Origin of the sequence: Moraxella sp. CTOTU46934 (assembly GCF_031979465.1) — a bacterium.
In the GTDB taxonomy this organism is placed as follows: Bacteria; Pseudomonadota; Gammaproteobacteria; order Pseudomonadales; family Moraxellaceae; genus Faucicola; species Faucicola tetraodonis.
Genome location: NZ_DALZEG010000002.1, coordinates 1 through 57,671, shown reverse-complemented (window position 1 = coordinate 57,671; position 57,671 = coordinate 1). Strand labels below are relative to the sequence as shown.

At 43.9% G+C, this 57,671-nt stretch carries 50 protein-coding genes and 1 pseudogene; 36 read left to right on the top strand and 15 right to left on the bottom strand.

The genetic code is table 11. The features are described 5' to 3' along the window. Positions 1 to 106: 106 nt before the first annotated feature. Positions 107 to 481 (bottom strand): 30S ribosomal protein S12, encoded by a 375-nt coding sequence (gene rpsL / locus RTN07_RS02810; protein WP_007116468.1) that lies wholly within the window; start codon positions 479 to 481, stop codon positions 107 to 109. A 767-nt stretch (positions 482 to 1,248) separates the two neighbouring features. Further along, positions 1,249 to 2,166: an EcsC family protein gene (locus RTN07_RS02805; RefSeq protein ID WP_312175548.1), complete on the bottom strand. Its 918-nt coding sequence runs from the start codon at positions 2,164 to 2,166 to the stop codon at positions 1,249 to 1,251. A gap of 302 nt (positions 2,167 to 2,468) precedes the next feature. On the opposite strand from RTN07_RS02805, the gene RTN07_RS02800 reads away from it, so the two are divergent. Continuing rightward, complete coding sequence (locus tag RTN07_RS02800; RefSeq protein ID WP_312175546.1) at positions 2,469 to 3,695, top strand: beta-ketoacyl synthase N-terminal-like domain-containing protein; 1,227 nt, start codon at positions 2,469 to 2,471, stop codon at positions 3,693 to 3,695. Positions 3,696 to 3,800: 105 nt separating this feature from the next. After that, positions 3,801 to 5,294, top strand: coding sequence for an anthranilate synthase component I family protein (locus RTN07_RS02795; RefSeq protein WP_312175544.1), 1,494 nt, complete (start codon positions 3,801 to 3,803; stop codon positions 5,292 to 5,294). A gap of 2 nt (positions 5,295 to 5,296) precedes the next feature. Here RTN07_RS02795 and RTN07_RS02790 read toward each other — a convergent pair whose 3' ends face one another. Continuing rightward, complete coding sequence (locus RTN07_RS02790; RefSeq protein WP_312175542.1) at positions 5,297 to 5,533, bottom strand: hypothetical protein; 237 nt, start codon at positions 5,531 to 5,533, stop codon at positions 5,297 to 5,299. Between the two features lie 20 nt (positions 5,534 to 5,553). Continuing rightward, on the bottom strand, positions 5,554 to 6,678 hold the full coding sequence (gene hisC / locus RTN07_RS02785; protein ID WP_312175540.1) for a histidinol-phosphate transaminase: 1,125 nt from the start codon (positions 6,676 to 6,678) through the stop codon (positions 5,554 to 5,556). Positions 6,679 to 7,056: 378 nt separating this feature from the next. Here hisC and RTN07_RS02780 point away from each other — a divergent pair, with 378 nt between their 5' ends. Next, a complete protein-coding gene (locus RTN07_RS02780) occupies positions 7,057 to 8,343 on the top strand; it encodes an MFS transporter (RefSeq protein ID WP_312175537.1) in 1,287 nt (428 codons plus the stop codon). Positions 8,344 to 8,663: 320 nt separating this feature from the next. Beyond that, positions 8,664 to 9,212 carry a ferritin gene (locus tag RTN07_RS02775; protein WP_065253274.1) on the top strand — a complete coding sequence of 183 codons (549 nt, stop codon included), beginning with the start codon at positions 8,664 to 8,666 and terminating at the stop codon, positions 9,210 to 9,212. 103 nt (positions 9,213 to 9,315) lie between these two features. Here the strand turns inward: RTN07_RS02775 and lon are convergent, their stop codons facing one another. The 3 genes from lon to RTN07_RS02760 form a co-directional block, all read right to left on the bottom strand. Beyond that, positions 9,316 to 11,796: an endopeptidase La gene (lon, locus tag RTN07_RS02770; protein WP_409455531.1), complete on the bottom strand. Its 2,481-nt coding sequence runs from the start codon at positions 11,794 to 11,796 to the stop codon at positions 9,316 to 9,318. A gap of 506 nt (positions 11,797 to 12,302) precedes the next feature. Further along, the gene (locus tag RTN07_RS02765; RefSeq protein ID WP_312175531.1) at positions 12,303 to 12,560 is read right to left on the bottom strand and encodes a hypothetical protein; all 258 of its coding nucleotides are present in this window, start codon (positions 12,558 to 12,560) and stop codon (positions 12,303 to 12,305) included. Continuing rightward, positions 12,547 to 13,164 carry a 5-formyltetrahydrofolate cyclo-ligase gene (locus RTN07_RS02760; protein ID WP_312175529.1) on the bottom strand — a complete coding sequence of 206 codons (618 nt, stop codon included), beginning with the start codon at positions 13,162 to 13,164 and terminating at the stop codon, positions 12,547 to 12,549. Before RTN07_RS02760 ends, RTN07_RS02765 begins: the two co-directional genes overlap by 14 nt. Before the next feature lie 473 nt (positions 13,165 to 13,637). Between RTN07_RS02760 and RTN07_RS02755 the strand changes: the two genes are divergently transcribed. The 8 genes and pseudogenes from RTN07_RS02755 to RTN07_RS10965 all read left to right on the top strand — a co-directional run. Beyond that, positions 13,638 to 14,621, top strand: coding sequence for an AraC family transcriptional regulator (locus RTN07_RS02755; RefSeq protein WP_312175527.1), 984 nt, complete (start codon positions 13,638 to 13,640; stop codon positions 14,619 to 14,621). Positions 14,622 to 14,839: 218 nt separating this feature from the next. Continuing rightward, positions 14,840 to 15,736 carry a hypothetical protein gene (locus tag RTN07_RS02750; RefSeq protein WP_076774009.1) on the top strand — a complete coding sequence of 299 codons (897 nt, stop codon included), beginning with the start codon at positions 14,840 to 14,842 and terminating at the stop codon, positions 15,734 to 15,736. 27 nt (positions 15,737 to 15,763) lie between these two features. Then, on the top strand, positions 15,764 to 16,969 hold the full coding sequence (gspF, locus tag RTN07_RS02745) for a type II secretion system inner membrane protein GspF (RefSeq protein WP_312175524.1): 1,206 nt from the start codon (positions 15,764 to 15,766) through the stop codon (positions 16,967 to 16,969). A gap of 126 nt (positions 16,970 to 17,095) precedes the next feature. After that, complete coding sequence (gspG, locus tag RTN07_RS02740; protein ID WP_409455530.1) at positions 17,096 to 17,545, top strand: type II secretion system major pseudopilin GspG; 450 nt, start codon at positions 17,096 to 17,098, stop codon at positions 17,543 to 17,545. 194 nt (positions 17,546 to 17,739) lie between these two features. Next, on the top strand, positions 17,740 to 19,914 hold the full coding sequence (locus tag RTN07_RS02735; protein ID WP_312175518.1) for a cytochrome c biogenesis protein CcdA: 2,175 nt from the start codon (positions 17,740 to 17,742) through the stop codon (positions 19,912 to 19,914). A gap of 102 nt (positions 19,915 to 20,016) precedes the next feature. Further along, on the top strand, positions 20,017 to 20,514 hold the full coding sequence (locus RTN07_RS02730; protein ID WP_227713387.1) for a DUF3465 domain-containing protein: 498 nt from the start codon (positions 20,017 to 20,019) through the stop codon (positions 20,512 to 20,514). 78 nt (positions 20,515 to 20,592) lie between these two features. After that, positions 20,593 to 21,699: an RNA-guided endonuclease InsQ/TnpB family protein gene (locus RTN07_RS02725; RefSeq protein WP_312175512.1), complete on the top strand. Its 1,107-nt coding sequence runs from the start codon at positions 20,593 to 20,595 to the stop codon at positions 21,697 to 21,699. A 17-nt stretch (positions 21,700 to 21,716) separates the two neighbouring features. Next, positions 21,717 to 21,827, top strand: a pseudogene (locus RTN07_RS10965) (DUF3465 domain-containing protein); the annotation flags it as partial. 172 nt (positions 21,828 to 21,999) lie between these two features. On the opposite strand, the gene RTN07_RS02720 reads toward RTN07_RS10965, so the two are convergent. After that, positions 22,000 to 22,227 (bottom strand): hypothetical protein, encoded by a 228-nt coding sequence (locus RTN07_RS02720; RefSeq protein WP_312175509.1) that lies wholly within the window; start codon positions 22,225 to 22,227, stop codon positions 22,000 to 22,002. Between RTN07_RS02720 and RTN07_RS02715 the strand changes: the two genes are divergently transcribed. The 22 genes from RTN07_RS02715 (at position 22,202) to RTN07_RS02610 (ending at position 47,520) form a co-directional block, all read left to right on the top strand. After that, positions 22,202 to 23,308: a phospholipase A gene (locus RTN07_RS02715; RefSeq protein WP_312175506.1), complete on the top strand. Its 1,107-nt coding sequence runs from the start codon at positions 22,202 to 22,204 to the stop codon at positions 23,306 to 23,308. The two genes, RTN07_RS02720 and RTN07_RS02715, sit on opposite strands and share 26 nt — an antisense overlap. Positions 23,309 to 23,316: 8 nt before the next feature. Beyond that, positions 23,317 to 24,060 (top strand): ComF family protein, encoded by a 744-nt coding sequence (locus RTN07_RS02710; RefSeq protein ID WP_312175503.1) that lies wholly within the window; start codon positions 23,317 to 23,319, stop codon positions 24,058 to 24,060. 326 nt (positions 24,061 to 24,386) lie between these two features. Beyond that, positions 24,387 to 24,929, top strand: a complete 543-nt coding sequence (locus RTN07_RS02705) for a GspH/FimT family pseudopilin (RefSeq protein ID WP_312175501.1) — start codon at positions 24,387 to 24,389, stop codon at positions 24,927 to 24,929. Next, complete coding sequence (gene pilV / locus RTN07_RS02700) at positions 24,926 to 25,537, top strand: type IV pilus modification protein PilV (protein ID WP_096489208.1); 612 nt, start codon at positions 24,926 to 24,928, stop codon at positions 25,535 to 25,537. Before RTN07_RS02705 ends, pilV begins: the two co-directional genes overlap by 4 nt. Further along, positions 25,537 to 26,463: a PilW family protein gene (locus tag RTN07_RS02695; RefSeq protein WP_312175498.1), complete on the top strand. Its 927-nt coding sequence runs from the start codon at positions 25,537 to 25,539 to the stop codon at positions 26,461 to 26,463. Before pilV ends, RTN07_RS02695 begins: the two co-directional genes overlap by 1 nt. 3 nt (positions 26,464 to 26,466) lie before the next feature. Further along, a complete protein-coding gene (locus RTN07_RS02690; RefSeq protein WP_312175496.1) occupies positions 26,467 to 27,333 on the top strand; it encodes a PilX N-terminal domain-containing pilus assembly protein in 867 nt (288 codons plus the stop codon). 82 nt (positions 27,334 to 27,415) lie between these two features. Next, on the top strand, positions 27,416 to 32,032 hold the full coding sequence (locus RTN07_RS02685) for a pilus assembly protein (RefSeq protein ID WP_312175493.1): 4,617 nt from the start codon (positions 27,416 to 27,418) through the stop codon (positions 32,030 to 32,032). Between the two features lie 11 nt (positions 32,033 to 32,043). After that, complete coding sequence (locus RTN07_RS02680; protein WP_312175491.1) at positions 32,044 to 32,610, top strand: type IV pilin protein; 567 nt, start codon at positions 32,044 to 32,046, stop codon at positions 32,608 to 32,610. Next, positions 32,604 to 33,026: a type IV pilin protein gene (locus RTN07_RS02675; RefSeq protein ID WP_312175488.1), complete on the top strand. Its 423-nt coding sequence runs from the start codon at positions 32,604 to 32,606 to the stop codon at positions 33,024 to 33,026. Before RTN07_RS02680 ends, RTN07_RS02675 begins: the two co-directional genes overlap by 7 nt. A 380-nt stretch (positions 33,027 to 33,406) precedes the next feature. Further along, positions 33,407 to 33,928, top strand: a complete 522-nt coding sequence (locus RTN07_RS02670) for a pilin (protein ID WP_312175486.1) — start codon at positions 33,407 to 33,409, stop codon at positions 33,926 to 33,928. A gap of 70 nt (positions 33,929 to 33,998) precedes the next feature. After that, positions 33,999 to 34,754 (top strand): TfpX/TfpZ family type IV pilin accessory protein, encoded by a 756-nt coding sequence (gene tfpZ / locus RTN07_RS02665; protein WP_312175484.1) that lies wholly within the window; start codon positions 33,999 to 34,001, stop codon positions 34,752 to 34,754. A gap of 80 nt (positions 34,755 to 34,834) precedes the next feature. After that, positions 34,835 to 36,634 carry a PglL family O-oligosaccharyltransferase gene (locus tag RTN07_RS02660; protein WP_312175481.1) on the top strand — a complete coding sequence of 600 codons (1,800 nt, stop codon included), beginning with the start codon at positions 34,835 to 34,837 and terminating at the stop codon, positions 36,632 to 36,634. Further along, positions 36,634 to 37,899, top strand: a complete 1,266-nt coding sequence (locus RTN07_RS02655) for an exopolysaccharide biosynthesis polyprenyl glycosylphosphotransferase (RefSeq protein ID WP_312175477.1) — start codon at positions 36,634 to 36,636, stop codon at positions 37,897 to 37,899. The genes RTN07_RS02660 and RTN07_RS02655 overlap by 1 nt, the downstream gene beginning before the upstream one ends. A gap of 39 nt (positions 37,900 to 37,938) precedes the next feature. Then, on the top strand, positions 37,939 to 38,937 hold the full coding sequence (gene pseB / locus RTN07_RS02650) for a UDP-N-acetylglucosamine 4,6-dehydratase (inverting) (protein ID WP_309593489.1): 999 nt from the start codon (positions 37,939 to 37,941) through the stop codon (positions 38,935 to 38,937). A gap of 54 nt (positions 38,938 to 38,991) precedes the next feature. After that, a complete protein-coding gene (gene pseC, locus RTN07_RS02645) occupies positions 38,992 to 40,185 on the top strand; it encodes a UDP-4-amino-4,6-dideoxy-N-acetyl-beta-L-altrosamine transaminase (RefSeq protein WP_312175472.1) in 1,194 nt (397 codons plus the stop codon). Continuing rightward, on the top strand, positions 40,185 to 40,859 hold the full coding sequence (gene pseF / locus RTN07_RS02640) for a pseudaminic acid cytidylyltransferase (protein WP_312175469.1): 675 nt from the start codon (positions 40,185 to 40,187) through the stop codon (positions 40,857 to 40,859). The genes pseC and pseF overlap by 1 nt, the downstream gene beginning before the upstream one ends. Further along, the gene (gene pseG / locus RTN07_RS02635) at positions 40,856 to 42,523 is read left to right on the top strand and encodes a UDP-2,4-diacetamido-2,4,6-trideoxy-beta-L-altropyranose hydrolase (RefSeq protein WP_312175467.1); all 1,668 of its coding nucleotides are present in this window, start codon (positions 40,856 to 40,858) and stop codon (positions 42,521 to 42,523) included. The genes pseF and pseG overlap by 4 nt, the downstream gene beginning before the upstream one ends. A 55-nt stretch (positions 42,524 to 42,578) precedes the next feature. Further along, on the top strand, positions 42,579 to 43,631 hold the full coding sequence (gene pseI, locus RTN07_RS02630) for a pseudaminic acid synthase (RefSeq protein WP_312175464.1): 1,053 nt from the start codon (positions 42,579 to 42,581) through the stop codon (positions 43,629 to 43,631). Beyond that, entirely contained in the window at positions 43,631 to 44,887 is a 1,257-nt protein-coding gene (locus tag RTN07_RS02625) for an oligosaccharide flippase family protein (protein WP_312175461.1), read from the top strand. The genes pseI and RTN07_RS02625 overlap by 1 nt, the downstream gene beginning before the upstream one ends. Continuing rightward, the gene (locus RTN07_RS02620; RefSeq protein WP_312175459.1) at positions 44,884 to 45,885 is read left to right on the top strand and encodes a glycosyltransferase family 52; all 1,002 of its coding nucleotides are present in this window, start codon (positions 44,884 to 44,886) and stop codon (positions 45,883 to 45,885) included. The genes RTN07_RS02625 and RTN07_RS02620 overlap by 4 nt, the downstream gene beginning before the upstream one ends. A 4-nt stretch (positions 45,886 to 45,889) precedes the next feature. Continuing rightward, positions 45,890 to 46,714, top strand: coding sequence for a beta-1,6-N-acetylglucosaminyltransferase (locus RTN07_RS02615; RefSeq protein ID WP_312175457.1), 825 nt, complete (start codon positions 45,890 to 45,892; stop codon positions 46,712 to 46,714). Then, positions 46,711 to 47,520, top strand: coding sequence for a glycosyltransferase family 2 protein (locus RTN07_RS02610; RefSeq protein WP_312175455.1), 810 nt, complete (start codon positions 46,711 to 46,713; stop codon positions 47,518 to 47,520). The genes RTN07_RS02615 and RTN07_RS02610 overlap by 4 nt, the downstream gene beginning before the upstream one ends. A 1-nt stretch (position 47,521) precedes the next feature. Here the strand turns inward: RTN07_RS02610 and mnmC1 are convergent, their stop codons facing one another. Next, positions 47,522 to 49,630 carry an FAD-dependent 5-carboxymethylaminomethyl-2-thiouridine(34) oxidoreductase MnmC1 gene (mnmC1, locus tag RTN07_RS02605; protein ID WP_312175452.1) on the bottom strand — a complete coding sequence of 703 codons (2,109 nt, stop codon included), beginning with the start codon at positions 49,628 to 49,630 and terminating at the stop codon, positions 47,522 to 47,524. 146 nt (positions 49,631 to 49,776) lie between these two features. Here mnmC1 and RTN07_RS02600 point away from each other — a divergent pair, with 146 nt between their 5' ends. After that, on the top strand, positions 49,777 to 51,126 hold the full coding sequence (locus RTN07_RS02600) for an APC family permease (RefSeq protein WP_312175451.1): 1,350 nt from the start codon (positions 49,777 to 49,779) through the stop codon (positions 51,124 to 51,126). A gap of 24 nt (positions 51,127 to 51,150) precedes the next feature. Here the strand turns inward: RTN07_RS02600 and RTN07_RS02595 are convergent, their stop codons facing one another. From RTN07_RS02595 to RTN07_RS02580, 4 genes are all read right to left on the bottom strand, one after another. Next, entirely contained in the window at positions 51,151 to 52,431 is a 1,281-nt protein-coding gene (locus tag RTN07_RS02595; RefSeq protein ID WP_312175449.1) for a TIGR03862 family flavoprotein, read from the bottom strand. A 30-nt stretch (positions 52,432 to 52,461) separates the two neighbouring features. After that, positions 52,462 to 52,890: an SH3 domain-containing protein gene (locus tag RTN07_RS02590; RefSeq protein WP_312175447.1), complete on the bottom strand. Its 429-nt coding sequence runs from the start codon at positions 52,888 to 52,890 to the stop codon at positions 52,462 to 52,464. A 65-nt stretch (positions 52,891 to 52,955) separates the two neighbouring features. Continuing rightward, the gene (locus tag RTN07_RS02585; protein ID WP_312175444.1) at positions 52,956 to 53,258 is read right to left on the bottom strand and encodes a YciI family protein; all 303 of its coding nucleotides are present in this window, start codon (positions 53,256 to 53,258) and stop codon (positions 52,956 to 52,958) included. Between the two features lie 12 nt (positions 53,259 to 53,270). Continuing rightward, on the bottom strand, positions 53,271 to 53,834 hold the full coding sequence (locus tag RTN07_RS02580; protein ID WP_076777102.1) for an inner membrane-spanning protein YciB: 564 nt from the start codon (positions 53,832 to 53,834) through the stop codon (positions 53,271 to 53,273). A 204-nt stretch (positions 53,835 to 54,038) separates the two neighbouring features. On the opposite strand from RTN07_RS02580, the gene RTN07_RS02575 reads away from it, so the two are divergent. Continuing rightward, entirely contained in the window at positions 54,039 to 54,962 is a 924-nt protein-coding gene (locus tag RTN07_RS02575; protein ID WP_409455529.1) for a PHP domain-containing protein, read from the top strand. Between the two features lie 137 nt (positions 54,963 to 55,099). Here the strand turns inward: RTN07_RS02575 and RTN07_RS02570 are convergent, their stop codons facing one another. After that, a complete protein-coding gene (locus RTN07_RS02570; protein WP_312175440.1) occupies positions 55,100 to 55,669 on the bottom strand; it encodes a FixH family protein in 570 nt (189 codons plus the stop codon). A 125-nt stretch (positions 55,670 to 55,794) separates the two neighbouring features. Continuing rightward, a complete protein-coding gene (ccoG, locus tag RTN07_RS02565; protein ID WP_312175438.1) occupies positions 55,795 to 57,219 on the bottom strand; it encodes a cytochrome c oxidase accessory protein CcoG in 1,425 nt (474 codons plus the stop codon). Between the last annotated feature and the right edge of the window lie 452 nt (positions 57,220 to 57,671).

The following is a 57,671-nucleotide window of genomic DNA, read 5'->3' as shown; positions in this document are numbered from 1 at the left end:
TCTGGTAGCTAAGCGGTTGCTTTTCACCAGCCTTACTGCATAGTATTGTAAAACTATAATCAACTATGCAAACAATGTTAAAAAATGGGGTAAAAAACGGCTAAAATTATGCTTTAGGACGTTTTGCGCCGTATTTTGAGCGGCCTTGTTTACGATCTTTCACGCCTGCACAGTCAAGTGCGCCACGAACGGTATGGTAACGAACACCTGGTAAGTCTTTTACACGACCACCACGGATAAGTACAACACTGTGCTCTTGTAGGTTGTGACCTTCACCACCGATGTAGCTTGATACTTCAAAACCTGACGTCAAACGCACACGGCATACTTTACGCATCGCTGAGTTTGGTTTTTTTGGTGTGGTAGTGTATACACGGGTACACACGCCACGGCGTTGTGGGCAAGCTTTTAAAGCTGGCACTTTTGATTTTTCAGTAATGGTATTGCGACCTTTACGAATTAATTGATTTGTAGTTGCCATAAGGCACTCTCTCCCGTTTGTTGTCAAAAAATCTCTAAAAACCGCTAATAAGCTATTTTTAGGACAGCGTATTATAGAGATTTTTGTTGGTTTTATCAACTAAAAAATTACCCAAATAAGGCAAATGGATGATGCAGGTGATGATTGTTAGAAAATTTGAGAAAACTAGGGGAAGGCAAATTATCAAAAGCCGTGCTTATCAAGCACAGGGTATCAAACACACTGTGAATCACATCACAACAGACTAAAATAAAAAAGACCAAAACTAAAAGAACCAATGCGTTAACTTTGAAAACCTTAAGAAACTTATCGGTTAAAAGTCAACGCATTGGTTCTAGCTCAAGTTATTATTTATTGTTATTATTTAATGATTCCAAAAAAATCAATTTAATGATGGTGATTTTAAATAATTGTAATTTTAAATTTCTTATTTTTTTTATAATTTTTTTAAATTAACAACGTGATGTACTGACATTTTATTTTTATTTATTGGGGTTATCATCGTTATTGGTTATTAAGCTTATCATCCGTTGTTAAATCTATTTTGCCAAATTTAAGCGGGTTGGTCTTTTGAGATTTGGTGAATAACGTTGATATTGATAGCTAAAAATGTGATGTTGCTAACGGGTTGTGTAAAAGTTTGTGTCACATGACTTAAAGTAACGAACTTTATCGTAACTAACCTTAAATTAGTCAGCACTAGCTACAACTAATAAAAAAGGCAAAAGCCAAACAGCTAGCTTTTACCTTGTTATATTAGCGCAAGATTATTCTTCAGTCGTATGAGTCAACTTTGGCGCGGGGGCAAATACCGACATCGCAATTTCAATCACTTCATTGATAATAATATTGTTGTAAGCCGTACCCAAGCCAACCGCAGTGAGTGGAATGACTTTATGTAAAAAACCGAAATTAAACTGCTCAATGTTGATATTAAACTGCGTCGATAGTTCTTCTAGTTTGGTTAATATGCCCATCGCTGATTGGCTGTCTTCTTCGGCAAGTACTGCCGTTCTATACTCTTCAATCGACTGGTCGGTCATCGCTTCAAATATACCCAAGCCTGCCAGCAAAGTTTGCTTTTCTTGCAATTTATTGAGATCCACTTTAGCTAAAATTTCATAAGCGATGGCGATACCTTGTTGTCCCGTCAACGGACGATCATAGATTGCACTGATTTGGAAAATCGTCCGCAAACACACCGCCAATAGCCACATTGTATCTACCAAAATACCGGGTAAACCCGCCAAGTTACTAAGCCCACCTAGCGTGGCTAAAGCACGGTTTTGATCGCCAATACTACGGGCTAGGGCTTGTCGCTCACTAGCAACCAAAGTGTCTTTAAAACGCCCATCACGCGCCAAATCAAAATTCGCCCAATTTTGCGACAGTTTACCGACTTGGGAAAAAACCGCATCCGTTGCTTTATCAAAAATCGCCTTGGGGATTAGTGAGGTTGCCATTTTGCTATAGCTGCCAAATGGGGTTTTACCAAGTAGTTTTTTTGATAGTTTGGGAATATGCTCATGAAACGCATTTTTATCATTTGATAACGCTTGTTGAAGGCTATCAAAATCAATATCCGCTAATGGTTTGTTTTGTATCGTATCTTTTGCGCTCAGTTGTGCTAATTTATGACCTAGCGCTTCAAAGACACGGCGGCTAATAGAAGTGGAGGCTGACATGAGAGTTATCCTTAATATTATGCTTTTTTATTGGGAAATACTGTCGTAGTAAAACAGCGTAAAGAAAGTGACCGCACTTTTCAACTTTAATGCGTAAAGAGACGTTACACAATGATATCTTTTGTCGATTTAGTTGAATGTTGTGCGTGTAGCTATATTGGATTAAGACAACATAACTAACCATAGTCGTGGTCTAAGAAATATTTTGTAACATTTTTGGGGAAAAACTAGGCAGGTGAAATCGAGAGGGGTACAATAGCATGATATTTATCATCAATTGATTAAACCAAAAGGAATGGTATATGCAGCGCGTTGTAATCACAGGGGCAGGACTTATCTCATGTATTGGTAATGACTTAGCCACAGTCAGCGAGTCGCTACAGCAAGGCAAATCGGGGTTGGTATTTAATCCGATTTATCAAGAAAAAGGCTTTAAAGCCTGTATCTCAGGTAGTATTGATGACGATAACCTAGATACCTCGCATATCGATCGCAAACTTAAACGCTTTTTGTCAAAAGCCAGTTTATACGCCTATCTAAGTGCGCTACAAGCAATCGAGCAAGCAGGATTGTCATTAACAGATATTGCTCACAATACCAATATTGGCGTGGTAGCAGGTTCGGGTGGGGCATCGAGTGCCGATGTGGCGGCAGCGGTCGATGCAATGCGTGAAAAAGGCTTGCGCGGTGTCGGCGCCATGGCAGTGCCAAAAACCATGGCAAGTACGGTATCAGCCAGTGTCGCAACGGGGTTAAAGATTGGCGGGGTTAGCTACTCTATTGCCTCAGCTTGTGCGACCTCAACGCATTGTGTGGGTCATGCCATGGAGCTGATTCAATTGGGTAAGCAAGACCTTGTGATTGCAGGCGGCGGCGAGCAAGAAGACTGGACACAATCTTGTATGTTTGATGGCATGGGTGCGATGAGCACACAGTACAATGACAAGCCGCAACTCGCCAGTCGCCCTTACGATGCAGATCGAGACGGTTTTGTGATTGCCGGCGGTGGTGGCATGGTGGTGATTGAGAGCCTAGACTCTGCGAAACAACGCGGCGCGACTATTTTGGCAGAGATTGTTGGCTATGGTGCAAGCTCTGATGGGGCGGATATGGTGGCACCCAGTGGGGTAGGTGCGGTCAACTGTATGAAACAGGCGCTTAAACAAGCAGGCTTAAACTCCGTTGACTATATCAATACTCATGGTACTAGCACCCCCATTGGGGATATCACAGAGCTTGAAGCGATTCGTCAGGTGTTTGGAAGTGAATTACCACCGATTAGCTCAACCAAATCAATGACAGGTCATAGTTTGGGCGCGGTGGGCGTGCAAGAATTAATTTATTGTTTGTTGATGCTCAATCAAGGCTTTATTGCGCCCAATATCAATATTGAAAACTTGGATGAAAAAGCCAAAGATTTTGATATTGTGCGTGAGAAACGGGATGCAAATCTTAATACGATTATGACTAATAGCTTTGGCTTTGGTGGTACCAATGCAAGTTTGATTATCAAAAAGTTTGTTGAATAAATACTGATGGACCGTCATAATTGATAAAAATAGGCGATGACAGTTACCCGATTGTCATCGCTTTTTTGACGCTAAATATAATCATAAAGGTAAAGCATGTACCCAATGCCAAGTTTACAACATCTTGCGCCCTCTCAACTCATCACCCTGTTACAACAGTTTAATACGACCAATAATCATGCAATCTATCCGATTTGGCTCAATAACGAGGGTCAAAATGTCATCGGTTTATTGCCAAAAACAATTTTTGAAATACATTCTCAAAATCAGCTTACCCAAAAGCAACGTCAAAATTGCTCATTCGATGATGTTGGGTACTGTGATACTGTGATTAACACTGGTGCTGATACTGCCACTGATAGGGCAGCTAAGGGTGTTGATATTAGCGAATTAACTGCTGCGCTTGAGGCTTATCAACAGCTATCACTTAAACAGTCTGCTAGCCAACATACGGCTAATGTGGGCTACCAAGATGGCTTGATGGGATTTATTAGCTACGATTTATCAGCGTATCATTTAGCAAATGCAAACCGTGTAGCAAATGCAAACCACATGCAAACAAGGGCACATCACGTAGAATCTAGTTACTTAACGCCCAATCAGCCGCAGCTATTTTTGGGACATTACGATATTTATTTGACCTATCAGCACCAGAAGTGGCATTTACATACAACCACTGAGGAAGCCATGGCGCAAGCCGCCACCATCGAAAACTGGCTAAATGATTTAGTCAGTGACGTCAAGCTTCCTACACCAAAGCCGCTTAGCTTGTTACCTTTATGGCAAAAATCTGCGTACCACCAAGCTTTTAACAAAATCCAAGACTACCTAACAGCAGGGGACTGTTACCAGATTAATTTAACCCAGTGCTGGCAAGGTGAGTTATCCAATCAGCAGTTGGTCGATTATTTGCCAAGCTTGCATCAGTCCACCCAGGCGCCGTTTGCAGGATATCTAGCACTCGGCAATTATGAGTTACTAAGCTGCTCGCCAGAGTTATTTTTTACCTTCGCAAAAAACGCGCAAGGCGAAAATTGCATTATTACCAAACCCATCAAAGGTACACGCCCACGTGGGCAAAATATAGCCGCTGACCAAGCCAATAAAAATGAACTTGCCAGCAGCGAAAAAGACATCGCCGAAAATGTCATGATTGTCGATTTGCTGCGCAATGATTTGGGCAAATATGCCAAGACTGGGACGGTAAAAGTCCCAAAACTGTTTGATATCGAAAGTTTTAGCAATGTGCACCATATGGTGAGTACCATTACCGCCACCCTCAAAGAAAACATCAGCCCTTGGAGCGTTTTGTTTGAAAGTCTGCCCGCGGGGTCAATCACGGGTACACCCAAAAAGCGCGCAGTAGAAATCATCAATGAATTGGAAGCCAAACCGCGCGGGGCTTACTGTGGTACGATGGGGTATCTCAATTTTGATGGCACAGGGCAATGGAATGTGCTGATTCGGACGCTACAAGCTTTAGATAATAATGTCAGTCTGTGGGCAGGCGGCGGCATCACGATTGCATCAGACTGTGAGGCAGAATACCAAGAATGTTTTGATAAAGTAGGAAATTTATTAAAAATATTACACCAGTAAAGTTACAACAACCTGCCATCAAGTGCGGTATTGAGTTCAGCCGCACTGATGGGCGCGCTTTCGTCCTCAAATGGATTAAACACTAGCTCAATATCATAAAAGGCGATATGGGTATCCACAATCGCCAATTTTTTGCGACCCAATTGCTGGCTAAATGCCAATAACTGTGCTTGATGAGCAAAGCGATAAGTCACCACCTCGCCTGTTTCGATATTTTGGCATTTGATAAAAAACTGCATGCTAGGGTCACTCACAGCGGTCAAACCAAATTTGTTAAGGTATCTAGTAAGCGTTGGTTTTGTTCTGCCGTACCGATGGTGATACGCAAATAACTGCTAATTTTTGGTTTGTTAAAATGACGAACAATCACCCCTTGCGCCCGCAATTTTTCAAATACCTGTATGGTTTCCCCCATTGAAGCAGGTGGTTTGGCAAACACAAAGTTGGCTTGTGAAGGTAAAACAGTAAAGCCTAATTGGATCAAAGCTTGAGTGACATCATGGCGTAGTGCGATAACTTTCTGGTTGCAAGCAACAAAATAATCGTTATCTTGTAAGCTAGCAACCGCGCCTGCTTGGGCAAGGCGATCTAGGGGATAGCTGTTAAAACTATTTTTATAGCGATTTAATGCTTCAATGAGTGAGTGATTGGCAAACGCCATGCCGACACGCAGCCCTGCTAATGAGCGAGACTTTGAAAAGGTTTGGGTTACCACTAAGTTATCATATTTGTTAATCAAACTGACCGCAGAGGCATTGGGTGTGTCTGCAAAATCAATATACGCTTCATCAATCACAATGACCGCATTGCGATGTTCTTGTAGGAGTTTTTCGATATCCGCCAGCGGCAAAAGCACCCCAGTTGGCGCATTGGGATTGGCAATAATAATGCCACTGCAAGGGCGGCGATAGTCATCGACATCAATGCTAAAATCGGCTTTGAGCGCAATGGTCACCAAATCCACGTGGAAAGTATCGGCATACACAGGATAAAAACTGTAACCAATATCAGGGGTTAATACCGAACGGTCTTTGACAAAAAAACAAGCAAAAATATGCGCCAAAACTTCATCAGAGCCATTACCGACAAAAATTTGATTGGGGGCTACCTGATAAACTTGTGCCATTACCGCACGTAGTTCGTCAGATTCTGGGGCGGGGTAGCGCTTTAAATGATCGGCTTGATTGAGCAAAACTTGTGCGATGGCTTCAGCGACTTTGGGAGAGGGGGGAAAAGGGTTTTCATTGGTATTAAGCTTACACAGATTGTCATGCTTGGGCTGTTCACCCGGTGTATAGGGCGTTAGGTTGCGAATCAAGGTGCTCCACAGTCGAGTGTTAATTTCGGGTGTTGCATCTGCGTTTGAAGTAAGCGTATCCACCATGACAAATCCTTACAAGATAATCAATGTGTTAAATCAATGTGGTCAGTCAATTTGCTAAGTCAATTTACCAAATCAATTTACCAAACCAATGCGCCAAAGGCTGGCACAAACAATACATAGTAGCATAAATTGGTTAAAAATTTATCCATCGTAGCCCACTGATATCATAAAATTTGGGCTCAACGGTTGAGCAAGACGGATAGGCAGTGAATTTTTAGCCGTTATGTGAATAATCCGTGCGCTGGCTTGGCGAATGTGTTAAAAGATAACCTTTTAACTCAAGCCCGTTAAACCAAGCACCTTAACTCAAGCTCGTTAAAATAAGCTTATTAAATCACCCTTGCTAATAGATTACCTAGTTAAAACTTTGGAAGATGTATGAAATTCTCCGCGTCGCAATCGAGCGAGTCGAATATTCACCCTGCTGCTAACGCGTCTCAGATTTCGGTAGCGACTGCCCCGACCAAGGCATTAATTATCACGGTAGTCATTGCCATTTTATTATTGGCTATCAATATGCGCGCGCCCATTATTGGGTTTGGTGCGGTAGCAAAACTGGTTCAGCAAGATTTGGGGTTAACGACCAAAACCATTGGTTTGATTGGTACGATTCCTGTCATGGCATTTGCATCGAGTTCGTTTATTGCGCCTATGTTGTCACGGCGGATTGGCTTAGAAAACACCATGATTTTGGCAACCAGTTTGCTTGCCATCGGTATTTTTGTGCGAGTGGCGCATCCGCAATTAGGGTTTTTGCTAGCGGGCACGGTGCTGCTATCGTTGGCGATTTCACTCGGCAATGTATTAATCCCTGCCGTCATCAAGAAATACACTCCCAATCAAATTGGGCTTGTGATGGGAAGCTATTCGATGTTTTTGTCGGTGTTTGCTGGCTTTGCGTCAGGCATTGCGATGTGGCTTGTTAGCTTGTCCAACTGGCAATTTGCACTGGGGGTATGGGGCTGGGTCTCTGTGGCAGCGGTAGCAGCTTGGCTAATGGTTGCTCATTTGCGGTTACGGCAAAAAATTAGCAGCCATGATGCTCAAGTCATTAATCAAGCGGTTGCCGAAGTAGGACAACCAAGCCGAAAATCAGTCTGGAAAATCCCGATGGCGTGGTGGATTAGTGCGTTTATGGGTTTGCAATCACTACTTTATTATACGCTCGCCAGTTTTTTACCCTCGTTACTCATTGATAAAGGGCTGAGCAAAGCGCAAGCAGGCAACGTGGGCATGGTGTTTCAATTGGTGGCTTTTCCTTCGATTTTACTGTTGACCAAATGGGTCTCTAGTCGGTGGAATTTACGCACGTTAGCGTTGCTTGCCGCAGTGGGAAACTTGGTAGGCGTGTTTGGCTTTGGGTTTTTGCCTCTGCAAGGCTGGGTATGGGTTTGGAGTATCGCATCTGGCTTTGGATGTGGGGTGATTTTCACTTTATGTATGATGATTTTTACCTTAAAATCAAAGGATAGTCAACAAGCCGCTGAACTGTCAGGGATGGCACAAACCGTGGGTTATAGCATCGCCATAACCGGTCCGATTGTGACAGGGTGGCTTAAAGACTTGAGTCATACTTGGACACTATCGATGGGATTTTTAACCATTTTAATGGGGCTTAATTGTGTGTTTAGTTGGTTAGCAACGCAAAACAAAGCGATTGAATAGCGAGGAAAAATTTGGGGTAACCTTGCGCATTTTACCCGGCATTTTTATGTTAAAGGCTTGTGTATCTTTCAGCTAAATTGAGTAAAAAATCCTGTTTATTGCCAGCTTTTTATCTATACTGTGAGCGTCATTACCAATGCAATTAACGGCAAACAACGGCAAACAACGGCAATAGTGTTGGTAATGCTCTGTTTTATCCTTAACAATTATATAGCCAATCTTGGTAGCCAATCATGAGATAACTCATGTGATAACGTTGTCTAGTCAAGATTAGCCATCTTATAAAATTAGCCACAAAAAAATCATCAGAGGAAAATAACATGTCAAACGATAAACGTATTTCAGACGCAATGGAACAAGCGTTAAACAAGCAAATGATGGTAGAAGCCACACAAGCGCAGGCATATATTGCGCTAGGCAGTTGGGCGGAAGTGAACAATTATCCAGGTATTGCAGATTTTTTCTACAAGCATTCGGCTGAAGAACGTAATCATATGTTCAAGTTTTTAGCTTATATCAACGAGCGTGGTGGCGAAGCTAAAATTGAAGCGATTCCCGCACCGCGTGACAACCCTGTCAGTCTTGAAACCTGTATCGAAGACGTTTGGCAACATGAGTTAGAAAATTCAAAAAAAATCTATGCACTTGTGGACCAAGCCATGGCAGAGCGCGATTGGGCAACGTTTAATTTCTTACAATGGTTTGTCAAAGAACAAATCGAAGAAGAGGCGTTAATCAATAATCTACGTGATAAATTTGCCTTGGCATCAAAAGATAAGGCGGATAACCAAAACTTCTATGAGTTGGATAAAGACATGGCATCAGCCTCCCAAGAAGGTGATTTGCCACGTGAAAAATCGGTTGAATAATTTCTGCCTGCACAAAAAAAAGCTGAGAATCAATCTCAGCTTTTTTGTACTTCATTATTTTTTAATTTCAGTTTTTACTTCAGTGGCAGCTTAGCGTTTTAAATTAACTTTTTAAACTAACGTCACTGGCATCGACCGGCAATTGATTGGGTTTTAACGCCACTGGCTGTGATACCAATGCGGCTTTAAATACTTCATCAATCGTTTCTACTGGCTGGATGCTTAAGCCTTGTTTGACATTGTCAGGAATATCAACCAAGTCACGCTCATTGGATTTTGGAATCAACACGTGTTTGATACCGCCACGATGCGCTGCAAGCAGTTTTTCTTTCAAGCCACCGATACGCAGCACTTTGCCACGCAAAGTAACCTCACCCGTCATGGCAATATCGGGGCGAATGGCAATACCTGTCATCGCAGAGGCTAACGCAAGCGTTAACGCAATACCGGCGGATGGACCGTCTTTGGGAGTCGCACCTTCTGGCATATGCACGTGGATATCTGTGCCTTTGAGCTTATCATAGCTGACGCCTAAGCTATCAGCACGGGCACGAACCACCGTCATCGCCGCACGAATTGACTCTTTCATCACATCGCCTAGTGAACCTGTAAAACTCAGTTCACCTTTACCTTGCACCGCAACCGCTTCAATGGTCAACAGCTCACCACCGACTTGTGTCCAAGCCAAACCTGTGACGCGACCGACTTCAGGTTCTTGCTCCGCCAAGCCATAATCGAATTGGTACACACCCAAGTAATCAGCGACATTTGAACTATCGACCGTTAATTTGTGTGCCGCGGTTTTATCTTCCGCTTTGTCTTTGCCCGATGATTCAACATTTTGTTTTACCACTTTGCGGGCGATTTTGTTGATTTCACGTTCAAGGTTACGCACACCTGCTTCACGGGTATAGCGTTGTACAATCGCTTTGAGTGCCTCATCGGTGATATCAATTTCAGTATCACTTAAGCCATTTTGCTTGATGGCTTTTGGTACTAAGTATTTATCCGCGATGCTGATTTTTTCATCTTCGGTATAGCCGGGCAGACGAATCACCTCCATACGGTCAAGTAGCGCAGGTGGGATATCCATACTATTAGCGGTACAGATAAACATCACTTGTGATAAGTCTAAATCCATATCCAAGTAGTGATCGTTAAAGCTATGATTTTGCGAGGGGTCTAACACTTCAAGCAATGCTGAAGCAGGGTCACCACGAAAATCTTGCGCCATTTTATCGATTTCATCGAGTAAGAATAGCGGATTTTTTACGCCCACTTTTGAGAGTGATTGTACGATTTTACCTGGCATAGCACCGATATAGGTACGTCGGTGCCCACGAATTTCGGCTTCATCTCGCACGCCGCCCAATGCCATACGGATAAACTCACGACCTGTCGCACGGGCAATGGACTCACCTAAAGAAGTTTTACCCACCCCAGGCGGACCTACTAAGCAAAGAATCGGACCTTTTAAGGTATCCACGCGAGATTGCACTGCCAAAAACTCCAAGATGCGGTCTTTCACGTCTTGTAAACCATAATGGTCAGTGTCAAGCACGTCATGGGCTTTATTAAGGTCGATTGAGACATCACTGGTTTTGTTCCAAGGGGTGTCTAAAATCCACTCGACATAGTTGCGCACGACCGATGACTCAGAAGAGGCAGCAGGCATGGTTTTGAGTTTACGAAACTCATTTTCTGCTTTTTTACGCACCGCTTCTGGCAAATCGGCTTCCGCTAAACGTTTTTCTAGCTCAGCAATATCGTCATCTTCATAATTCTCACCGCGTTCTTCATGAAGGTCAGAAAGCTCAGATTTTATCGCTTTCATTTTTTCATTTAAGAAATACTCGCGCTGGTTGTTTTCCATCTGGCGACGTACCGCTTCTTGTAATTCTTGCTCGATATTGTGCTCGGCGCTTTGCTGAATCAAATAGTCTGACAACTCTTTGATATGCGCAGTCAAATCATCGACTTCCAAAAAGTTTTGTTTAATCGATAAATTGAGTGAGACACGCGTCGCAATGAAATATACCAACTCTTCAAGTTGGGTGATACGCTCAGCCACACGAATTAACTCGCGTGAGTTACGTAGGCGATTTTCGGCATATTTGCTAAACAAAGCAACTAACGCTTCTTTGTGCGATTTTTGCGTTTTAGCGGTCATATTGACGGTGATAGGCGCTTTTTCAAAATCGGCCAGTAATACCGCTTCTTCCTCATCGGTGTCTTGAATATTGACCAATTTGGCACGGTAAAGACCTTCAATCAGCACTTTGATGCAATTTTCGTCATTTTCATGTGGCATGGTATTGACGACACGGCACACCGTACCATATTCGAATAGATTGCTGGCATCAATGTCTTCAGATAGTGAGTCTTTTTGTGCCACCACCAATACTTTATTGTCAAATTCATTTTGCGCAAGCTCGACTGCTTTGACTGAAGGCGTACGACCCACAAATAAAGCAATTTGCATTTGTGGATACACCACAACGTCACGTAAAGCTAACAATGGTAGCGTCGTGAATTCTTGCGACTCAGATGATTCTGGATTTGTCATTAAAACATCATCTTGCATATACTATGTCCCCTTAAATAACACAACAAGCAACTGACCATTTGTGAGCAAATGATGGCTTGCTGATAGACTTAAAAATATAAATGGCGTCAATGCAAAAAATTGCAAGGCTAGCGATTCAAAGGGAAAAAAAGAATATATGAAGGGATTTAAAAGGCTAAAAATTGTGGTGGCTAAGGCAATTTTCTAGCTCGGCATAGCAAAAAGACATTTAAAATAAGCGTCAAGATAATTAAAAAAAGCCCAAATTTGACGCTTGAAGGAAAAATATCTAGCATGGCGCTATAATCTTCAATTATTAAACGCTTGTATTGGGCATAAAGCTCAAACCAAATCGCCAAAGTGCAAGCTGTCATACTGACAAAGATTATCAAACTAAACCAAGCCTCACCTAGCCAACGCTTCAGCAAAACAGGTTGTGTTAGTCCCAGTAGCGGCAACATCCAAGCCAACAATCCCAATAATATACTAATCATAAAGTCACTCTAATATTGATTCATTACTGCCTAGAAGTCATCCAAGTCTTCAGAATTCACTCGGGTAAAGGCATCAGCTTGGGTTAAAAGTTGATTTAACCTATCGGGATTCATGACACTGGCAATTTCTGCATCGCTTAACTCACCGCTTGATGGATAGAAGAGCTGATGGACTTGGCTAGTGTCAGTATCGGTATCGGTATCGGTATCAGTATCAGCGTCATTGTAGTTTATAGCAGGTGAGGTCATCACCACATGTTGAAATAAGGAGTTGTCATTTTTTTGCATGGGAGAGTTCCACCAAATAGCGTCTAAATAACCATAGTTTACTAGGCGTGATAAGTGCATCAAGCCTGATATCCCAAGGATTAGCATTTAATTTTTCAACCAATTGAAAATCATAAGCCCAGCCAATTTTAAGCAGTTTGCTTTTAACTTTGGCTAAGGTGCGGTCATAGTAACCGCCACCCATCCCCATACGATTGCCAATTTTATCCGCTGCCACTAACGGCATAAACAATACATCAAGCGCCGCCACTTTAAGCATTTTTCCTTTCTCAGGTTGGCGCATACCCAGTGGGTGTTTGGGTAGGCGAGATTGTCGCCAAGTTTTTTGGCTAAACTCGATAAATACGAGCGGCTGATGTTTGCCAGTGACGACAGGTAAATAAATACGATAACCGCGCTGTCTCGCCCAATCCATCAGCGGTTGGGTAGGCATCTCCCCAAAGGCATCGGCAAAAATCCCGATCTTGACGTTTTTGCCAGTTAAAGCAGGATGTTGTAGTCGATTTAAACTTCGTCGTGCTTGATAAGCGACGCGATTACGGTGGCGCCTGGATAAGCGTAGACGTTGTTGACGTAACTGTTTACGCAAGTGATGAGAATTCATAGATTCATAGCGATGATGTAATGGTTATAGATTATAGTTAAGCCATTGATAATAAAGCATGATAATAAATCAAAATCAAAAAAAAGCCAAATGGCTGATTTGGCTTAGTTGCTAAGCTATTTATTGACTTATTTATTTGCTTAAACATCCAAATATCCTACCGCTAGTGTATAACCCATAACAAGTGTCCACTAATTATTATTACCTGTTATGCCATTCCCTTTGAAATCGTTGAAAAATAAAGCATTTTTGCGGCCTGTAACACTGAATTTTAGTAGCCCTACGGACTCAAAGTTAACTAGCAGCGCCTGTAAAAGATGATATGATTGCTGATAACGAGGATGACGGTTTATGTATACGTCTTTAAATTTTTATCTCAAGTCCAATTACTAAAGTTTGGCTTGTAAGTTAGCTGGTTTGTAGTTTATGTTGCATTTTTTTAAATTGCTGTGTTGATAACTTAGGAAAAATTAATGGATGCACTCAGTATGTTGCTTGAAGATATACATTTGTATCAAACTCAGTATCACTATATACACGCCACTGGGGAGTGGTCGTTTGAGTTAGATAAAAAAGATTGTATCGTGTTTTATTTGGTTACTACAGGTGGGATTAGTATTAGGGTCGATGATGTATATCGCAACGCACACGCGCGCGATGTGGTCATGGTGCCAGGCGGCAAGAAACACCTTATTTGTGGTGTGGGGCAATCGGATATTCCTTCAATTGACATTGCCCCATTATTAAGCAACCAGACTGTTGAAACTATCCACTTGGGTAACCCGGTCATTCATAGCAAAGGTGATGAGCCAGCGCAAACAACCGAAATAGTCGCGATTGTGTGCCATTACGATCGAGAGATTACGCGCCCGTTACTCAGCGCTTTACCAGAAATTTTGCCAGAAAGCGAATCAAACGATGAGCAAAAAATGATTATGCTTGAGTTGGGTGTCAAATTTTTGGCATTAGAGTCTGAGCAGAATCGACTTGGTAAAATGACCATTATCAATCGTATCGCCAGTATTTTGATGATTGAGTGTGTGCGCAATTATATTGAGGATTTGCCCGAAGCGACAGATAATTGGCTAAAAGCTGTGAAAGATCCTTACCTTGCCAAGGCGTTGGCAGTCATGCATGATCGACCTGAGACCAATTGGACCATTCATAAGTTAGCTGAAGTCGCCGGGATGTCACGCAGTAGTTTTGCCGAACATTTTCGTGAAGTGGTGGGGGTGCCGCCGTTAACTTATTTAACCGACTATCGACTTCGTCTTGCGGCGCGGTATTTACGGCTACAAGAAAATAGCATCAGCCGTATCAGTGAGTTAGTGGGTTATGCCTCCGATAGTACCTTTAGCCAAGCATTCAAACGCGTCTATAAAATGTCACCACGAAAATACCGCCAATCGTTTCGAACCGATAGTGTGCATTTTGCTGACAGCTTGGGCGAGGAGTAAGTCTGTAGTGGACAACCCTAATTAACCACAAAAAAGCAGGTTTGCTGCGGTTTTGTGGTTATTGCCACTTTTATAGCAAGCTCTATGTCTTATGACAAGTTTTATCGCAACCAAGAATGACCAGTCTATTTTCATAGCAATATCTGTTAGGTTATGTCGACAGGGGTATGATATAGTGACAAGCACTGTCCCATATATTATCAGCTGTGATTGCCAACATGGAAACTTCAACTACCAAAGGTCAACCTGTCGAAGCACATGGCTTGCACATCAAGCCCAATCCAGAAGACCCTGCGATGGACCATCGTGGTGTTAAGCCGATGGATGTTACCAGTCAATACACTGCCGTGTTTCATGCCCAAGAAAACGCAGTGACCCAGTATTTTGAGCACTCCCATCCCAACCAACTGTTATTTTATATTTCCAGTAAAAAATCCCAATTTATTGAAACTAAAAAACTGCAAATCGCCAAATATTTAAACATGCGCGATAATGTTGGGCTGATGCAACTGCAGCATTTGTTCAATAATTTACATATCGTCGATGATTTGGTGATGTCGATTAGCCATCATTTACCGCCGCAGCGACCGATTGGTTGGCAGCTTGTCAGCCAAAGCAAAAATTTAATGAACCTGCCAACCGTAGGCTTGATGCCATCATCCGCTGATTTCCGCGGTCTTGAGCATAGTTTGGCGGCGACCGTGATTCAGTTTTTGGGCGTGGCATGCTATCACAATGACCGGGGTTATTTTGTCGGGCATATTTTAGGTTATTTATTTAGTTGTTATTATTTTGCCCATCTCGGTGTCAACTATTCAGTCACCCCATTAAAAGAGGCGGCGATTCCCAATTACCCTTACCAAGTCATCAATGTGGCAGAATTGGTGAGACTATTGCAATCACTCGATGAGTCGCTCAAAGCGCAAGTTTATCAATTAGCCATCTATTGTGCCCAAATCAGTGAATACGCCGTTGACAAACGAATCGAGAAAATGCTGATTACTGAGGTCAATAGCTTTAACAAGCAAGACTTGCGCGATGAGCTATCGGTGTTGGTACAATATGATTCCAATGAAAACGAGTCTTTATTTCAGCCTATTAAGCCTTTAAAATAACGCTAATCTTACCCGTTGGGAACTCACATGCCCGCATTTCAGTACAAAGCCATGGATACCCAAGGCAAGTCACACCAAGGTATTCTTGAAGCCGATTCTGCTAGGCTAATCCGCCAACAATTGCGTGATAAAAATTTACTGCCTGTCGAAGTCTCACCTGTACAAAAAACCGATGTCAGTCGCAACCGATTGTGGCAAAAAGGGGTGGGTGCGTATGATTTGGCATTAATTACCCGCCAATTGTCGGTGTTGTTGGCAGCGTCGATACCGATTGAACAAGCGTTGCAAGCGATTGCCAAACAAAGCGAGAAACCGCATGTCAAAGCGTTGATGCATGGCGTACGCGGCAAAGTATTGGAAGGCTATAGCCTAGCGAGCGCGCTACAAGACTCCGGTAATTTTCCAGCAATTTATATCGCCACCATTGCCGCAGGTGAGCGCTCAGGGCATTTGGATTTGATTTTAAACCAGTTAGCTGATTACACCGAAAATCGCTTTGCCATGCAAAAAAAGGTACAAGGCGCGATGGTGTATCCGATCATTTTGCTGATGATGGCGGTGGCAGTGGTGGTGGGCTTGATGAGCTTTGTCGTGCCAAAAATTGTCAAAGTGTTTGAACAATCCGAGCAAGCGCTGCCATGGATCACCCAAGTGGTGTTAGCATTGTCTAACCTCTTAACCCAATGGTGGTGGCTGATATTAGGGGGGCTAATCGGTGCGGTGTTTTTATTTGTGAAGTTTATTAAAACAGCAGCAGGCAAAGCCACTTTTGACCAATTTGTCTTGCGGTTGCCGGTGTTTGGTAAATTATCGCGAAATCTTAACGCATCACGTTTTGCCAGTACGTTAGCGATTTTGGTACGCTCAGGGGTGCCATTGGTGGAAGCACTGGCCATCGGCGCGGCAGTCACCACCAATACCCATATCAAACATACCATCGCGCGCGCAACAGAAAAAGTCACCGAAGGCGCAAGCCTATCAAGCCAGCTTGAGCGCAGTAATTATTTTCCGCCGATGATGGTACAAATGATTAAAAGCGGCGAGAACTCAGGCGAGCTTGATGACATGCTGACGCGTGCAGCAGCGATGCAGCAAAATGAAGCCACCAATATGATTAGCACGCTATTGTCACTACTTGAGCCGCTGATGTTGGTACTGATGGGGGTGATAGTCATGACCATTGTAATGGCAGTGATGCTACCGATTATCAATATGAATGATTTGGCAGGCTAAAACCTAAAACCGCCAAATAATTAATGGCTAAATAATCCGACAAAATTAACCAAATCGGTATGCAAATTGTCAAAAAAGCCGTGTAAAATCCTAACACCTTATCAAAAAGCGCTAAAAATCTAAAAAATGGAAATTCGTATGTGTTGTGCTCATGTATCAAAAAATCGTCAAGCGGGTTTTACCTTAATTGAAGTCATGGTAGTGATTGTCATTTTGGCAATTTTGGCAGGTCTAGTGGTGCCCAAAGTGGTGGGTCAAAGTGACAAAGCCCGCATCAAAACCACCGAAACGGCTTTATCCAACACCTCAAATGCCATTGATATGTTTAAAGTGGACAATGGTCGCTATCCCACCACCCAAGAAGGCTTAGAAGCCTTAAATAAGCCACCACAAGGCGCCAAAAACTGGCCAGAGGGCGGGTATATTAAAGGCGGTTTCCCTAAAGATGGCTGGGATAATGACCTACAATACGTTATCCCAGGTACAGAAGGCAGAACCTACGATTTGTTCTCACTGGGGGCTGATGGCAAAGAAGGCGGCGAAGGTCAAGACGCAGACATTTTTGCTAAGTTATAAGTTTGGTGTTTCCACTGGGTTAACGAAATCAGAGTCACGCACTCTGATTTTTTTGCTAGGTTTTTGGACAGGGATTAGCTAAAATTAGTCGTCATAGTATAATTACGTGGCTGAAAACGTATAAATCTGAAACGTATAAATCTGAAACGTATAAATTTAAAACCTGTGAATTTAAAATATATGAGAAGTTTTCTTTGAAAAATATATCCCCTATGCCTACGCCCCTGTGTTGTTTTCGAACCGTGAGTCGTCATGTCTCTTTGCTTGGCACGCTACTGGCTGTCACTAGCCTTACTATGCCAAGCGCGCAAGCGATTAGTTTAAGCGAGATTTTTGGCGGCAGTGACAATCCCAGCTTGACCGCCAAAGACAAGCCGCTACCGGTGCATGAGGCTTTTAAAGTCTATACTGAGCAAAAAGGGCAAGTAGTGACCATTCATGTGGATGTCAAAGCAGGCTATTATGCGTATCGGGATAAATTAACCTTACAATTGCCTGACGGGGTAACAGCGACGCCGCTACAATTTAGTGCAGCACCGACCTATGTGGATGACCCAGATTTTGGTCGGGTGCCTGTGTTTGAACAACCCTTTACTGCCACAACCACGTTGAGCGCGGATAAAGCAATCACCTCACAACCTGCTACGGTCAAATGGCAGGGCTGCGCCAAAGTAGGGCTTTGCTATCCCCCTGAAAAGACCAAATTTGTCATCACCCAATTGGCCGCTTCCACCAAAAATGGCGCAACGAAATCAGACGCAATGACGTCAAAAACGGCCCAAGCCAAAGTCACCAATACTGTGGCGACGACCAATGACGCCGTTCCAGTAGCGACTCAGCAATCTGCTAGCTTGACCCCTGCTAAAACCGTCAATGAGGCAACTAGCACACCGTCTCCCAAACAAGCGCTGTCCAGTGGCAATACAGCCGCAGCAGCGCAGCAAGTCGCATCGACCACAGTGACCGATGTCTTAACTACAGCGCAGTTAACGGCATCCGCCCCTGTCGTATCTATGGCATCGTCTCAACCTGCCCAAACAACTGTCATCACTGAACCCGCGGCTTCATCGGCGGCGGTGGCAACGAGTTTGACGGCTAGCCCTAGTAATCAAGATATTTTTGGATTGACCAAACATAGCGGTGTTGCATTATTGCTGTTGTTTTTAGCGGGATTAGGGTTAGCTTTTACCCCTTGTGTGTTACCCATGCTACCGATTGTGGCCAATATCGTTGCCCGTCAACATCGTCCATCTGCCAAAAAAGGATTGTTACTCACGGGTAGTTATGGTTTGGGTGTTGCCACCAGTTATGGCATTTTGGGCGCAGTGGTTGCGTTATTTGGGCAATCTTTGGGTATATTAAACTGGCTACAAAACCCTGTCATTTTGCTAATTTTTGCGGGGTTATTTATCCTGCTTGGACTGTACATGTTGGATGTCATTCGCTGGCAATTGCCCCATGCGCTGCGTGTTAAGTTCCAAAAAATCAGCCAAATTGGGGAAAATCGACTTGGTAGCTTAAGTGGTAGTTATTTGACGGGCTTGTTTTCTGCACTGGTTGTCTCCCCTTGTGTGTCGGCACCCCTTGCAGGCGCGTTGGCAGGGGTGGCAGCACTGGGTGATCCTGTGATGGGGTTTGCCGCATTGTTTTTGTTGGGGCTTGGGCTATCCACACCGCTCATTTTACTGGGCGCCACCCAAGGTAATTTTATGCCAAAAGCAGGCGAGTGGATGAACTGGGTCAAAACCAGCTTTGGTTTGCTGTTATTTGGCGTCGCTTTATTGATGATAGAGCGTATATGGCTATCAAGCGGGATGCTGATGCTATGGGCGCTGTGGTTTGCTGTGATTGGCTTATGGCTGTGGCGCTGGCAGGGCAAAAAAGGTCAATTACTCACTCAAGCACTAGCATTGCTAGCATGGATTTGGTCAGCGTGTCTGGTGATAGGCGCTGCCTCAGGTAGTCAAGATAGTTGGCAGCCGCTTAACAAGCTTGTGAATACTTCAGGGCAATCGGCATTCACGGCAACAAAGACCACCCAAACGATTACAATCACTAAACTGTCAGAGCTTGAACCCTTGCTTACGCAATATCCAAAGCTAGTCGTCGATGTCACCGCAGAGTGGTGCATTGAATGTCGTATCATGGATAAAACACTTTTTGCCAACCCGCCGCAAAGTTTAGCCAGCTGGCAAGTTGTCAAACTCGATGTGACTGACAATACGCCGGATAGCCAAGCAATCTATAAAAAACTAGCCGTGTTCGGTCCGCCTGTATTGTTGTTTTACCAAAACGGTCAACTGGTAGCAAGACAAAACGGTGCAGTCAAACGCTCTGATTTTGAGCAACTTTTGTCCCAATTAAATTAACTCTAAACTCAGTTAAAGAAAATTCAGTTCAAGAAAACTCAGTTCAAGAAAACTCAGTCAAATGATTCATTGACCCATTCAACCATAAAGGTTAAATAAAAATTGAACTATCACTTAGCAAAGTCTATAGCCATCCCGTTAACTTTCGGGGTGCTAATTTTTGTCACTGGGTGTTCCCATGAAGGCAATGCCGACCAACAGCCAAGGCAAAATAAAAGCCAAAACCAAAGCGGAAATAGCCAGTTAGCAAGCCCAAATTCACCGTTAGTGGACTCAAAGTCCAATCAACAGACGGCTAAAAATTCAGCAAGTTATACTGACAAAAAACGTCAGGCAACAAATATTCAATGCAACAACGCCGTCATTAATCAAGCTTATCAAGCCAAAAATCCCAGCGTTAAACGACAGGTATTAGGGTGTGGTACGGTGATTAAAGTGCTAAAAGACGATAATGAGGGTAGCCGCCATCAAAAATTTTTGGTCAAAATTGATAACTACCCAAACATCACGGTGTTAATTGCCCATAATATTGATTTGGCACCGCGCATCGAGGGTATTCAAGCCAACAATCCCATTCGTTTTTATCCTCCGTTGCCGTAAAACCACCGACTTTAGGCGGTGGATATAAGGCAACTCATACACTATAACGCTTGCATAAATTTTGCTAAAATAATTTGCATGAAAACACTCAAGCTACGCATACGAGATAAACACACAGCAAAGCTTAACCGCCTAAGCGGTTCGGTCAATTTCGTATGGAACTACGTCAATGACTTGAGTTACAAGCACCTACAAAAAACTGGTAAATTCTTTTCAGCTTATGATTTGAACGAATACACCAAAGGTAGCGGTGAATTACTGGGGTTACACTCGCAAACCATTCAAGCCATCAATGAAACCCACGCCAAAGCTAGAAAACAATTCAAAAAAGCTAAACTATCATGGCGAACCAACAACCCAAATTCAAAACGTAAATCATTAGGTTGGCTACCATTTAAACAATCTGCCATTAAGCATATTGCCACGCACCAAACAGGCAAAAAGGGCTTAAAATCCACCTTACAGCTTAGTTTAGCCAAAGGACAAAAACTAGTCATTGACCTATGGGACAGCTACAACCTTAGCCTATACCAAATCAACACATGCGAATTGGTACAAGACAGCCGTAACCGTTGGTATGCCTGTATCACCGTCAAAGACTACCCCAAACAATCATGCGGTACAGGTAGCATTGGCGTTGACTTAGGGCTTAAAGACAGTGCCACTACCTCAAGCGGTGACAAACTCACCATCAAGCAAACGCTCAAATATGCCAAAGATTTAGCTACCGCTCAACGTGCTAAAAACAAACAACGTATCAAGGCTATCCATGCCAAAATCAAAAATACACGCCAAGACCTAATCCACAAATTTACCACCCAATTAGTCAAAGATAATGCGCTAATCGTGGTGGGTGATATTCAGAGTAATCAATTTAATAGTAAAAAAGGCAAACTCGCCAAATCGGTTTACGATGCAGGTTGGTTTGAACTCAAAAGGCAACTGACCTACAAATGCGAGAACGCAGGTTGCCGTTTTGAAATCGTGAATGAGAGATACACGACCCAGCGATGTTCGTGTTGCGGTGAAATCACCGCCAATAGTCCGAAAGGTAGAAAATCGCTTGGAATAAGAGAATGGATATGTGCTTCGTGTGGCACATGGCATGATAGAGATATCAATGCCAGTAAGAACATTCTTGCGGTCGGGCTTGACCGTCTTGTAGAAGGAATCCCCTTGCTTTAGCAAGGGGAGGAAGTCAAGGTGAATATATTTATAACGACAAAGGTGGCGTTGTACATTGGACACACCGTGACCCCGCTAGCCGTCATCAAGACGGTTGGCTTGAGTATAAAGGCGAGCAGTATCAATAGAATTGCCCATACAAGCACCCATAGAAATACCAATAATTGATGAGCCAATAGTTGATGAAAACTTTACTTTACTGTTAAAAATTATTATGCATTTGTTAACTATTTGTCATCAATTTTTGCTATCATGAACGATATTTTTGTAAGAAGGTCAACCTATGTCACAACTTACGCTTTACCGTACCTCTTTATCGCTTGCTATACTAGCCACACTAACAGTTACAGCAACTACGCAGGCAAAAACTTCAACAAAAGCTTCAACAAAAGCTTCAACAAAATCCTCAACAAAAGCTTCAACAAAAGCTTCAACAAAACCCTCAACACAAGATTCAACAAAAACTTTAATAAAAACAACCGTTATTCCTGTCGACGAGCAAATGCTGCTAACCTGTTCAAAAATCACTGACAATGTCGCGCGTCTAGCTTGTTTTGACAAGATAAGCGTTGGTAAAATCGAACCCGAAGCCAAGGCGCCCCTTGATATTGCCAAAACCTTGAAAGTGAGTATCAAAGAAGGTAAAGCAGTGCCCGTGTTAGCCGTGGATCAAACGACAACCGTCACGACTCCCACTAAAAACGAGCAAAAAAAACTGGATCATTTGGTACCCAACAAGCTTGACAAAACCATCTTAAAACAAGTGGGGGTGACTGCAACGGATGTGGAAAAATATACGCCACTGAGTGTGTTATATGACTTGGATAAAAATGATCCCAAAGGGATACTGACGATACGTCCACATTTGCCCATGTATGTCATGCCGCTTTGGTACAACGCGACGCCAAACTATGATATTCATTCACCCACCCAAGATCATGTTCGCGCATCGAAAGATTCTTTGCAGCACTTAGATAGCAAGCTGCAAATTTCAATGAAAACCAAGCTTGCCCAAGATGTGTTCGATACCAATGCCGATGTTTGGCTTGGCTATACCCAGCAGTCTTATTGGCAAGTGTACAATGGTAAGTATTCAAGACCTTTTCGCAGCACAGATTATCAGCCAGAGATATTTTTGACACAGCCTATCAAGGGTAATCTGCCTGGGAATGGGTCATTAAGAATGTTAGGCGCGGGGCTCGTGCATGAATCAAATGGACAATCAGACCCGTTATCCCGTTCTTGGAATCGTATCTATGCGATGGCAGGGACGGAGTGGGGCAAACTCACCGTGATTCCAAGACTGTGGCTCATCGCAAATGAGAACAGTAAAGACTCGGATAACCCAGATATTGGCGACTACATGGGCTATGGCGATGTGCGTTGGTTGTATCCGCTTAATGACCAAAGCACAGTCGGCGGTGTGATGCGTTATAATCCAAGTACCAATAAAGGCGCTATACAGGTGGATTATGCTTATCCATTGAAAGGCGGTATGAAAGCGATTTTACAAGTATTCCATGGCTATGGTGAAAACATCCAAGACTATAATCATAAGAGCACCAATGTTGGTATTGGTATCATGTTCAATGATTTTAAAGGGCTTTAACTGCGTTTATGGCAATCATAGCCCCCTTGCCTTGGTGGCGATTGCCCTTTGCCATGGCGTTGGTATATCAAGCGAAAGTTCATCACCGTTGCCAATTATGTGGCATCAATGATTGCGCTGCAGCAGGCTTTGATAACTTAGCACCGCGTCACCATGAGCATTGGTTCAATCGACAGCAATTTCTTTGTCAGCCATGCCATAGCCAGTTTGCATGGTCCGCGTCATGCTTTAATTTGCAACTAAAGCAAACGTCACTGCGTGGCGTAGCCAGCGGCTACTATCAATATCCCCTCAATAAAATCATGCTTGGGTACAAAAATGGGCAGCAGTTACATCATCTGCCCGTTTTGGTTCAAGCTATCCGCCAGCTTAAGCCGCCTCAAGGATGTCATGCCAAAAACTCTTTAATCGTTAAAGTGCCAACAAGTCTACAGCGCATTAGGCAACGCGGCTTCGATCCGCTTGCCATGTTAACCGCTTATCTAAGCTTTCACTGGCAAATCCCTGTTTTTACGGGTGTGCAGCGACTCGACCGACCTCACCAGCAGGGTCTAAGCCGAGAAGAGCGTTTAGATAATATCAAAGATGCGTTTTCCCTAACAGATATGCCCCCTAGCAAAAATTTGATTTTGTTTGATGATGTGGTCACCACAGGTGCCACCCTGTCTGAATTGGCTAATCTACTCACAAATTATCACCCATCTGCCCATATTTATGCGTATTCAGTCTTGCATGGTAAGGTTTTGCATTAGGTCCTGCTTGTCACTGTTTTGCGACCAAACTTGCATCGCCATATCGTTAAAGCTCGCAGATAAAGGCGGGCTACCAGTGGGTCATTGTAAGGATGCTTTAAAATACTATGCTAAAAATGATTTGATAATACGTGAGCGCCCTTTCGTCCTAATTCACTTAGCAACGATAAGTGGCTTAGGTAAATTACCGTTAGTAAACTTTAGGCATGATAATTAACAAAAATACTGAGATAATAGGTATGTTTTTTGCTTTAATATTAGAATGGTTTGTGCTAGTAAACATGGTATGATAGGTCGTTTATTAAGGGGTATGAATGGGTAGCATGATGAAAGTTTTGAACAGACAGTGTCATTGTAACCAAAATCGTGACCAAGGTTTTACGCTGATTGAGCTTGTCATCACCATTGCGATTATGGCTATCATTGCCGCGATGGCAGCACCAAATATGCAAAAACAGATACGACAAGCGAGAATCAAAGATGGGGCAAACATCATTGAAGCTGCGCTAAAAGATGCAAGAACCCAAGCAATGATTGCTCAGCGATCTACTAGGGTAGTGCTAACTAACAACACGTCAAGCAAAAAAATCACTGTATTGTATGTAAAAAGGTCGGCAACAGATGCTGATGAAATGCTGTCTGACTATACGCTAGACAAAAATTTGACGATTACCGCTAGCCCGAGTGCCTTAACTGCAGTTAGTTTTACCCCTTATAAAAAAGCTTACCAAGGGGACACCGGAACGGGCACTGTCACAGATAGCTCGACCAATTTTTCAGTCTGTTATGGCGCTGGGTCTGATAAATATACCATCATGGTCGATGCAAGCAGTAATATTGTCACTAGCAAAAATGGGACGTGTTCATGAACTCACAAAAAGGCATTGGCTTAATAGAAGTGCTGGTGGCGTTGATGTTGTTAGCAATCGCGGTGCTTGGATTCACTGCCATGCAGATGACCGCAGTCAAAGCCACCGATGAGAGTTTGATGCGTACCCGAGCATTAACGGTACTGCGTGGTGCAGCCGAGATGATGCGAGCGAATATAGATGGCATACCCGCATTCAAAACAGCGATTAACGGCACCGCCACCACACTCACCAACACAGATACTAGCAATGTGGCTATCACCAAAGATAGTTGTATGACAGGGGGTACGCCTGTGTCCTGTACCATTAAGCAATTGGCAGTAAAAGACGCCTTAACCGTCAAGCAATATGCCACAGACAATGGCTTGAACGTGGGTATGGCAACTTGCCCGACCAAACGCACGACAACCACTAGCGCTAGTGGTGTTGCCACAACGATTAGTACGGTTGGACAAGACCGCCAATGCCTGATTGCTGCTTGGGGCGATACCGACCCGATTTTTTTGGATACCGCCGTTGCATCCGATACGACTAAAGACAAACCCTGCGCTAATGAAGATGCGGTCTATAATTTTGGTGCACAATGCTTCATTATGGAGGCATACTGATGATATCAAATTATCGTTCCACTTCTGGCTTTACTTTAATAGAGCTCATGATTTCATTGGTATTGGGGCTGCTGATTTCTGCTGCGGTAATACAAGTATACCTAACGAATACCAAAACCGCCTCAACCCAAAAAAGTGGCAGTGAGCTACAAGAGGCAAGCGTTTTTGGTTTGCAGCAGCTAGAGAGCCATTTGCGATTGGCAAACTTGGGCAATTCAGTAACCTCTATTACCGATACAACGGCGGGTGGTGGCATCGTATTATCACTACAAAATATCCGAGTAACTGACACCGCCTATAGTCCTTTTTTGACCCACACTGCAGGCGACACAGGTTTTACCAGTGTGTCTAATATCACAGGGATCAATAGCGACCAGTTAACGATTCAATTTAAAAATACCACGGGTGTAAAAATTCCTGATTGTGAAAGTGCTGATATTGATCCAAAAGCTACTGTAATTGAGCGATATTTTATTAGAAGTTCAAGTACCACAGGGCAAGGGCTGTTGCTAGCTTGCGATGCGGGTAGGATTACAACTGCAGGCATTACTGGTTTGAGTGCGAACTATCAAAGCGGTGGCAGCGAGGTAATCTTAGGGGTAGACCAATTCAAAATCTTGTTGGGTATCCAAACTGACGCACCTAGTGATGCTGGGTTGATGCGTTACCTGACCGCCAGTGAGTATTTAGCATTGTCTGGTACCAAGCCGCCCATTACCGCAGTCAAAATTGGGCTTATTGTCCGAGGCAGTTCACCTGTCATCGGTAGCGATGTCGCGACCAGTTTTAAGTTATTAGGCGCAACTCAGCCATTAAAATCAGGACAGCCTAAGCTGGTACGTACTACCTATGAATCTACGACCTTATTGAGAAACGCGCGAGTTATCAATATTGACACCAGTACGACATTAACTGCGGGGAGTTAGCCAATGAGCAATCCAATCCTATTGATCAGTACGCAATCCGCGCCTATCATTCCAACAAACAACAGCTATAACTTGCCATCTCATCAACGTGGCGCGGCGCTCATTGTAGTATTGTTGTTTTTGGTGCTTATCCTATTAGCAGGGGCGATAGCAGTACGTCAAAGTACTACGGATCTCAGAACTGCCACCGCTGATCAAATCAACACCCTGTTGCTACAATCAGCCGATAGTGGCAATCAAAAGTTAGAGGCGATGGTGAATGCCAATCCTAGTTCACAGGCATATAAAGATATTACTAGCGTGTCAGGGGCTATCGGGCATTTTTTACTCAATTCTGACAATGCTACCAACGAATTTATCTACTGCTATAATCCGCGTGAAAAAAAATACCTTGCCAAAAACGCTACCATCCTAAAAAAAGGCGGGGGCTACTGGAGTGGGCGTGACAGTGGCTACTGTGACTATACCAGTGCCGATAGCTACACAAGTGATAGACAAACCTCAATGACCCAGATGAATATTGCGGTCACCCCACCTGAAACCGATGCTGAACCATTTTCACAAATGGTGATTGGGAAAGAAGTAGAAAACCGCACCAGTAAGAAGTTCAAGTTTGACATTCGCGCCACTGCAGCCTTACCTGCGTATGCAGAGCCTAAGGTGGGTTCTGATAAGTGCTTTGAACAAACTGCTATCCAAGACAATGTAGAGCCAGGAAAATCTTCTCTGATTGAGTGTATGCGTAAAGCCAACACCCCAAGCAAGATGCTTTACGAGCAAGCGGATGTCGAGAATATGTCAAGCTCAACCAACTGTATTCCGTTTGGCAAAGGTACAGGGACATTATCGTCAAAATGCACTTTAAGCTAATCAGGTAGATAAGGTTTGTTAAGATAAAGATAATGTGGTGATAACGATGAAACCCAAATTTGGTGTTAAGAGGTCTAAAGCAATGAATCAATCGTATCAAGGTAAAATAACGACTTCAATCAAATATGTAGTTATTGCTATGTCGATGATGGTGGCGGTGAGTACTTCACAGGCGGATGTGAGCCAAAAGAAAATCGGTGATTTGGAGATTTATAAGGCAGCAACTGATGGTCAGATTAATCTGATGATGATGCTCGATACGTCAGGATCGATGGGGATCAGCTCGCTAGTATTACCTAAAAACAATCCTTATGGTAGCCCGGGGGATGTCGACACAGGTCTATGTGACCGTGTCATTGTGTACGAGTATAACAATAATCGTTCAAGTACTTATCCATTTGCTGAATGGGCTTATAATGCTAGAGATACCCGTGATGGCGAGACTAAAGGTAAAACTTCTTTTAAGAAATCAGTCACTATCAATGGAACTACGATACCCTATTATTTAAGAGGGTGCGGTACAGCAAGCATTGATGCGGCTGGTAAGCTTGTTGAACCCGTAGATTCTACAGGTCGACAACTTGGGGCTTTTGATAGATTGTCTCGGCTAAAAGATGCGTTAATTACTTTGTTGGCAGGCACCGATATCAAAAACAGTATTGTTATGGGCTTAGGGCAATTCTCTTCCAAGACAGAGATTAATATCAGTGGCGCTACTAACAAAATTGTTGATGGTCACTCAGGTAGAATATTGGTAAAGGCAGCAGCCTTGGATCAAAATCAACGGATAAAACTTATTCAAGCAATTGCTGGTATTCAATCATTAGATACTACAACCAACCAAGATGGCAGTGCCAATGATGCACTTAAATTCTCTAGTAACAACTATCCAAACGTAACCAAGGCTTCCAGTGGTACGCCAGCCGCTCATGCGTATGCAGAAGCAGGGGCGTATATGATGGGTACCACGACGGGTAAAGACCCAAATCCTCCATCATCTGTTAGTATCGTGTATGATGGCTCAATGACCATGCAAAATCCAACTACAAAAGAACAAGTATATTTCACTTGTGTTAGCTTAGGCGGTGGTGAAACTAGTATTTTTAATGGGAATGCCAAGGTCAAACAGTGTGTCAATAACTGGCCAGGATACGATAGTAGTAATAAAATAATAACAACTGCAACCATTAATAGGGGTGTCTATATGCCTAATGGTAATGGTGGCTGGACACAAATCACTAGCCTTGATGACTTTAAAACCAAAAGCGGCGTCACGACTATGGATAGTGGCTGGGAAACCTTTACCAAGCTTCCTGTTGGTTGGCGGTATGGGGGCTGGATGAAAGTTGCCAATGAGCCGATGGATATTGAACCAATTGTCGGCACGGTGTGGACAGGCTATGCAGGTGGTACTATTGGTATCGTGTCTTATCGTACCAGTCCTTTTTCCATCAAAAATACTACTACGTCAACAAATGGAATTGGTGAGCCAATAGAAAATATGTATGGCGGTATTGCCTATTCAGCAGCCGATACTAACAATGGTACGAACTACTACCGAGGGGCGACCCCAGTGACTAGCACCACGGCACAGTGTGATTCTAATGGCATCTATTTCTTGACCGACGGTGCGCCTAACTCAACCAAAGATGACATGGCGAAGACTATTCTCAACAAGTCACTCAACGATGATACCAGATACACCATCATCACCAAGCCTACAGGTCTGATCTCACCAACGCTACAGTCAGGGCTATTTTCTGGTGAGATAGGCGGTTGGGAATGGATAGGGGAATATGCCAAACGCCTTCGTAATGCTTCTCAAAATCCTTCAGGTATCTCAATCAAAACCGCCGTTGCAGGATTTGGTTCCTCCTTTGCGGGTTTAGATTATAATAGTGATACCAAGCTATATAATTGTGACACTGCTACGGCTAATAACGACGCAAAAAACGCTTGTAAATGGGGTCAACAGGGTGCAGGCTACGGTGAAGGCGGATTCTTTTATGCTCAAAGTTCTGAAGATATCGCTAATAGTGTATTAAGCTTTATTCAAAACCTTAATAATACATTACCTGCTACCCCATCAGGCACTATCATTGTCCCTGATGACCCTTACAGAGCCGATAGCCAACTAGCGGTGGCTTACTATCCCATCTTACAAGCCGAAGTTGGTAAAAACCAAGCGATCTGGGCAGGTAACCTTAAAAAATACAATCTAAATGAAGGTACGCTATATGGCAAAAATAATAGCGCATTATTTTTGGATGTCGCAGGCAATCTAAATCCTGCCACTGAAGATCTTTGGAGTGCAATAGCGGATATCAATGGTAAAAATAATAATGTCACCTCAGGCGGATTTTATAGTAACTTAAGCACCCCAAACACCACTGTGAATAATGTAAGAACCTTGTACATTGAAGATAACACTTCCTCAAATGATAGAAGTCCTCGCCTACGCAAATTGGGCGTCAATGTCTCAGGTAAAGTCACCTTGGATGGAAGTATCATCAGTACCTCAAATACCTTTGTGGATACCACCACGTATTCGCGTACCAATGTCAATTTATTACTACAATTTTTAGGTTTTACATTGACGGATGCGCAAAAAACCCAAGCCTTAGCGGATTTGGTACTCACTGCACCAGCGTCACCTGTCAAAGTCCTTGGAGCCACCATTCATTCAACACCAAGCATGGTGTCCTACTCAGCCGATCTTGATACCGATGGTAAAGTCAGCAGTACCCGTGATGATTATGCGTTATTTGGTTCGAGCGATGGGTCATTACACATGGTAAATGCCGATGATTACACCGCTACAAGCAATGGGGGAAAAGAGCAGCTTGCCTTTATCCCTAAACAAATGCTCATCAGCCAACCACAGGCGCTTATCAATGGTACAGGTACAGATGTTGGCAAACCTTACTTTGGTGTGGACGCCCCTTGGCTAGTGAGTGCTAATTATTTTTATGACCTTGATAACAGCAAAGTCACTGTAACGCCTTGTGCAGCAAATACGACTATCGACCCAAATAATACCCGTGACTGCCGTAATACCTACGTTCGTGCTTATGGCGGACTACGAATGGGCGGAGAAGGTATGTATGGCTTAGATTTAACGGATAAAAATAATCCTAAGATGCTGTTTAGAATCGATTCTGCGACGACAGGCTTTGATCGCATGGGACAGATATGGTCAAAACCTACCAAGGCAAAAATTGCCACAGGCATAGACTCGACAACCAAAAAAGTCAATGCTTATAAAGATGTGTTAGTCTTTGGTGGTGGCTACGATACTTGTTATGAAGACCAAGGTTATCAAGTTGGCACCACAACTTCGACCTTAAGCAATCAAAAATCACAGGCGTGTAACCGCACAACCGCTGCAGAATCTCTAGGCAACGCTGTCTATATGGTGGATGCCAAAACGGGTGCGCTTATTTGGTCAGCCACCAAAACAGCCAATGCGGTATCCGGTGCTACCAATACAACAGTCTCTACACTCAGTAATAGTATCGTAGGCGGGATTACTGTACTTGACCGCAACAACGATGGCTATATGGATCAGTTATACTTTGCTGACATGGGCGGTCAAGTGTTCCGTGCTGATTTTACCAATGCTGGATTCATCAAACCTGTGAGCAGTGGCACAGCTGCACCTGAAACTTCATTTAGTAATACGCGCGTAGTGCGTCTACTGCAACCTGCCTTTACTGGCACAGATATCAAGTATAATCACCGTTTTTATGAGCGTCCTGCCGTCAGTTTTTACCGTGGCGATAGTACCTTTAATAACAGCCGATTATTCGCTGTGGTTAATGTCATTTCAGGTGACCGCAGTTCGCCGTTATCAAAACTACGTGCTAGCGATGCTTATGCCGATAGGCTGTATGGCATCATGGACACCGATGTCACGTTGGCAGATAGTATCTTATATGCCAGTGATTTTACCACCCGCAAAGAATCTACCGCCACGGATGCACCTAAAGTACAAAAAGTGGTAGACTTGACCGCCAATACCACAGCGTCTAGCGACTTATTGGCGTTACCCACGGTTACCACAGATTATACTTTAGCTACCAAACAAGCGGCTATCACTTCTGTAAAAGCCAAACGTGGCTGGTATTATCCATTAACGCGCTTTGATGGATTTAATCAAGTCAAATATACCAAAGGCGTGGGTAAGTCTGAGGTTATTGATAGCTTCTTATATACCACTGTCTACAACCCCGATATGAACTATGGCGTCACTGAATCTTGTTCTGCAAAAATCACAGGCGGCTCGGAGCGTCAATTGTACTGTCTACCTTACGGTATCTGCTTAAAAGAAACCACAAATTCAGCAGGGGCGGCTATCGATGAATATGCTGCATCTAAAAATGGCACGGCAGGTTTTGCGCGGGCAGGGCAAGGTATCCAAGAATTGACGCTAGGACCGCGTAGTTCTGCATTGTCTAATCAACGCCTATTGATTGGTACGCAAACAATTACGGATAGAGCCTCCAACCGAGTGGAGTTTGGTGATGACAGCAGTAAGCTGTTGGCGGGTGATACGGGGTCTAATAATATTGGACTTGATAAAACTAGCCAGCCATTATCTGGTCTAAGTAAAACAACGGGTGATGGCTCAGCTATAGAGAATATCTACAATGATCGATATACCTTAAAGCCAAATACTTGGTATGAAGTCAATAAATAACTGAGGCAATGATGAATCGTCACAAAGGCTTTACGCTGATTGAACTGATGGTAACAGTAGCGATGGTTGCGATACTCGCCAGTATCGCTATCCCATCGTATCGGCAATATGCCATTCGCAATGCCGAATCGCAAGCGCAAGCCAAAATGAAGCAGCTAGAGATTGAGCTCAATCGCTGGAGGGCGACTGCACTGACCTATAAAGGCTTTTTACCCAAAAAAATTGCCAGTGACGGTACAGTCAGTTATAGTTATGATACTGGCGCAAGCGATGATGTGGCAAATACGGTGATTTATGTGCCCGCTAACAGCACAGCAGATAATTATCAATACAAGATACTGTTGGTGGATGGGGACAATACTGCCAATAGTTTGGTGCCAACGGCATCTTCGACACTCTCTAATAGCTTGACTGCAGGTAGAGCATGGGTGATGTTTGCTACCCCTAATCCCACAAAATTTAACGATGCGCATAAGATTTTGCTCACTAGCAGTGGAACACAATGCAAAACCAAAAATAGTGACACTAGCGTTACCATCGCATCAACCAACTGTGGTACTTATTCGGAGACATGGTAATGAAAAATCGATATAGTCAACAAGGCTTTACCCTAATCGAGCTGATGATTGTGGTTGCTATTATTGGCGTGCTGGCGGCGATTGCGTATCCAAGCTATCAACGCTACGTCATCAAGACCAAACGCACGGATATGATGGCAGAAATGCAAAATATCGCCGCGCAAATTGAATCGCGTAAACTGGCACAAGGCAGTTACACGAACGCAGGCGCGGGACTCAATGGGAGTTTCCCTAGGAGTGGTACAGCATTATATACCATCACCCTAGCACCTACCCCCCTCGCTGAACGTTGGACAATTACAGCGACACCTGTTAGTTCATCGCAGATGGCAAATGATGGTACGCTCACGTTAAACGCGCAAGGGATAAAATGCCGAAATACCTCATGTGGTACGGGTGAAGAATGGAATAACTAGCTTATCTAGCTAGACATTGAACAATTTTTGGCAGCATGGACAATATTTAGGTTGGGTGGTATAAAATAGTGACAAAGATTGTCACCCATATGACAATAAAATATGAGTAGATGAATAAATTGGGATATTTAAAAAAATTGTCATTTAGATAAGCCTGGATACACTGAATAATTTTTAAATTAATAGCAAAGTAGAAGGCATATTAGCGTTCATTTAGCTGAAAAATTAAATTGGCACACAAACTGCAGTGATTCTATTAGCAACGCAAAGTGATGCTCAGCAAAACTTTGCAGATTGACTCAATTACTTGGATGACTGGCTATATAATTAATTATATGATTAGGTTATCCATTTTATACACTCAAAAATAGGAGTTCATTATGAACGCTCAAAAAGGTTTTACCCTAATTGAATTAATGATTGTTGTTGCGATTATCGGTATTTTGGCGGCGATTGCATTACCAGCTTACCAAGATTATACTAAACGTGCGAAAGTCACAGAAGGTCTATCTTTAGCAAATAGTGCTAAAACTGCGGTGGCTGAAAATGCTTCGAATGCTGCAAAGTATAGCTTAGGTTGGGCTTCGCCTGCTGCCACTACCAATGTGCAATCAGTTGGAATTAATGACACCAATGGCGTAATTACTATCACTTATGGTACACCTGTTGCAGCTACTGGAGCTAATACATTATTACTCTCTCCTTATACAATTGTTTCTACTGGTACGGGTGCAAATGCCACTGGTACAGCTACTGCTTTACCTGATTCATCTACTGCCGGTTATACTGCTCCAGCCGATGCAATTCAATGGCAATGTTTAGCAGCTGGTGCTACGCCTAAAGTTACTGGTGCTTCAGTTGGGACTTTAGCCTCTAAACTTGCGCCATCTAACTGCCGTTAATATGTAATTGTATTAATCGTTAAGTTACAATACCCTATCCTATGATAGGGTATTTTTTTGGAAAAATTTAATGGAAAAAATTACATTACGACAAAAATTAAAGGCATTTACCTATCACCTATTGATCAATTTTTTTGTAGCTTTGCTAAGTTTAATGTTAGTCTACTGGGTATGGTATCCAGCACCACTAGCAAAGGCAACTGGCGTAAATAATATTTATGAATTGATTCTTTTGGTTGATGTTATATTAGGTCCAATATTGACATTTATTGTATTTAAAAAACCTAAGAAGACATTAAAATTTGACTTAGCTATTATTTTTATTTTGCAATTATGTGCTTTATGCTATGGTCTATATACCGTGTATCAGGGAAAACCCGCCTGGATAGCTTACGATGTTGATAGATTTCAATTAGTTAGACTTAATGAAATAGACCAAAGAAACATTAGTAAAGCTAAAAATGAATATAAGTACGCGCCCGTATTTCAGCCTAAATATGTAACTAGTAAAGTTCCTAAAGAAAATATCTCCCTTTCTAACCAAATTTTATTTGATGAAGTATTTAATGGTATTGCACCGCCTCAGCGTCCTGAATTATATATGCCTTTAGACTCGGCTTATCCACAAATAATGCAGAAAGCAAAAGATTTGAAACTATTGAATCAATATAATGACCAAAAAAAGGTAATAAAAATGCTTGATAAATACCCCCAAGCGGATAGCTTTGTGCCACTCAAAGCCAATGCAGTTGACATGACTGTATTAATTGACAAGAAATCAGGCGGCAAGATTGTCAAAATCGTCGATTTAAGACCTTGGAAATAAAAATTTCCGTCATTATTCAATACAAAAAATGCTAAACTACCCCGTTTAGCATTTTTGCGTTTAACCCATACGAAAATCCTATGCTGCCATCTACGCCACCCCAAACCCTCAATCAAGATATCCGTCTATTTACACTATTCATGGGATTAGCCATTTTGACCTATCTGATGCCTTGGCACTCGCCACTGGGGCGGGATTTTGTCGTCAATGCCACCGCATTTGGGTTTGTAAGTTTGGCAGCCGCGGCTTTTTTTTGGCAAAACACGATTACAAAGTTGAGCAAATCTGTGCTCACTTGGTTGCTGCTAGCGCTATTGATTGTATGTCAGCCATTATTTAATCATATCGCTTACCCTGATGCCTTAATCTTTCCGGTGATAAGCTTGGTGGTCGTTGCCTTGACTGCGTTGATAGGCAGTAATATTGAAAATAAAGCGAATTTATTAAACAGCCTGTTTATTGCAGTATATCTCATGGCAATCATCACCTTTATGATTCAAATGATGCAGATGAGCGGCTATCAGATTGATTATAAAGGTTGGGTGATTGCCCGTGGTAACGCCAATGGCGGACGCTATGATGGCAACTTTGGGCAAGCCAATCACGCAGGCTATGCGTTTGTGTTGGCGCTGTGTGGGGTGATTTATCAACTGCAGCAGTCGTTTCAAGAAAAGTTGAATGCACCGCAATGGCTCATTGGTCGATACCGACAATACGCGCGGTTTGGCTTGATGCTATTGTTTGTGATATTTACCATCGGGCTTGCCTTGACACAAAGTCGGGCGGGTCTGGTGATGATGCTGGCGGTGATTCCCATTTTCTTTTTGACCCAGCCGATAGCGTGGAAAAGCAAACTTTCTGCCACCGTTTTTGGTCTTGTCATATTTGTGCTGTACTATATGGGTGCAAGCTGGATTAGTAATTATAGCAGCGCCAATCAGCTTGGGGCGGTGAGCCGTATGGCAGGCGGGCAGGGGAACCGCGCGGCGATGAGCGAACGCGCCATGATGATATTTCATGACCATGTGCTCACAGGGGTGGGCTGGAACAACTACATGGGCGCAAGCGTTGATTATGCCCAATATTTTAAATGGCCAGAGATTGCCGACCATTCCCACAATTTTGCCACCATGATTTTGGCGGAGCTGGGGGTGCTCGGCGCGCTGTGCTTTGTGCCGATTGTCTGGGTGCTGATACGGGCGATTCATCTGCGCCATAGCAGCGAAAGCGCGATTGCACTGGCGTTTGTCATCGCAAGTATCTTGTATGCCAGTGTCGAATACCCGTTATGGTATTTTCGTTATCTCGCGGTTTTTGCCTTATTTTTGGCGTTGATTGAACAGCGCAACTGGCAACTTGCGTGGCAACCCAAGCTAACAAAAGCCCTGTCTGTGGTCATGCTGGGTTTGGCGATGCTATCAGGCTACTATATTTGGCAATATTTTCATCTCAATTATTTGGATTATAATCGCTTTATCAAGCATACCAATCATCTAAACCAAGACAAAGGAATTGACTACCAAAATGACGTGTTTGGCTTTAGTGCTTATCATGACCGCATCCTTGCGATGCAAGTGCCGATTAATCGCCATCAGGCAAGCGTCAAAGAAGCCATCTTTGAAGAAGTGCTAAATACCGATTCTTCCCAGTATAATATATTAGCTTATGCACAGTTCTTAGCCTATAAAGGTGAAAAGCAAGCGGCATTAAAACATATCGAAGCGGCTTGTGTCATGGTAAAAAACTTGTCGGATTGTGATAATGTGGATACCGATTTGGGTAACTTGGCCAAACAAGATCCTGCGACATTTGCAGCTTTATACCGTGAGTTTAAACAATGGCGTGACGCCAATCCTGAAAAAACAGGACTTAAACCATAATGCAGCGGGTAATTTTTTTAGTATGGCAAAATATCGCGTTCCGACTTATCGTGGGTTGGGGGGTGGTGGTGGTGTTGCCCGCCTTGCTAATGTGGCGAATGCGCTTTTTGCAGGGGCGCTGGCTACTGACTGAATTTAACAGTATGGTGTTAGCCACCTTGGGTGTCTTGCTAGTCACCCTTGGTTTGCGCAAACTCACCCAGTTTCCAGGTCAACGCTCCATCAGTTTTGTGTTGCCAACCTTATTGTTGGTGATGATGCTGCTAGGCATGGTGATTATCGTTTTTCGGTTGCCGTATTCGCTATATTATTTTGGCTTATCGGGTGCAATCGGGGTAGTGTTTTTCTTTTTATCGTTTTTACTTGAGCAAAAAGCGCACCAACCTTATATGGCGTATATTCCACTGGGACATTGTCAAAACTTTGAAGCGATTTTTCAAATCCGTTGGTTACGCCTCGAAAAACCGCACTTAGATGCCATACAATCCAAAAAAGTGCAAGCGATAGTAGCAGACCTGTCATCGCCTGCACTCGATGAAGACTGGCAGCGATTTTTAACCGAGCAAACGTTACAGGGCAGACCGGTGTATAATAACCGCCAAGTGTATGAGTCTTTGACGGGTCGTCTGCCGATTCATCATTTGTATGAAAACGAGTTGGGCTCGCTGTTGCCCTCGCAAACCTATTTATGGTTTAAACAACTGATTGATATTATAGCGATTTTATTGGTAGCACCGTTTGTATTGCTGATTGCGGTGATAACTGTTATTGCGATACGGTTGGAAAGTCCGGGTAGGGCCATATTTGTCCAAGAGCGGGTCGGGCAAGGCGGCAAATTGTTTAAAATCTATAAATTTCGCAGTATGCGTTTTGACTCAGAAAAAAACGGGGCAAAACTGGCGCAACAAAATGACCCTCGTGTGACTAAAGTCGGTAAGTTTATTCGTAAAACCCGTATCGATGAATTGCCGCAATTTTTGAATGTGCTTAAAGGCGATATGAGCCTGATTGGACCGAGACCCGAACAGCTAAGTTTTGTCAAAACCTTTGAAAAAACCATCCCTTTTTATAATTATCGACATATCGTCAAACCCGGTATTTCTGGATGGGCGCAGGTCACACAAGGCTATGCCAGTGATACCGATGAGACAGCGCTTAAGGTACAGTACGATTTTTATTATATTAAACATATTTCTTTTGCATTAGATATCTTGATTGTGCTCAAAACCATTCAAACCATGCTGACAGGTTTTGGGGCTAGATAAACTGCGACAAATAACTTTAGCCATAATAGGTAGTGCACTATGTTAAGCAATTCAACCATTTTAGTGACAGGCGGGACAGGCTCATTTGGGCATACCTTTGTGCCGATGACGCTTGAAAAATACAATCCCAAGAAATTGATTATCCTCTCGCGTGATGAGATGAAACAGTGGGAAATGGCAAAACTGTACCAAGGCGACCCGCGGGTACGTTTTTTTATCGGTGATGTGCGTGATAAAGACCGTCTATATCGAGCGCTTGATGGGGTGGATTATGTGGTACATGCGGCAGCAACCAAAATCGTACCCACCGCCGAATATAATCCATTTGAATGTGTCAAAACCAATATCAACGGGGCAATGAATTTAATTGATGCCTGTATTGATAAAGGGGTGAAAAAAGTCGTTGCCTTATCGACTGACAAAGCATCTAGTCCCGTGAATCTGTATGGCGCGACCAAATTGGCGTCGGACAAACTGTTTGTCGCAGGCAACGCCTATTCAGGGGAGCATGGCACACGCTTTTCGGTGGTACGTTATGGCAATGTCATGGGGAGTCGTGGCTCGGTGATTCCGTATTTTCTATCAATTAAAGACAGTGGTGTGCTGACCATCACAGACCCGCGTATGACCCGTTTTATGATTTCGCTTGAGCAAGGCGTGGAGCTGGTTTGGCATGCATTTGAAGACATGGTGGGCGGCGAAATTTATGTCAAAAAAATTCCATCCATGACCATGCCAGATGTGGCAACTGCCGTTTCTGCCACTGCCGAGCAAAAAATCATTGGTATTCGTCCTGGCGAGAAACTGCATGAGCAAATGATTAGTGCCGAAGATTCTTTTCATACCTACGAATATCCCGAGCATTTTAAAATCTTGCCTGCGATTAATGGCTGGGATGAAACGCCTGAGCGTATCAAAGATGGTGTTAAAGTGCCAGAAGGATTCGTGTACGCCAGTGATAATAACAGTGAGTGGATGACAACTGGGCAACTACAAGAATGGATTGAAACCAACAAAGCAAAAATTGGTAAAATTTAATCGCTCACCCTTGATAACAAACCACTTGATAACAAACCCCCTTGGGCAAATATTATGGCAAATCAATTTATCCCTTATGGTCGTCAGCATATCACCCAAACTGATATTGATGCGGTGGTCGCCGTGCTACAGTCTGATTTTTTGACCCAAGGTAGTGAAGTACCGAAATTTGAAGAACGCGTCGCCACCTATACGGGGGCGAAGTTTGGCGTGGCGGTGAATAGCGCGACGTCAGCACTGCATATTGCTTGTTTGGCATTGGGGCTTGGTCAAGGTGAAAAGGGTAAAGACGACTGGCTGTGGACGACGCCGATTACCTTTACCGCATCCGCCAACTGTGGATTGTACTGTGGTGCTAACATTGATTTTGTGGATATTGATCCGCTAACACTCAATATGTCTATCAACGCGTTAGCAGAAAAGTTACAGCTTGCCGATGCTGAAAACCGCTTGCCAAAAATAGTTATTCCCGTGCATTTCACCGGTGAGCCCTGTGATATGGCGGCCATTCATGCGCTATCACAGCAATATGGCTTTAAGGTTATTGAGGATGCCTCCCATGCCATTGGTGGCAAATACCACAATCAACCAATCGGCAATTGTGAGTTTAGCGACATTACCGTGTTTAGCTTTCACCCTGTCAAAATCATTACCACCGCAGAAGGTGGACTGGCAACAACGAATGATCCGGCATTGGCGGAAAAAATGCAGCTACTCCGTAGTCATGGTATCACCCGTGATGCCAATCTAATGACCCATGAACCCGACGGTGGTTGGTATTATCAGCAAATTGATTTGGGCTTTAACTATCGCATGACCGAATTGCAAGGGGCATTGGGGGTGAGTCAAATGAACTATTTGGATGACTTTGTCACTCGCCGTCACCAGCTTGCCAAGCGGTATGATGAATTATTAACAGATTTACCGATTATGTTGCCTTATCGCAATCCTGCTAATTATTCGGGGTTTCATTTATATCCCATTCAACTAACAGCAGACAGTGGCAAAACGCGTAAGCAAGTGTTTGACAGTTTGCGGGCGCAAAATATCGGGGTGAATGTGCATTATATTCCAGTGCATACCCAGCCGTATTATGCGAAGCTGGGCTTTAGACAAGGCGATTTTCCTCATGCCGAGCGCTACTATGCACAAGCGATTAGTTTGCCATTGTATTATGACTTAAGCGAAGCCTCGCAAACGCAAGTGGTCGATGCCTTAAAGATAGCGTTGGCTCAGGCATTAGCATAATGAAGGTCTGTATCATCCCTGCCCGTGGGGGGAGTAAACGCATTCCGCGCAAAAACATCAAAGATTTTTGTGGCAAACCCATGCTGGCTCGTGCCATTGAAACGGCAAAAAACAGCCAACTGTTTGAGCAGATTATCGTCTCCACTGATGATGGCGCTATTGCCGATATCGCTCGACACCATGGTGCTACTGTCAGCCGAAGACCGGCCGAGCTTGCCGATGATTACGCCACTACCGCTGCGGTGATTCGGCATGTGCTGCAGAGCATGCCAAACGCTAGCCATATCTGCTGTCTATACCCCTGTACGCCGTTATTAAAACCGCAGTATTTAACCGACAGTTTTGAGCGCTGGCAGTCATCCAACAGTTTGTATTGTTTTCCGGTTTTAGAATTTGAATCCAATGTGTTACGCTCACTTAAGTTAAGCGATACTGGTGAAGTGTCGAGCATGTTTAGCCAACATGAGCTCACCAGAACCCAAGATTTGCCGCAGGCTTATTTTGACGCAGGTCAGTTTTATTGGGGCAGTCGTGAAGCATGGCTCTATGAGGATAAAATCCATAATCATGCCCTAGGCTATGTGTTGCCAAAATACAGTGTGGTCGATATTGATGATGATAACGATTGGCGATTTGCTGAACGCCTGTACCAAGCACAACTGGAGCGAGCATGAAGATCGTGGTCCGAGCAGATGCAAGTTTAACGATGGGTAGCGGTCATATCATGCGTTGCCTCACGCTCGCTGACGGGTTAAAACAGCAAGGGCATGACATCACGTTTATTTGTCGGGCGCATGACGGGCATTTGGCGGATTTGATTGGGCAAAAAGGTTTTGCTGTGCAGCTGTTAGCCAAAAGCGAGACTGCAGATTTTATCAAACAGCATGCCCATAGCGAGTGGCTAGGCGCCAGTGAAAGCGATGATTTTGCCGAGTGTAAACCCATTTTACAAGCGTTAACGCCAGATTGGCTCATTATCGACCATTATGCGATTGGCGAAAACTGGGAGCAGCAAGCCAAACGACTTTTGCCAAACCTTAAAATTTTAGCCATTGACGATTTAGCCGACCGAACGCACGACTGTGAGATTTTGCTCGACCAAAATTTTGGGCGAAAAAACGAAGATTATCAACCGCTTGTGCCAAGTGATTGCCAACGATTACTAGGTACACGCTATACACTATTACGTGATGAGTTTGCCAACTGGCGAACGATGAGCCTAAGCAGACGTAAAAGCGTGCAGCCGCCCAACAATATATTGGTCAATCTTGGCGGTGTCGATAATGATAATGTCACGCTCAAGATTTTGCAAACTCTCAATACCTTTTTCCAACAATCTACGCAAGCGTTTAACGTGACTGTCGTCATGGGCAAAACCGCACCGCATATCGAAAGTGTGCAAAGGTTTGCCAAGCGCGCAAGTTTTGCGTGTGCGGTACTTGTCAATGTGACTAATATGGCGCAATTGATGGCAAATGCTGACCTTGCGATTGGGGCTGCAGGCAGCACCACCTGGGAGCGCTGTTGCTTGGGCTTGCCGATGGTGCTGATCGTGCTTGCCGATAACCAGCAGGTGATTGCCAAAGCGTTGGCGGATAAAAACCTGGTCAAAGTGGTGACTGATATAGCTAGACTGGATGAGCAACTGCCCCGCTTATTGAGCGAACTGGCCGACAATTATAAAAAATTCAGACGCCAATCTGCCAAATTGGTCGATGGGCAAGGGGCAAAACGGGTTGCGCACTGGATTGAATTTGCGCAAAAATTTCAACATTGTCAAGTGCGACAAGCGACCCAAGCCGATAGCCAGATGATTTGGCAATGGCGTAATCACGTTGACGTACGCCGGTGGATGTTTGGGCAAGATGAAATTGCCCTTGCTGATCATGAAAAGTGGTATGGCAAACAGCTTGACCATGCCAATGTGCATTTGCTGATTTTTGAAGTCGCTGGTGAGCCAATGGGGCTAGTCAATGTTACCCAAGTGACGGTAGATAAATACCAAACGCTGCAGTTGGCAAACACCCATACGCCAAACCCTAATTCATCAAGCCCAAATGAAAAAACCGCCAGTTGGGGGTTTTATTTATCCCCTAATAGCGCAAAAGGGCAGGGGCTTGGCTTTGCGTTGGGGGTTTTGGCGATTGCACAGATTTTCAACACCACCGACATTGGCAAAATCACCGCGCAAGTGCTGGCATATAATACCGCGTCATTGGCGTTGCATCGTAAATTGGGATTTAGCGAAACAGGTGTGTTAAAACAGCATTTTGGTGTGGGTGACAAAGTGTATGATGTGGTTGAGTTTGAATTAAAATCGCAAGATTTTTTATTTTAGGGGTGGGTCTGAGTGGGGTATATATGAAAAAAACGGGGTGTCTATGAATCAAAATATGAATCAAAATTTCAGCATTAACAATCGCCCAATCGGCATTGACCATGCGCCATATATCATTGCTGAAATGTCCGCCAACCACAACGGCGACATCAATAACGCTTACCGTATCATTGACATGGCAAAGGCGTGCGGTGCTGATGCGGTCAAAATGCAAACTTACACTGCAGATACCATCACCCTCAACAGCACCGCCGCAGATTTCCAAATTCATGGGGGATTGTGGGACGGGCGTACCTTGTATGACTTGTACCAAGAAGCTTACACGCCGTGGGACTGGCATAAACCATTGTTTGACCACGCTCACAAAGTCGGTATCACCATGTTTAGCTCACCGTTTGACTTTACTGCGGTGGATTTACTCGAGGATTTGAACGCCCCAGCGTATAAAATCGCCTCGTTTGAAGCGATTGATTTACCGCTTATCAAATATGTAGCAAGTACCGGCAAGCCGATGATTATCTCTACAGGGATGGCGGACCAAACCGAAATTGCCGAGGCGGTTGTCGCCGCTCGTGATGGCGGCTGCAAACAGCTTGCGTTATTGCACTGCGTGAGTGGTTACCCTGCCCCCGCACAGGACTATAACCTGCGTACCATTGTCGATATGCAGCGCCGTTTTGGCGTGCCGATTGGCTTATCCGACCATACGCTTGACAACACTACCGCCGTCACAAGCGTGGCATTGGGGGCGTGTATCATCGAAAAACACGTCACCCTAGACCGCAATGGCGGCGGGGCGGATGACAGTTTTTCACTGGAAAAAGACGAACTCACCGCGCTCTGCCGTGACAGCAAAACCGCTTGGCAAGCGCTGGGACAAGTCGATTATGGGCGAAAATCAAGCGAAATCGGCAATGTGCAATTTCGCCGTTCACTGTATTTTGTCAAAGACATGACGGCAGGGGATGTGATTGATGAAAGCTGCATCCGTAGCGTTCGCCCTGGCTTTGGGCTTGCCCCGAAGTTTTATGATGAATTAATGGGCAAAAAAGTGATAACGGATATCCAAGCTAATACCGTCACCTCGTGGGATGTCCTTGAAAGGTAATGTTAAATAAAATTAAACGTTTAACACAATCTGCTTTGCTCAAGGACAGCCTGATTTATGTGGTGGGCGAGATGACGGCCAAAGCCGTGCCGTTTTTACTATTGCCCTATTTGACACGGGTCTTAGGCACAACGGGCTTTGGTGATTTGTCCTATTATTTATCGCTCACGGCATTTATTGTAATCGCCATGAGTCTGTCGCAAAATGGTGCTTTGACCCGTTATTTTTATGTGTATGGCAGGCATGGGCTGGGCAATATTTTATTGGCGGGCGGGCTATATAGCGTGGGCGTACTGCTGATTGGGACGGTGATTAGTTGGCTGTTACATAGCGAATTGTTATTTTACTGCTTTTTTACCGCCTTTTTGCAAACCTTGGTGCAAAATCAACTGGCACTACGGCAATGCCAAAAACGCCCGTTTAGCTATCTGACCATCCAACTGGGCTTAGCCTTGGGCAATTTACTATGGACGCTGCTGATTTTTCAGTTTTTTGCTGGCGATACCACCGATAAAGTTGCCCAGCGTCTTATTGCAATTATCTTGGCGCATGGGGTTACTTTTGTCGCAGCATTGGCGTGGGCAAAATACCAATTTGCTATCAAGTTTCGCTTTACCCCAAAACGGCTCAAACTGGGACTTGGTTATATTTTAACGCTAGGCTTGCCGCTGCTGTTACATGGGTTAAGCTATACCATCAAAGGGCAACTTGACCGAGTGTTGATTCACGAGCGGTTTAGCAGTCATGAGCTAGGCGTATACTCGGCAGGGGTGCAAGTCGCTAGTAGCTTGACCATTGTGATTATGGCGGTCAATTCTGCGCTGGTGCCTCACTTATATGAACGACTAAAATCGCAGCGCATGACAGTGATGCAACTGCATCGATTGTTTTGGCTGAGTTTGATGGTGCCTGTTATGTTGACTGCCATGGCGTGGGCGATGCCGTCGTCATTGATGGCGTGGCTATTGGGGGCAGATTTTGCCCAAAGCCAGTATTATGTGGTGATGTTTGTACTGGCGTTTTCGCTGATAATTCCGTATTTATTGTTGGTGAATTTTTTGTTTTATCATGCCAAAAGCGCGCAAATCTCGCTGTGTTCCGTCATCTCAACGGTCGTGTATTTGGTTGCCTTGTGGGTGTTAAGTGGCATATCACTGGCGGTGGTGCCGTATGCGACTATTATTAGTGGCGTGGTGATTTTGCCGTTGTTATATTATTATACGCTGCAGGTGGAAAAGGTCAAAAAAACGCCATGAATCTCATTCTTTGTATTACCCCCTTGCAAGTGTTGATTGCCAAGCAAATTATTCAGCGACACAGTACCCCCTTTATTGGGCTTTATTTGCCGTATGGCGCCCATTCAAAAAGCGAGCCCAAACACCGCTATTATTTTGAACAACTTGAGCAGGTCTGCGAAAAATCCGCCTTTATCGAACTGAACAATAAAACATGGGGCGAACGTTTTTCCACCCTAAACCACATCAAAACCACGTTAAAAAAATTGGGCATTTGGCAACAGTCGATTGATGGCGTGTATCTTGCCAGTATTGACGTGTTGTTTTTGCAATATGTTATTTCTAAAGTAAAATTTAAAAATCTGTATACCTTTGATGACGGCACCGCTAATATTTTCCCCAATTCTAGCTATTTTCAACCGTTACCAAAATCCTTGCCATTACAACTGTTTAAACACGTCGTGGGCATTACTTATCCCAGTATCCCTAGTATTTTGGCTATATCCAAAAAACATTTCACCATTTTTCCCCGGGAAAAAAATATCATAGCTACTACCGAGCCTGTTTATTTGTTTGATAAAGTAGACAATCAGCCTGATGAAAATTTGCCGGTAAAACGGCTGTTATTGGGGCAAGCCCTCGACAATTTTATCGGTGACAAAGCTTATGCTGATATTGTAGAAAAAATGGTCAAGGCATTTCACCTTGACGCATTTTGTCCGCACCCGCGAGAAAACTTGGATTTTAGCCATCTTTTGCCGGTGATTGATAGCGATAAAATCATTGAAGATTATCTAAGCGAGGCATTGCAACAAAACCCCCAGCAACGCTTTGAAATTTATACCTTTATCAGCACTGCCGTGTTTTCGCTCAAAGAATTTCCCCGCACCCAAGTATTTATGGTGTATACCCAAGCGCTGTGGGATAAATTCCCTGATGCGTATCAATTTCTTGCCAGTCGTGGTTTTACCCTCGTCAATTTAGATGACGCAGATAATCTAAATGGGTTCAAAGGGTAATCATATGAAAAAACACGCCTTACTTATCCAAGCCCACCAAGATATCAGTTATTTTATTAAGCTGGCGAAAATTCAGCCGAGCGTCAATTTTTATGTGCATATGGATGCAAAATCCGATTATTTTCCTAACGCTGAGACTGCACAGCTAGCCAATGTATTCTTGCTCAAAGATAGAATAACGGTACGTTGGGGCGGGTTTAGCCAAATTGAAGCGACGTTAAAATTGTTTGAAACGGCGTTTGCCAATGAGGACAATGCTTATTTTCACCTGTTAAGCGGTGAAGATGTGGTGTTACAACCATTTGAAGTGATAGAAAAACAGTGGCAACAGCGCTTTGATTTTCAGGCGATGATGACTTGCGAGATGGCGCCAGAGTATGCGTATCGCTTTATTATGGACAGTCCCCATGCCGATAGCGACTGGCAACGGCAATTGACGGGCAAAATCATCACCAAACTGCAACAAGGCGTGGCAAAAATAAAAACTTATCATTCACCCATTTATTTTGGCTCACAATGGTTTTCAGTGACGCGTGCAGACTGGGAAAAAATTGTGCCTTTTATTGATGAATACAGTGATTTTTTCCGTCACAAACTGGTGCCCGATGAGCATTTTTTCCAAACCCTAATTACTGAAAAATTAACTAATCAAATTCGCCTAAGCAATGATAATCGCCGACAGATTATTTTTGATAAAAATGTGAATAATGGTAATAGTCCGATTTATTTGGATTTATTTAAGCTTGAGCGGGCGAAATTTGACGGCTATTGGTTTGCGCGTAAAGTAAAAAAGGATGTAGCATTGACTTGGCTGAGTGAATTAACATGAAATTTTCTGTACTGATGTCGCTGTATGACAAAGAAAACCCCGAATTTCTAGCCGAATGTCTAGCCAGCTTGGTCAACCAAACACGCCAAGCTGCTGAGGTTGTGTTGGTTTTTGATGGTCCCATCAATGTGGCATTACAAAAAGTGGTACAAGATTTTAAGCTGCAACTACCGTTAACGATTATCGCTTTAACAAAAAACGTCGGGCTTGGACAGGCTTTGAATGCAGGTCTAAACGCTTGTCAACATGACTGGGTCATGCGCATGGATACGGATGATATCTGTGTGCCTAACCGCTTTGAGCAGCAAATCAACTTTATCCAAAACCATCCTGAAATTGATGTGTTGGGCGGGCAAATCATTGAATTTGAAAAGCAGCTATCACAGGGGAAAAAATCTCGCACGGTGCCAACCTCACACGAGGCAATTTTTGCCTCAGCCAAGTCGCGCAATCCCATCAACCACATGACGGTTGCCTTCAAAAAATCAGCGGTACAAGCAGTCGGTAGCTATCGCCATGCGCCGCTGTTTGAAGATTATGATTTGTGGGTACGATTATTGGTCGCTGGCTATCAGTTTGCCAATTTGCCCGAGGTGCTGGTGTATGCACGGGCAGGGGATGCGATGTATGAACGGCGCGGGGGCTTGGCGTATGCTCGTTACGAGTGGGCAATCCAGCAAAGCTTTTATCAACAAGGGTTTTTGCATATGGCGCAACTGCTTAAAAATCTCGCCATTCGCTTACCGGTGCGATTATTGCCAAATAGTTTACGCAGTTTAGTTTATCAAAAACTGCTGAGAAAATAACTTAGCGCCGAATGACCTTGCGATTGGGGCTTAAACTGTTGACCATCTTGTTAGCTAACGGCAATATTTCCCCACACAGTAAACCGGCCAGCAACTCACTACAAATCGGCGCATAAGCATAGCCCTTTGACCCCAATGCCGAAAAGCTCCATACTCGGCTGTTGCTTTCATAACCCGCTTGCCACACCTGCCCAACTAGGGGTAGATAATCCACGGTTTGGCTGCGGATAGTGGCGCGACCCTGCCAATGGGGGATGTTTTTTTCGACGGTAAACATATCGGTGTTGTTGACCAAATTGGGCACCGCAGCCGCCAAATCTGCCACATTCATCTTATGGTCAGCAACTGCTGGCGCAGTATCCAAGGTATCCCTGACAAAACTTGCCCCAAGCATGACATGGCGTTTACTGTTTTCGTTAAAACTGGCGTAATAACTGCCATACTTTAGCGGCAGTTTTGGCAACTGTGCTTTATCATGCTCATCGACAGCAAACCACGTCACTTGCCCACGGCTGTGATTAAAGCGTTTGATGGTGGGTAAAAAATCGCAGGTGTCTAACGCCATGCACAAAATCACATGGTCAAAAAACTGCTGACGCTCAGTGAATGTTAATAGCACTTGGTCGCTATCTTGCTGAAAATAGGCTTGCTGAAAATAGGCTTGCTGAAAATATGTTAGTTCCTCGGTTTGAAAGCTGATATTGGGGTGGCATAAAACAGCGTTGGCAAAGTTTGCGGTCGTGATTAACCCGGCATTGGGCAAAAATATCGCTTGCCCAACCTCATAACCGACTTTTGCTTTGGCTTGTTCAGCGGTCAATAAACGGGCAAATTCAATGGGAAAATCTTTGACTTCATCAAGTTGTAAGCGATTATGTGAGAGTAAATCCAAACAGCCGGTGGTTTGTAGGATGTTAATACCGGTTTGTGCGGTCAAATAAGGATAAAATCGACAGCTTGCCAAATAACCAATCGCATGCAAATTGGTTTCAAGGCGTTTTAGGCTGGTAAGTTTTGGCGCAAGAAAACCGCGGATGTTGCCCGATGCGCCTGCCAACGGCTCATCTTTATCAAAAATGGTGACCTTGTGTCCACGGGCGGCTAAGGCATACGCACTGCTTAACCCAGCCACCCCAGCCCCAATCACCGCCACAGACAGCGGTTTTGTGATGGCGGAAAAATTGGGTAGTTCAAAGCCTTTAACGTTATTGGCTTTTCGACGCTGACGACGTCGGGATTCAAACGTGTCAGTAAAAGGTAGAGTGACAAAAAATGGTTTAATTTTTTTGTTATAGCGAAAATAAACCTCGCAAAAATTGGCTGATGTTGACTTAGGTTGAAAGCTTGCGGTGAGCATTTCTCGCTTTTTGCCAAAGCCTTTACGTTTGGCTAAGGTAAAACCGTGACATTTTAGCCCCTGTTTGACTGCGCTTGCCACGCTAAATGTCGCCAAAGTCGTGTGAGGTTTGGATAACCTTGCAATTTGAGCCAATAAAGCCGCTGACCAAAGTTCTTGGTTACAGCTCGGTGCAAACCCATCAAGCAGCCACGCATCGACTTTACCTTGCCCCGTCACTTGCGACAAACTACTTGTCGCATCGCCAAGCCATAAGTCAATCGTCAATCGTTCATCAAACCAGTTCAAACGATGGCAGCCAGCCAGTGGCGGTGGATAGTTTGCAATGAGCTGTTGTGATAACCCAGCAAGCTCTGTCCACACGCCCAACGCTTGCGCAAGGTCAGTTTTGCGTAGGGGAAATTTTTCGGTGGTAATGATATGTAAATGGCTATGATTGTCAGCTCTGATTTGTTGCCACAGTTGCCAAATAGCCAAGATATTAAGCCCTGTCCCAAAACCAATTTCACCGATGACAAATCGTTCAAAGTTCTGCAAATTAGCGAGGCGAGTGGCTAAGTTGTTGCCATCAATAAAAACATGGCGAGATTCTGCCAAGCCATCCGTTTTGGAAAAATAAACATCGCCAAAGTCGCTAGAGAGGGGGACAGTCACGCCGTTATCATCTAATTGCCAGTGCAGTTTGGCGGTTTGAATGGTTGATGCTGGGGGTTTGCTTGAGCTTGTGACAGGAGGTTGGCTAGATTGTGACATCAGTGACCCATAATAAATAACTAAAAGTTAGTGCTAAGTAAAATATTACTAATACAAGGCTTGAAAACAGCGATTAGGGGGTATAGCATAACTGATTTTTTATCGTTGCAACATGGCGTGCAGCTTTTTTTGGGTGTGGTAACAACATGAATCAATCAACTAACGGGCGTTATAACTTAATCACCGCATTGGCAATGATTGTGGGGATTGTGATTGGCTCAGGGATATTTTTTAAGGCAGACAATGTTTTAAAATATACTAACGGCAATGTGGCGTTGGGCGTGGGGGTTTTTGTATTGGCGGCGGTGGCGATTATTTTCGGTTCGCTATCGATTGCTGAACTGGCAAAACGTACCGATGCGCATGGCGGCTTGATTGGCTATGCCGATGAATTTGTCAGTCCACATTTTTCTACCATGATTGGCTGGTTTCAATTGTTTTTGTATTACCCGACGCTTGGCGTGGTGGTGACGTGGGTGGTAGGTATTTACACCGCCCTGTTATTTGGGGTAAAAGAGGCATCGCTTGAATTACAAATGGGTATCGGGCTTACGTGGTTTGTCATTTGTTATCTGTTTAATGTGATGGCAGCGGTGTTTGCAGGGCGCTTTCAAGTCTTTGCCACCATTGTTAAATTAATTCCGTTATTTGTGCTAGGGGTGATGGCGTTTGTCTATGGCGACCCTGTGGCTGCGTTAACCCATCCAAGTGAATCCGCGCGTCAAGCGACGCAGTCTTTGGCATGGCTCGGCGCCATCGGTCCGATTGCGTTTTCGTTTGATGGCTGGGTAGTCTCTACCAGTATTTCAGGGGAAATCAAACATGCCAAACGTAATTTACCGATTGCACTAGTCATCGCGCCTATATTGATTTTATTGGGCTATTTGCTGTATTTTGTTGGACTCACCTCGTATCTAGGCGCCGAGCAAGTGATGGCATTGGGTGATGAAAGCGTCTACGTGGTCGCAACCCAGTTATTTGGCGAAACCGCTGCCAAAGCCTTTTTGGTATTTGTGGTGATTTCGGTGATGGGTACGGTGAATGGCTTGGTATTAGGGCTGATTCGTCTGCCCCATTCTTTAGCGCTCAAATCATTGATTCCGTTTAGCGCGCAATTGCGTCACGTCTCGCCCAACTATCAGCTATCGGTTGGTTCAGCGCTGCTAGGTTTTGTCTTATCTATGTTTTGGGCGGCTGTGCATTATGCGGTGATGAAAAGTCAGCTACTTGGCGATATGGATATTTCAGAAATCGCGATTGTGGTGAGTTACTTGCTGTATTTGGTATTTTACTTTGCTGTGTTTCGCTTATGGCAACAAGGTCATATCAAAAGTATGTTATTGGGTGTGATATCGCCGATTTTGGCGGCATTGGGCTCATTGATGGTAGTGTTCGGCGGCATGCAAAATCCGCTGTTTTTGCCTGTCTGCTTACCGATTTGTGCGCTTGTCCTCCTGCTTGCCTACTTTTACAGTCGCTATCTACACAGTCGATAAGTACCTTATGTCAAGTGCCTTATATCAAGTGCATTGCGTCAATTTTTTGGATAACGCTAAAAACTGCGCCACGCCTTGTCCGACGGCTCGACCTGTGGCAAAACAAGCTGTCAGTAGATAGCCACCCGTTGGCGCATCCCAATCAAGCATCTCGCCACAGCAAAATACATAAGGATTGGATTTTAGCGCAAAATCCTCGGTTAATGCTGTGCGTTTTACCCCGCCGCCACAGCTAATCGCCTCTTCAATCGGTCGAAAACTATCGAATTCTACCGTTAACTGTTTGATTGCCTTTGTCATCTTATCGGCATTATGCCAGTGCGTTTTTGCGACGATTTCTCTGAGTAAGGCGATTTTGACAGGATCAAGTCCTGCCTTTCGCCAAAGGTTAGCTAGCGATTGTTTTTTGGGATTTTTTAAACTACTCAATAATTTTTCGTCAGACACATCAGGCAGCAAATCAAGTTGTAGTGATATTTTACCCGTATGATTTAATTGCTCACGCATGGCACGATTGAGCCGGTATATCAGCCCGCTTTCCATGCCATAATGGGTGAGAATAATATCACCAAAACCCTGCTCAATTTTGCCATTGGGCAATGTCACCTGAGCTTTCACCCGTTTTAATGCTTTGCCAAAATCGCGGTGCAAATGCGCCGACCAAAGCTGCGACAATGGGCGACAGATACCGACATTGCTGGCATAAAACGGCGTCAATTCTGTATCGCTGAGCCATGCCTGCCATTTGCCATCACTACCGAGCCGCGACCATGACATCGCGCCCGTTGCCAATACAATCGCATCAAAGCTTTGGCTAACAGTTAGGTTGCCGCTTTCATGCGCTACCGAAAAAGTCGCTTGCTTGCCGTCAATGTTGTCACAGCTATGCCGATAAAAAAACGCTACGCCATCCTGCTGCAGCGCTTGCAACCACGCCCGCAGCAGTGGCGAGGCTTTCATCATGGTAGGAAAAATGCGACCTGTCGAGCCAACAAAAGATTCAATCCCCAAGCGGGTCATAAAATCACGGATATGCGCTGCATTAAAATCTTCAATATGCGGCGTAAGCCAATCGTCGGGCTGATAGCGCGTGACAAAGGTATCAACGGGCTCAGCGTGCGAGATATTGAGTCCAGATTTACCGGCCATCAATAGTTTGCGGGCAGGGGATGGTTTTTGTTCAAATACGTGGATTGTGACATCAAACTGGCGTAGATAATCTGCCGCCATCAGGCCAGCAGGACCTGCGCCAATGATGGCGACGGTGGGCTTTTTTGGCAAGTCGGCTTGTTTATTTGGCGTCATAGCAAGTCAATATCAGGCTTATAAAGTAGATTACCAACGACCTTTACGCCCTGCGACCATCCAGCCCAGTGCGATGCCAAGTATCCCACTGAGCAGTGCAGTGACCGCACCATAGATAAAAATCTGTCCACTGCGCTCATTGACAAGCACTTTGACCTGCGTATTTAAACTATCGACTTGGTTTTGTAATTCAGCATTTTTTGCCAAGAGTTGTTGGTTGGCGTTGGACAACTGGCTGTCAGTGGGCTGGTTGAGCTGGGCAAGGGTAGGTTGTTTGGGGTTTTGCATCGGTGAGGTGCTACTGGCAACGCTTGAGGCAAGGTCTGGCTGCTTGGCGAGCGGTTGTCCTGTTTTTGGGTCAGTGACGACAACTTGCGGTGCTGCATGGGTCAGGCTTGTCACCTGTAATACCGTCAATAACACTGCGCCGCTTGCCAGAGAGCCCATCAATTTTTTCATGCTTACCACCTATTACCACCCAGACTTTGCCAATTATGTACTACAAACAACTGTTAAACCCAACATTAACTCGCTGATTTAGGAAAAACTTGGATAAAGGGTTTGATATCCACATGACTATACACACCATTTAATAAGTAAGGCTCTTCACTTGCCCAAGCTTGCACGGCTTCATCGCTGTCAAAATCCACGACCAATACACTGCCACTCATTTCAGGCTCTCCATGCGCAATTGGCGTAGGGCCTGCGATGATGAGACGGTTCTGCTCATCTAACTGCGTAAGACGCTCAAGATGAGCAGAACGGAATTGTTTGCGTAGCTCCAGGCTATCAGGGACGTCATGACCGATAATAATATAAAGTGCCATCCATATTCTCCTTTAGTTTTTTCCTTTATCATTGATTTGTTGCTGTATATCTGGATTTAGATGGTTTTTTAAGAACACAAATTGCCCGATTAAAAACACCAGCATCACCGGTATCCATCCCCAGCTTTTAAAATTAATCCAGGTATCGTTGTTGGTAAAAAACGCAAAATAATATTGCAAACCTGCCATCAGCAAGAAATACCCTGCCCAAGCAAGGGTGAGTTTATTCCAGCCAGACTGCGTCAATCGAAACACATTTTTCATTGCCAGTTCTAATAGCGGTTTACCTATCGCGACACTGATAATGAGTGCAACCGCAAATACGCTATTGATGACGGTTGATTTCCATTTTAAAAACGCTTCGTCATGGAAAATTAAGCTTAACCCACAAAATCCCACGGTTAAAATCAGCGTCACCCACTGCTGTTTATTGAGCTTGCCTTTTTGCCGGGCAAAATGCACGACATATACCACCAGTGTCGTAATCAATAACGCCGCCGCACCTGCCAATACCCCTTGCTGTTTGGAAAAGTAAAAAAATGCCAGTAAAGGTAGCAAATCCAATAAACCGCTCATAGTCATCTCTAACAAAAATCGCTTGTAAAAATCTTAGCCGCTAGTTTACACGGATATGCTAAAATCGAAAAGTAACTTTGCGATTTTCCTTGCTTCATCCACCACGTGCACTTGTGAGCGAGCTAGCGCAGAGTTAACCCCTCTTTGTCTTAACCCCTTTTTGTCCTATTGTTGGCAACTAGCTTTTGTAATTAAGGCGTATTTGTGAATTCTTTAAATCTCGATATTTTGTCTAGCAGTCCTATTTATACCCAACTTCCGATTGATATGCACTGCCACAGTACCCGCTCAGATGGCACTTTTAGCCCAAGCGAAGTGGTGCAAAAAGCGCATGAAAAAGGGGTGAAAGTATTATCCTTAAGCGACCATGATACGGTACTTGGTATTCTTGAGGCGCGCCAAACCGCTGAAAGTCTTGGTATGACGCTGATTCACGGTGTTGAAATCAGCTGTCGTCATCGTGTCATGGGCGGCTACTCCAAAAAACCTGCCCAAAATGAAAAAGTGATTCATGTGCTGGGGTACGGCTTTAGTGATATCGAAACAATGCACAGCAAACTGGCTGCCATCCAAGCCAATCGAGAAACGCGCGGCTATGCGATGTGCGAGCGTGTGGCAAGTACCTTTAAACGCCCGATGGATGAGATCTGGCAGGCGGTGTTAGTGCAAGCCAAAGGTAATCCCCAAGCAGTCGGTCGTACCCATATTGCCAAAGTGATGGCGGATCTAGGCTTGGTGAGTGATGTGCAAAAAGCCTTTACCGGCTATTTGGCTGACCATAAACCTTGCTACGTGGCACTCGATGGCTTATCGCTAAAAGATTGCATCAATTTGATTCATGAGTGTGGTGGCAAAGCGTCTTTGGCTCATGCGACCCGTTATAATTTAACCGCCAACAAAGTGCGTAAACTGATTGCAGATTTTGCCAGTAGCGGTGGCGATGCAGTGGAATTGCCCGCCAGTAATGAACCGACTTCAACCCGCCATATGGTCGATAGAGTGATTAAAGAGCATGAGTTAAAGGTGTCTATCGGTAGTGATTTTCATGGCAGCACCATGCCGTGGCGCGTGCTTGGCGGTGTGCCAAAATTGCACGAAGGGCAAGTGGGGATTTGGGAGAGTTGTTAAAAATTTACCCTCAGTTACCATTTTTTTAACTAACAAGCAGGGGCTTCTAAATATCCAGCAAGATTTTTTAGCATTTTACTGATGAGGATATTTATGAAAGGCACAAGGACGCCAAGTGCCTACTATTAGTTAGTTTGTCACTTTGGTTGTTTATCAAACGCCGTCAGTGGCTTAAACTCAATCGACTTCGCCATCGGCAATTCCTCAATCGCACGCAGTCGCCAGCTATTGGCTGGGTCATGCACCACAATATAGTATTTGCCTTTAGACGGGTCTAGCTGCACATTGCCCGCATAACTGCCATCACTTAACCGTTTGACAATAATGTCACGGTCTTTTTGCTTTTGGGTGGCATGGGAAATCTCCACTGCCAATTGCTCAGGTGCTTTAAACTTGTCACTGGCGGGCGCCTCAAGTTTAAAATTCACTGCCTGGTGGCTAATCATCATTTGACCGGTTAGCCCCAAATCATGCGCCAGTTTGTCTTTTGACACATCCGCATATAAGGTCTTACCATCCATGTACCAGTCATCACGCACGGTAGAGTCTTGGATTCTCACCGAGTAAAACACGAACCAGATACAGGCGACTACCACAAATAGCGGCAGACCAATAACAAAAATCCAAACCATATAATTTTTATACCAAAGTTTGGATATCGACTGATTAGAAGTTGATGAAGCAGGAGAATTTGTCGGTGTTGCCATAGACCACTCAGCAGATAACAATCAAAAAGCTAGTATAGCAGAAAAACCCGTACCCAATAACGTGCGCCAATAATTTGGCACAAAAAAAGCCGATTATCAAAATCAGCTTTTTTAGGCAATCAAACTTATTTATCGGTGGTAAACACATTATCTTTTACCGCTTTATATTTACCGCCATCATCCACGCTCACCACTTGCATTTGGATAGGGATATTGCTTTGGGTAATCACTTTTGGATCGCCCAGCACACTGACAGGGAAGTCATAACTTTCGCCTGCTTCTAATGGGATGGTTTTAAAGCGGCTATCAAGTTTTAAGCCGGGTTGTGGTGTCAATGTCACCGCATAATCATGGTCTTGCTGGGTTTTGTTGGTGATTTTGATGATGTAGTTATTTTCTACCAAACCTTGCGCATTGATTGACGACAGCTGATTACGGTCACGGCGAATATCAATCTGTAGCGGTACACGGCTGGTTAAAAAATAAACCCCCGTCCCAATCAACAACGCAATCACCGCCAAATAAGCAAAAAACCGTGGACGTAAAATTTTACTTGGCTCGTTCTCTACCAATTGGCGTTCGGTACTATACCGAATCAAACCGCGTGGTTTATTAACTTTATCCATGATGTCATTACACGCATCGATACAAGCCGCACACTGGATACATTCAACTTGCAAACCATCCCGAATATCGATACCCGTCGGACACACTTGCACACACATTAGGCAGTTGATACAGTCACCTAAATTCTCATCTTCACCGCCTCTTTTACGCGCGCCACGTGGCTCACCACGTTTATAGTCGTAGGTGACAATTAACGTATCTTTATCAAACATCACACTTTGGAAGCGACCATAGGGGCAAATATGGGTACAAAAGTGCTCACGCATATAGCCTGCATTGGCAAACGTCGCAAAGGTAAAAATAAGTACCGAAACCCAAGTTAGCGGTGTCCAATCTGGCACAGGAATAACGCCAAACCATTGCCAACTATGATAAAGATAATCAGTCCCAACGGCATAACTACTAAACGTCAATGCAGTCACCAACGCCATGATAAGCCAAATCAGATACACCAAGCCGCGTTTCATGATTTTTTCGCCATTCCAAGGCGCTTTATCTAACTTAAACTGCTTATTACGATCACCGATGATAAGCTTCTCAGTATATTGGTACATATGCGTCCAAATCGTCTGTGGACACGCATAGCCACACCACACACGACCGGCATAAACGGTCACCATAAACAATAAAAAGGCAGCAACCATAAAGAAAAACGCAAAAATAAAAACGTCTTGGGGTAAAAAAGTTAGCCCAAATAGCACAATCTTAGAACCCGAGAAATCAAACCATATTGCTTGGTGTCCGCCATAGCGAATCCATGGTAACACCAAAAACAACAACAATAAAAAATACATACTGACAACGCGGATGTTTTGATAAAAACCCGTCACAAAACGGGGGTGTACGCGTTTTTTAGTGGCATCTACTTGGTGAACAGGAAGTCTAAAATCATTACCAGCAGGGGAAGGAGGTTGTACAGACATTGTTTGCCCTCACATATTTTCTGACATGAATATAAAAAAATGAAAGACGACGACCGCAAAACTAGCGAACATCGCCTAACAAAAAATTGCTTAAACAATATATTCAATTATATATCAAATGGCACTAAATACCCACAAAATAAAGGGAATTATCAATAACTGCAAAATAAATGAAAAAACTTTTCGTAGTGGTATTGACAGGTAAAAAGAAAAGCGTATAATACGCACTCACTGGCAGCGACTACAGCCACAAACTGTAGTAAAAACAACAACTTAAATTAATATAGATATAAGTTGAGCGGTCATAAAAAAATTAAAGAAAAAAGTTATTGACAACACAAAATAAGCTGTTAAAATAGCGACCTTCTTAACGACATCAGCCGATGATGTTGTGAACTAAATAACAACGAACACAAGAACAACTTGTGTGGATTTTCACTTAGGGCGATAAA

Excerpts from the sequence above, each read along its gene's own strand:
- rpsL (WP_007116468.1), bottom strand. The coding sequence starts at position 481 with ATGGCAACTACAAATCAATTAATTCGTAAAGGTCGCAATACCATTACT.
- RTN07_RS02805 (WP_312175548.1), bottom strand. The coding sequence starts at position 2,166 with ATGTCAGCCTCCACTTCTATTAGCCGCCGTGTCTTTGAAGCGCTAGGT.
- RTN07_RS02800 (WP_312175546.1), top strand. The coding sequence starts at position 2,469 with ATGCAGCGCGTTGTAATCACAGGGGCAGGACTTATCTCATGTATTGGT.
- RTN07_RS02795 (WP_312175544.1), top strand. The coding sequence starts at position 3,801 with ATGCCAAGTTTACAACATCTTGCGCCCTCTCAACTCATCACCCTGTTA.
- RTN07_RS02790 (WP_312175542.1), bottom strand. The coding sequence starts at position 5,533 with ATGCAGTTTTTTATCAAATGCCAAAATATCGAAACAGGCGAGGTGGTG.
- hisC (WP_312175540.1), bottom strand. The coding sequence starts at position 6,678 with ATGGTGGATACGCTTACTTCAAACGCAGATGCAACACCCGAAATTAAC.
- RTN07_RS02780 (WP_312175537.1), top strand. The coding sequence starts at position 7,057 with ATGAAATTCTCCGCGTCGCAATCGAGCGAGTCGAATATTCACCCTGCT.
- RTN07_RS02775 (WP_065253274.1), top strand. The coding sequence starts at position 8,664 with ATGTCAAACGATAAACGTATTTCAGACGCAATGGAACAAGCGTTAAAC.
- lon (WP_409455531.1), bottom strand. The coding sequence starts at position 11,796 with ATGCAAGATGATGTTTTAATGACAAATCCAGAATCATCTGAGTCGCAA.
- RTN07_RS02765 (WP_312175531.1), bottom strand. The coding sequence starts at position 12,560 with ATGCAAAAAAATGACAACTCCTTATTTCAACATGTGGTGATGACCTCA.
- RTN07_RS02760 (WP_312175529.1), bottom strand. The coding sequence starts at position 13,164 with ATGAATTCTCATCACTTGCGTAAACAGTTACGTCAACAACGTCTACGC.
- RTN07_RS02755 (WP_312175527.1), top strand. The coding sequence starts at position 13,638 with ATGGATGCACTCAGTATGTTGCTTGAAGATATACATTTGTATCAAACT.
- RTN07_RS02750 (WP_076774009.1), top strand. The coding sequence starts at position 14,840 with ATGGAAACTTCAACTACCAAAGGTCAACCTGTCGAAGCACATGGCTTG.
- gspF (WP_312175524.1), top strand. The coding sequence starts at position 15,764 with ATGCCCGCATTTCAGTACAAAGCCATGGATACCCAAGGCAAGTCACAC.
- gspG (WP_409455530.1), top strand. The coding sequence starts at position 17,096 with ATGGAAATTCGTATGTGTTGTGCTCATGTATCAAAAAATCGTCAAGCG.
- RTN07_RS02725 (WP_312175512.1), top strand. The coding sequence starts at position 20,593 with ATGAAAACACTCAAGCTACGCATACGAGATAAACACACAGCAAAGCTT.
- RTN07_RS02715 (WP_312175506.1), top strand. The coding sequence starts at position 22,202 with ATGCTGCTAACCTGTTCAAAAATCACTGACAATGTCGCGCGTCTAGCT.
- RTN07_RS02710 (WP_312175503.1), top strand. The coding sequence starts at position 23,317 with ATGGCAATCATAGCCCCCTTGCCTTGGTGGCGATTGCCCTTTGCCATG.
- RTN07_RS02705 (WP_312175501.1), top strand. The coding sequence starts at position 24,387 with ATGAAAGTTTTGAACAGACAGTGTCATTGTAACCAAAATCGTGACCAA.
- pilV (WP_096489208.1), top strand. The coding sequence starts at position 24,926 with ATGAACTCACAAAAAGGCATTGGCTTAATAGAAGTGCTGGTGGCGTTG.
- RTN07_RS02695 (WP_312175498.1), top strand. The coding sequence starts at position 25,537 with ATGATATCAAATTATCGTTCCACTTCTGGCTTTACTTTAATAGAGCTC.
- RTN07_RS02690 (WP_312175496.1), top strand. The coding sequence starts at position 26,467 with ATGAGCAATCCAATCCTATTGATCAGTACGCAATCCGCGCCTATCATT.
- RTN07_RS02685 (WP_312175493.1), top strand. The coding sequence starts at position 27,416 with ATGAATCAATCGTATCAAGGTAAAATAACGACTTCAATCAAATATGTA.
- RTN07_RS02680 (WP_312175491.1), top strand. The coding sequence starts at position 32,044 with ATGAATCGTCACAAAGGCTTTACGCTGATTGAACTGATGGTAACAGTA.
- RTN07_RS02675 (WP_312175488.1), top strand. The coding sequence starts at position 32,604 with ATGGTAATGAAAAATCGATATAGTCAACAAGGCTTTACCCTAATCGAG.
- RTN07_RS02670 (WP_312175486.1), top strand. The coding sequence starts at position 33,407 with ATGAACGCTCAAAAAGGTTTTACCCTAATTGAATTAATGATTGTTGTT.
- tfpZ (WP_312175484.1), top strand. The coding sequence starts at position 33,999 with ATGGAAAAAATTACATTACGACAAAAATTAAAGGCATTTACCTATCAC.
- RTN07_RS02660 (WP_312175481.1), top strand. The coding sequence starts at position 34,835 with ATGCTGCCATCTACGCCACCCCAAACCCTCAATCAAGATATCCGTCTA.
- RTN07_RS02655 (WP_312175477.1), top strand. The coding sequence starts at position 36,634 with ATGCAGCGGGTAATTTTTTTAGTATGGCAAAATATCGCGTTCCGACTT.
- pseB (WP_309593489.1), top strand. The coding sequence starts at position 37,939 with ATGTTAAGCAATTCAACCATTTTAGTGACAGGCGGGACAGGCTCATTT.
- pseC (WP_312175472.1), top strand. The coding sequence starts at position 38,992 with ATGGCAAATCAATTTATCCCTTATGGTCGTCAGCATATCACCCAAACT.
- pseF (WP_312175469.1), top strand. The coding sequence starts at position 40,185 with ATGAAGGTCTGTATCATCCCTGCCCGTGGGGGGAGTAAACGCATTCCG.
- pseG (WP_312175467.1), top strand. The coding sequence starts at position 40,856 with ATGAAGATCGTGGTCCGAGCAGATGCAAGTTTAACGATGGGTAGCGGT.
- pseI (WP_312175464.1), top strand. The coding sequence starts at position 42,579 with ATGAATCAAAATTTCAGCATTAACAATCGCCCAATCGGCATTGACCAT.
- RTN07_RS02625 (WP_312175461.1), top strand. The coding sequence starts at position 43,631 with ATGTTAAATAAAATTAAACGTTTAACACAATCTGCTTTGCTCAAGGAC.
- RTN07_RS02620 (WP_312175459.1), top strand. The coding sequence starts at position 44,884 with ATGAATCTCATTCTTTGTATTACCCCCTTGCAAGTGTTGATTGCCAAG.
- RTN07_RS02615 (WP_312175457.1), top strand. The coding sequence starts at position 45,890 with ATGAAAAAACACGCCTTACTTATCCAAGCCCACCAAGATATCAGTTAT.
- RTN07_RS02610 (WP_312175455.1), top strand. The coding sequence starts at position 46,711 with ATGAAATTTTCTGTACTGATGTCGCTGTATGACAAAGAAAACCCCGAA.
- mnmC1 (WP_312175452.1), bottom strand. The coding sequence starts at position 49,630 with ATGTCACAATCTAGCCAACCTCCTGTCACAAGCTCAAGCAAACCCCCA.
- RTN07_RS02600 (WP_312175451.1), top strand. The coding sequence starts at position 49,777 with ATGAATCAATCAACTAACGGGCGTTATAACTTAATCACCGCATTGGCA.
- RTN07_RS02595 (WP_312175449.1), bottom strand. The coding sequence starts at position 52,431 with ATGACGCCAAATAAACAAGCCGACTTGCCAAAAAAGCCCACCGTCGCC.
- RTN07_RS02590 (WP_312175447.1), bottom strand. The coding sequence starts at position 52,890 with ATGAAAAAATTGATGGGCTCTCTGGCAAGCGGCGCAGTGTTATTGACG.
- RTN07_RS02585 (WP_312175444.1), bottom strand. The coding sequence starts at position 53,258 with ATGGCACTTTATATTATTATCGGTCATGACGTCCCTGATAGCCTGGAG.
- RTN07_RS02580 (WP_076777102.1), bottom strand. The coding sequence starts at position 53,834 with ATGAGCGGTTTATTGGATTTGCTACCTTTACTGGCATTTTTTTACTTT.
- RTN07_RS02570 (WP_312175440.1), bottom strand. The coding sequence starts at position 55,669 with ATGGCAACACCGACAAATTCTCCTGCTTCATCAACTTCTAATCAGTCG.
- ccoG (WP_312175438.1), bottom strand. The coding sequence starts at position 57,219 with ATGTCTGTACAACCTCCTTCCCCTGCTGGTAATGATTTTAGACTTCCT.